The sequence below is a fragment of the Flavobacterium sp. W22_SRS_FP1 genome (genome assembly GCF_052113685.1).
In the GTDB taxonomy this organism is placed as follows: Bacteria; Bacteroidota; Bacteroidia; order Flavobacteriales; family Flavobacteriaceae; genus Flavobacterium.
Map to the genome: position 1 here is coordinate 1 of NZ_JBGQOE010000020.1, position 57,671 is coordinate 57,671.

The 57,671-nt window shown below is 34.5% G+C and carries 48 protein-coding genes (1 of these 48 running past the window's edge); 36 read left to right on the forward strand and 12 right to left on the reverse strand.

Annotation, left to right across the window (positions count from 1 at the left end; all coding sequences use genetic code 11):
• The coding region (locus ACEN2H_RS11465; RefSeq protein ID WP_441732487.1) for a hypothetical protein at positions 1 to 670 on the reverse strand (670 nt) is incomplete at its 3' end.
• A gap of 38 nt (positions 671 to 708) precedes the next feature.
• Positions 709 to 1,932, reverse strand: coding sequence for a site-specific integrase (locus ACEN2H_RS11470; protein ID WP_441732488.1), 1,224 nt, complete (start codon positions 1,930 to 1,932; stop codon positions 709 to 711).
• Positions 1,933 to 2,814: 882 nt separating this feature from the next.
• Between ACEN2H_RS11470 and ACEN2H_RS11475 the strand changes: the two genes are divergently transcribed.
• The 6 genes from ACEN2H_RS11475 to ACEN2H_RS11500 all read left to right on the forward strand — a co-directional run bounded on the left by ACEN2H_RS11475 (position 2,815) and on the right by ACEN2H_RS11500 (position 12,873).
• The gene (locus ACEN2H_RS11475; RefSeq protein ID WP_441732489.1) at positions 2,815 to 3,738 is read left to right on the forward strand and encodes a FecR family protein; all 924 of its coding nucleotides are present in this window, start codon (positions 2,815 to 2,817) and stop codon (positions 3,736 to 3,738) included.
• On the forward strand, positions 3,728 to 4,327 hold the full coding sequence (locus ACEN2H_RS11480) for an RNA polymerase sigma factor (RefSeq protein ID WP_441732490.1): 600 nt from the start codon (positions 3,728 to 3,730) through the stop codon (positions 4,325 to 4,327). The genes ACEN2H_RS11475 and ACEN2H_RS11480 overlap by 11 nt, the downstream gene beginning before the upstream one ends.
• A gap of 83 nt (positions 4,328 to 4,410) precedes the next feature.
• Positions 4,411 to 7,803: a SusC/RagA family TonB-linked outer membrane protein gene (locus ACEN2H_RS11485; protein WP_441732492.1), complete on the forward strand. Its 3,393-nt coding sequence runs from the start codon at positions 4,411 to 4,413 to the stop codon at positions 7,801 to 7,803.
• Positions 7,804 to 7,814: 11 nt separating this feature from the next.
• Entirely contained in the window at positions 7,815 to 9,479 is a 1,665-nt protein-coding gene (locus tag ACEN2H_RS11490; protein WP_441732578.1) for a RagB/SusD family nutrient uptake outer membrane protein, read from the forward strand.
• A gap of 55 nt (positions 9,480 to 9,534) precedes the next feature.
• On the forward strand, positions 9,535 to 10,797 hold the full coding sequence (locus ACEN2H_RS11495; RefSeq protein ID WP_441732494.1) for a YdcF family protein: 1,263 nt from the start codon (positions 9,535 to 9,537) through the stop codon (positions 10,795 to 10,797).
• A gap of 9 nt (positions 10,798 to 10,806) precedes the next feature.
• Entirely contained in the window at positions 10,807 to 12,873 is a 2,067-nt protein-coding gene (locus ACEN2H_RS11500; RefSeq protein ID WP_441732495.1) for a glycoside hydrolase domain-containing protein, read from the forward strand.
• A 156-nt stretch (positions 12,874 to 13,029) separates the two neighbouring features.
• On the opposite strand, the gene ACEN2H_RS11505 is transcribed toward ACEN2H_RS11500, so the two are convergent.
• The 4 genes from ACEN2H_RS11505 to ACEN2H_RS11520 form a co-directional block, all read right to left on the reverse strand.
• Positions 13,030 to 13,233, reverse strand: a complete 204-nt coding sequence (locus ACEN2H_RS11505) for a hypothetical protein (protein ID WP_441732497.1) — start codon at positions 13,231 to 13,233, stop codon at positions 13,030 to 13,032.
• Positions 13,234 to 13,326: 93 nt separating this feature from the next.
• On the reverse strand, positions 13,327 to 14,154 hold the full coding sequence (locus ACEN2H_RS11510) for a HipA domain-containing protein (RefSeq protein ID WP_441732499.1): 828 nt from the start codon (positions 14,152 to 14,154) through the stop codon (positions 13,327 to 13,329).
• A 121-nt stretch (positions 14,155 to 14,275) separates the two neighbouring features.
• On the reverse strand, positions 14,276 to 14,608 hold the full coding sequence (locus ACEN2H_RS11515) for a HipA N-terminal domain-containing protein (protein WP_441732501.1): 333 nt from the start codon (positions 14,606 to 14,608) through the stop codon (positions 14,276 to 14,278).
• The gene (locus ACEN2H_RS11520; protein ID WP_441732503.1) at positions 14,605 to 14,832 is read right to left on the reverse strand and encodes a type II toxin-antitoxin system Y4mF family antitoxin; all 228 of its coding nucleotides are present in this window, start codon (positions 14,830 to 14,832) and stop codon (positions 14,605 to 14,607) included. Before ACEN2H_RS11520 ends, ACEN2H_RS11515 begins: the two co-directional genes overlap by 4 nt.
• Positions 14,833 to 15,138: 306 nt before the next feature.
• Here ACEN2H_RS11520 and ACEN2H_RS11525 point away from each other — a divergent pair, with 306 nt between their 5' ends.
• Genes ACEN2H_RS11525 through ACEN2H_RS11540 form a run of 4 tightly spaced genes read left to right on the forward strand, consistent with a single transcriptional unit; the run spans position 15,139 to position 16,781 of the window.
• Entirely contained in the window at positions 15,139 to 15,894 is a 756-nt protein-coding gene (locus tag ACEN2H_RS11525; RefSeq protein WP_441732505.1) for a hypothetical protein, read from the forward strand.
• Between the two features lies 1 nt (position 15,895).
• Positions 15,896 to 16,336 carry a DUF5675 family protein gene (locus ACEN2H_RS11530; RefSeq protein ID WP_441732507.1) on the forward strand — a complete coding sequence of 147 codons (441 nt, stop codon included), beginning with the start codon at positions 15,896 to 15,898 and terminating at the stop codon, positions 16,334 to 16,336.
• Positions 16,337 to 16,339: 3 nt separating this feature from the next.
• On the forward strand, positions 16,340 to 16,618 hold the full coding sequence (locus tag ACEN2H_RS11535; RefSeq protein WP_441732509.1) for a hypothetical protein: 279 nt from the start codon (positions 16,340 to 16,342) through the stop codon (positions 16,616 to 16,618).
• Entirely contained in the window at positions 16,605 to 16,781 is a 177-nt protein-coding gene (locus ACEN2H_RS11540; RefSeq protein WP_441732511.1) for a hypothetical protein, read from the forward strand. The genes ACEN2H_RS11535 and ACEN2H_RS11540 overlap by 14 nt, the downstream gene beginning before the upstream one ends.
• A gap of 237 nt (positions 16,782 to 17,018) precedes the next feature.
• Here the strand turns inward: ACEN2H_RS11540 and ACEN2H_RS11545 are convergent, their stop codons facing one another.
• The 3 genes from ACEN2H_RS11545 to ACEN2H_RS11555 all read right to left on the reverse strand — a co-directional run bounded on the left by ACEN2H_RS11545 (position 17,019) and on the right by ACEN2H_RS11555 (position 21,371).
• Complete coding sequence (locus ACEN2H_RS11545) at positions 17,019 to 17,573, reverse strand: hypothetical protein (protein WP_441732513.1); 555 nt, start codon at positions 17,571 to 17,573, stop codon at positions 17,019 to 17,021.
• A gap of 69 nt (positions 17,574 to 17,642) precedes the next feature.
• Positions 17,643 to 18,065 (reverse strand): DUF6943 family protein, encoded by a 423-nt coding sequence (locus ACEN2H_RS11550; RefSeq protein ID WP_441732515.1) that lies wholly within the window; start codon positions 18,063 to 18,065, stop codon positions 17,643 to 17,645.
• A 2,355-nt stretch (positions 18,066 to 20,420) separates the two neighbouring features.
• A complete protein-coding gene (locus ACEN2H_RS11555) occupies positions 20,421 to 21,371 on the reverse strand; it encodes an alpha/beta hydrolase (RefSeq protein ID WP_441732517.1) in 951 nt (316 codons plus the stop codon).
• A gap of 294 nt (positions 21,372 to 21,665) precedes the next feature.
• On the opposite strand from ACEN2H_RS11555, the gene ACEN2H_RS11560 reads away from it, so the two are divergent.
• The 13 genes from ACEN2H_RS11560 to ACEN2H_RS11620 all read left to right on the forward strand — a co-directional run bounded on the left by ACEN2H_RS11560 (position 21,666) and on the right by ACEN2H_RS11620 (position 37,651).
• Positions 21,666 to 23,111, forward strand: coding sequence for an MFS transporter (locus tag ACEN2H_RS11560; protein WP_441732519.1), 1,446 nt, complete (start codon positions 21,666 to 21,668; stop codon positions 23,109 to 23,111).
• Between the two features lie 28 nt (positions 23,112 to 23,139).
• Positions 23,140 to 24,573, forward strand: a complete 1,434-nt coding sequence (locus ACEN2H_RS11565; protein WP_441732521.1) for a GntP family permease — start codon at positions 23,140 to 23,142, stop codon at positions 24,571 to 24,573.
• 5 nt (positions 24,574 to 24,578) lie between these two features.
• On the forward strand, positions 24,579 to 26,123 hold the full coding sequence (gene garD, locus ACEN2H_RS11570; RefSeq protein WP_441732523.1) for a galactarate dehydratase: 1,545 nt from the start codon (positions 24,579 to 24,581) through the stop codon (positions 26,121 to 26,123).
• Between the two features lie 30 nt (positions 26,124 to 26,153).
• Entirely contained in the window at positions 26,154 to 27,077 is a 924-nt protein-coding gene (locus ACEN2H_RS11575; protein WP_441732525.1) for a 5-dehydro-4-deoxyglucarate dehydratase, read from the forward strand.
• Between the two features lie 49 nt (positions 27,078 to 27,126).
• Positions 27,127 to 28,662 (forward strand): aldehyde dehydrogenase (NADP(+)), encoded by a 1,536-nt coding sequence (locus tag ACEN2H_RS11580; RefSeq protein ID WP_441732527.1) that lies wholly within the window; start codon positions 27,127 to 27,129, stop codon positions 28,660 to 28,662.
• A gap of 196 nt (positions 28,663 to 28,858) precedes the next feature.
• Complete coding sequence (gene kduI / locus ACEN2H_RS11585; protein ID WP_441732529.1) at positions 28,859 to 29,698, forward strand: 5-dehydro-4-deoxy-D-glucuronate isomerase; 840 nt, start codon at positions 28,859 to 28,861, stop codon at positions 29,696 to 29,698.
• Between the two features lie 7 nt (positions 29,699 to 29,705).
• Positions 29,706 to 30,491 carry a gluconate 5-dehydrogenase gene (locus ACEN2H_RS11590; RefSeq protein ID WP_441732530.1) on the forward strand — a complete coding sequence of 262 codons (786 nt, stop codon included), beginning with the start codon at positions 29,706 to 29,708 and terminating at the stop codon, positions 30,489 to 30,491.
• Positions 30,492 to 30,509: 18 nt separating this feature from the next.
• A complete protein-coding gene (gene uxaC, locus ACEN2H_RS11595; RefSeq protein WP_441732532.1) occupies positions 30,510 to 31,910 on the forward strand; it encodes a glucuronate isomerase in 1,401 nt (466 codons plus the stop codon).
• Positions 31,911 to 31,937: 27 nt separating this feature from the next.
• Positions 31,938 to 32,960 (forward strand): PfkB family carbohydrate kinase, encoded by a 1,023-nt coding sequence (locus tag ACEN2H_RS11600; protein WP_441732534.1) that lies wholly within the window; start codon positions 31,938 to 31,940, stop codon positions 32,958 to 32,960.
• A 6-nt stretch (positions 32,961 to 32,966) separates the two neighbouring features.
• Positions 32,967 to 33,635, forward strand: a complete 669-nt coding sequence (locus ACEN2H_RS11605; protein WP_441732536.1) for a bifunctional 4-hydroxy-2-oxoglutarate aldolase/2-dehydro-3-deoxy-phosphogluconate aldolase — start codon at positions 32,967 to 32,969, stop codon at positions 33,633 to 33,635.
• Between the two features lie 58 nt (positions 33,636 to 33,693).
• Entirely contained in the window at positions 33,694 to 34,509 is an 816-nt protein-coding gene (locus ACEN2H_RS11610) for an SDR family oxidoreductase (protein WP_441732538.1), read from the forward strand.
• Positions 34,510 to 34,558: 49 nt separating this feature from the next.
• Positions 34,559 to 36,004 carry a tagaturonate reductase gene (locus ACEN2H_RS11615; protein WP_441732540.1) on the forward strand — a complete coding sequence of 482 codons (1,446 nt, stop codon included), beginning with the start codon at positions 34,559 to 34,561 and terminating at the stop codon, positions 36,002 to 36,004.
• Between the two features lie 30 nt (positions 36,005 to 36,034).
• Entirely contained in the window at positions 36,035 to 37,651 is a 1,617-nt protein-coding gene (locus ACEN2H_RS11620) for a UxaA family hydrolase (protein WP_441732542.1), read from the forward strand.
• Positions 37,652 to 37,708: 57 nt separating this feature from the next.
• Here ACEN2H_RS11620 and ACEN2H_RS11625 read toward each other — a convergent pair whose 3' ends face one another.
• Positions 37,709 to 38,737, reverse strand: a complete 1,029-nt coding sequence (locus tag ACEN2H_RS11625) for a LacI family DNA-binding transcriptional regulator (protein WP_441732544.1) — start codon at positions 38,735 to 38,737, stop codon at positions 37,709 to 37,711.
• Between the two features lie 332 nt (positions 38,738 to 39,069).
• Here ACEN2H_RS11625 and ACEN2H_RS11630 point away from each other — a divergent pair, with 332 nt between their 5' ends.
• From ACEN2H_RS11630 to ACEN2H_RS11685, 12 genes are all read left to right on the forward strand, one after another.
• On the forward strand, positions 39,070 to 40,509 hold the full coding sequence (locus tag ACEN2H_RS11630) for a glycoside hydrolase family 28 protein (RefSeq protein WP_441732546.1): 1,440 nt from the start codon (positions 39,070 to 39,072) through the stop codon (positions 40,507 to 40,509).
• 28 nt (positions 40,510 to 40,537) lie between these two features.
• Complete coding sequence (locus tag ACEN2H_RS11635; RefSeq protein ID WP_441732548.1) at positions 40,538 to 43,636, forward strand: SusC/RagA family TonB-linked outer membrane protein; 3,099 nt, start codon at positions 40,538 to 40,540, stop codon at positions 43,634 to 43,636.
• Positions 43,637 to 43,648: 12 nt separating this feature from the next.
• Positions 43,649 to 45,277, forward strand: a complete 1,629-nt coding sequence (locus tag ACEN2H_RS11640; protein ID WP_441732550.1) for a RagB/SusD family nutrient uptake outer membrane protein — start codon at positions 43,649 to 43,651, stop codon at positions 45,275 to 45,277.
• 85 nt (positions 45,278 to 45,362) lie between these two features.
• Positions 45,363 to 46,325: an alpha/beta hydrolase fold domain-containing protein gene (locus tag ACEN2H_RS11645; protein WP_441732552.1), complete on the forward strand. Its 963-nt coding sequence runs from the start codon at positions 45,363 to 45,365 to the stop codon at positions 46,323 to 46,325.
• A 23-nt stretch (positions 46,326 to 46,348) separates the two neighbouring features.
• Positions 46,349 to 47,317: a DUF4861 family protein gene (locus ACEN2H_RS11650; protein ID WP_441732554.1), complete on the forward strand. Its 969-nt coding sequence runs from the start codon at positions 46,349 to 46,351 to the stop codon at positions 47,315 to 47,317.
• Between the two features lie 3 nt (positions 47,318 to 47,320).
• Complete coding sequence (locus tag ACEN2H_RS11655) at positions 47,321 to 48,541, forward strand: glycoside hydrolase family 88/105 protein (protein WP_441732556.1); 1,221 nt, start codon at positions 47,321 to 47,323, stop codon at positions 48,539 to 48,541.
• Positions 48,542 to 48,579: 38 nt separating this feature from the next.
• On the forward strand, positions 48,580 to 49,794 hold the full coding sequence (locus tag ACEN2H_RS11660) for a glycoside hydrolase family 88/105 protein (protein WP_441732558.1): 1,215 nt from the start codon (positions 48,580 to 48,582) through the stop codon (positions 49,792 to 49,794).
• A gap of 15 nt (positions 49,795 to 49,809) precedes the next feature.
• The gene (locus ACEN2H_RS11665; RefSeq protein WP_441732560.1) at positions 49,810 to 51,432 is read left to right on the forward strand and encodes a glycoside hydrolase family 43 protein; all 1,623 of its coding nucleotides are present in this window, start codon (positions 49,810 to 49,812) and stop codon (positions 51,430 to 51,432) included.
• Between the two features lie 11 nt (positions 51,433 to 51,443).
• Positions 51,444 to 52,547, forward strand: coding sequence for a pectate lyase (gene pelA, locus ACEN2H_RS11670; RefSeq protein WP_441732562.1), 1,104 nt, complete (start codon positions 51,444 to 51,446; stop codon positions 52,545 to 52,547).
• Positions 52,502 to 53,479 carry a pectinesterase family protein gene (locus ACEN2H_RS11675; protein WP_441732564.1) on the forward strand — a complete coding sequence of 326 codons (978 nt, stop codon included), beginning with the start codon at positions 52,502 to 52,504 and terminating at the stop codon, positions 53,477 to 53,479. The genes pelA and ACEN2H_RS11675 overlap by 46 nt, the downstream gene beginning before the upstream one ends.
• Before the next feature lie 4 nt (positions 53,480 to 53,483).
• On the forward strand, positions 53,484 to 54,833 hold the full coding sequence (locus ACEN2H_RS11680; RefSeq protein WP_441732566.1) for a glycoside hydrolase family 28 protein: 1,350 nt from the start codon (positions 53,484 to 53,486) through the stop codon (positions 54,831 to 54,833).
• A gap of 26 nt (positions 54,834 to 54,859) precedes the next feature.
• Complete coding sequence (locus tag ACEN2H_RS11685; RefSeq protein ID WP_441732567.1) at positions 54,860 to 55,594, forward strand: rhamnogalacturonan acetylesterase; 735 nt, start codon at positions 54,860 to 54,862, stop codon at positions 55,592 to 55,594.
• Between the two features lie 182 nt (positions 55,595 to 55,776).
• Here the strand turns inward: ACEN2H_RS11685 and ACEN2H_RS11690 are convergent, their stop codons facing one another.
• Positions 55,777 to 56,454 (reverse strand): hypothetical protein, encoded by a 678-nt coding sequence (locus tag ACEN2H_RS11690; RefSeq protein ID WP_441732569.1) that lies wholly within the window; start codon positions 56,452 to 56,454, stop codon positions 55,777 to 55,779.
• Positions 56,455 to 56,534: 80 nt separating this feature from the next.
• Positions 56,535 to 56,834 (reverse strand): DUF6922 domain-containing protein, encoded by a 300-nt coding sequence (locus tag ACEN2H_RS11695; RefSeq protein ID WP_441732571.1) that lies wholly within the window; start codon positions 56,832 to 56,834, stop codon positions 56,535 to 56,537.
• A 375-nt stretch (positions 56,835 to 57,209) separates the two neighbouring features.
• Here ACEN2H_RS11695 and ACEN2H_RS11700 point away from each other — a divergent pair, with 375 nt between their 5' ends.
• Positions 57,210 to 57,671 carry the 5' portion of an SOS response-associated peptidase gene (locus tag ACEN2H_RS11700; protein ID WP_441732573.1) on the forward strand. The gene runs 162 nt beyond the window's last position, so the window shows 462 of its 624 coding nt (coding positions 1-462); it begins with the start codon at positions 57,210 to 57,212; its stop codon lies off the right edge, out of view.

A 57,671-nucleotide genomic window follows, 5' to 3' on the forward strand; every position in this document is an offset into this window, starting at 1 on the left:
ACTTGAATAAAAATGCCGTAGAAATTTTATCCAAGTTGACTATACATTTTTCATCATCTGGTATTTCAATTTTTGATCTAGGAATATAATAACTTAAATCGCTAACTCCATAAACTTGAATGGCTACCTTAATTTCTTCAATTTTTCCTAATAAATACTCTATTGACTTATAGAATTGGTTTAGTATGAAATGCAACTTTACATTTTCAAAATCCGCGGGGTCTGCATAATTTTTTGTTATGTCTTTATGTGCTATCAAGGCATACAAGTATAGATTTTCGATTTTATCAGCTGTAGAAACAAAGTTTATGACCTTGTCGATGTTGTAGGCTTCTGATGCGTCATAGCTCACATCATAATTTACTTCACTTACCAGTGGTATTAATTTATTGAACGATTTGAAATTTTGAATTTGATTTAAGGTATACCAAGTTAGTTTTTCTTCAAGAAGAATTTTTATTTGGTCAACAATTAGCAAATTATTGTTACTACTTATTAAGATAGTTTTTAGGTTATCGAGTAATTCGTCAACATTAGTGTTGAAATAATTCAATTCTATATCATCCAGCCATAAAGAATTGACACGGTATTTTTTGTGTATCGTATGGTATTCTATAGTAAGCGAAGTAAATTTATTCAATTCTTCAATTAATTCAGTAGGCAGTAGCATAGATTTATATTTTGGTATACTAAATTACTTAATTTATTTTAACGAGTCATATATTTCTCTTTTAAAATATTCATGTCGGCAGAAACACTGCTATCTAAAACTTTTGCATAATGTTGCGTTTGTCTTATAGTTGTATGTCCCATCATGGCGGACACATTTTCAATTTTGATTCCGTTTCCAAGTGTAACAGTTGTGGCGAAAGTATGGCGCGCTACATACCAAGTTAGGTTTTTATCAAGCCCAATGATATCAGCTATTTCCTTTAAATAAGCGTTCATTTTTTGATTGGAGATTCTAGGCAAGAGCTCATCACCTGCAAATTGGTATTTACTCAATATCTTTAAAACAGGAGGGAGGATTGGAACATTTGCTTTAGTTCCTGTTTTCTGTCGATTGGTTTTTATCCAAAGATTCTTATCCCCATCTTGAATGATATTCTTTCTGGTGAGTTGTAATGCATCCACAGGTGCATAGCCCGTATAGCAACTAAATAGGAAAATGTCTTTCACACGTTCCAATCGATCCACGGAAAAGGTTTTATTTTCAATACGTTCCAGTTCTTCTTGAGTCAAGAAAGTAGCCTCTGTAACTTTTATTTTTCCTGAATAGCTGTTAAAAGGATTTTTTTGGATGAGTTCCATCTTTACAGCATGATTGCAGATGGTTTTTAGATTTTTGAAATACTTGACTAGCGAATTGTTTTTAATTCCTAATTTGCCTTTATATTCACTTTCAAATTTTAGATACGATTCTAAATTAAATATGTAGGCATTGTTGATTTTCTCAAGAAGTACATTCTCGGTTCCAAAAGTTTTAAGGTTGAATAGTCGAACTAATTCTTTTACGCGGTCGTATTTCTGAAGTGAAGCTCTTGATCGTTCTCCAATATTGACTAATTTAGAAAAATGCGCATTGTGGATTTGAATAATGTCTAGAATATTAGGTTTTGCCTCCTCGATTTCCTTTCCTAGGATTTTAAGTTTAAATTCTTCGATACTAAGTTCTTCTTGAAAGCGCTCTAATTGATTAGCTATTTTTTCAATTTTGAGTTCCAATAAGTCCAAGTATTCCTTAAGTACTTTTTCTTTGTCTTGACGAAGTACTCGTCTTAAATTATCGGTTTGTTTCCATCTTTCTTCTGATATGTATTTACCAGTGGCTATTGTGATGGATTTTCGGTTATAAGTAACCTTAAGGTACAAAGGGCAATCTCCATTTTGTTTTGCCTTGTCTTTTTTGATGTAAATAATTGATTTTACCATTAGTTTTAGGATTAAAATTAATAGTACAAATTCACCTATAAAACTTCGTAATCCCCAGTTATTGCTGGGGATCTCCTGGAGATATTTACATTTTAGTTACCCTATTTGGGATCAAAACCCAATAGGGTAACCTATAGGGTAACTAAATTATGCGTTTTTATGTGATTTTTGACGATAGTCAGAAAAACAAAAAACCCTGTAAACACTGATGTTTAAAGGGTTTTTGAAGTTTTATGTTTCATTTGAAACATGCTTTCCGCGGAGAAAGAGGGACTAATCGAAATTATGAACCCCTTGTATTCATTGACTTTAAAGACAATTCTCAGAATGAGTGCACCGAATTATGCACCCTTTTTTTTGACTCAATTTAGTACCTAAATTGTATGATTCAAATTTACGAATTTAAGTCCAATTAATCTCATAAAGACAACCAAAAAATGAACGGGTTGCATTGCATCTTTTAATTTCCAAGGATGATTTTAGTCAACGATCAAGGTCATTAGCTGTTCCAGTTTTAGGCTGGTGTATTGGCAGAACTCCTCTATGCTCAACACTTCGTTTTTGAGCTTGTTAAGCTCTTTGCACATTTTCTGTAGTATTTCAATACTTCAATATAGACTGCTAGGTCTATTATTTAGATAGAAGTAAAATCTTTTAGGATCTTTTCATATATACTAGTTTTATCTAAGCACGAATATTATTAAAGGTCTGTATGCCTTATATAATATAACTATTAACAATTCATTAACGATATCATGCCTTTTTGGTGGCATTGAAAACTGGGGGTATTTCTCTTATTTTGACTCCTATAAGCAAAGGGAACTATTTATGTTGAATGTTAGTCAGAAGGAAAAAAAATGTGTTAGGTATCTTGCCAATGAAATGTCAAAAGGAGAGCGATCTGTATTTGAAATTGAATTGTCTTTAGATGACAATCTGCTTGCTATTTTTAAAAATTTCCAAACAATTTGGATTAGTTATCCTAATAGTGAATTTCCCAAAAAAACTGTTTCTTTTGAGGATCTCATAAATAGATCCAATAAACCACAAAGGCTTCAATTAAAAAAAGCTTCAATTAAGAAAATTTTAGTCTTTTCTGTAGCCGTCCTTGTAGTTTTCGGTATAGGGTCACTTTTTATTAGAGTGCCACAATCTGAGTATACCAATCAGAGGATAGCTGGAAAAGGTCAGCGACTTAGTATCATTTTGCCGGATAGCAGTACCGTGATTTTAAATTCAGGAAGTAAAGTTAAATACTCAAGTGATTTTGGAAAAGAGAGAGCGATTTGGTTGGAGGGAGAAGCTTTCTTTAAAGTTACAAAGAATACCAAGTCCCCTTTTATTGTTCATACGAATGATTTTGATGTGAAAGTTTTAGGAACGGAATTCAATATAAACAGCACTACCCTTAATCAAACTGTTTCTTTAGCAAAAGGAAAGGTAAATGTTTTACTTAAAGAAAGTACGGATGAAATTAACCTATTACCAAATGAAGAATTAGTTTGGAATGCTAAAACAAAGGCTATTATCAAAAGAAATTTTGATATCAGTAAAGCTTTAGCATGGAAAGAGAATATACTTCTCCTCGATGATATGAAAATTGAAGATGCAATCTCAAAAATCAATCTATTCTATGGGGTGAATTTTGTGATCAAGGATTCTGCAATTGCAAAGCAGCACATAAAAGGAGCTTTTAAGGATCAAACAATTGACGAATTTATTACTTCTTTAGAGTTTATTTCAGATGTAAGCATCACAAGAACTAGCAAAAATAACATGGAAATAACCAAGCATAATGAAAATTAACATATTAAAAATGGGCAGTAGTGCTTGCTTTTCAGACGACTATCTGTTTCAGCAAATTCGCAATGGCAAATACGAGGCGATGGAGCTTTTCTTTAATCGATATTATACCCCATTGTGTCGTTTTGGATTGACTTATGAAAATAACGCTTGTATTGTGGAAGAAAAAGTAGCTGATATTTTTATTCAGCTATGGAATAATAGAAATATTCTTGATAAAATTAAAAACCCTAAATCCTATATCTATGTAGTAGTAAAAAACAGTTTAAAAACAGTACGAAAATCAGAGCAGTTTCATCAACAAATCGATGAAACTATAAATAGTAACAGTATGTTTTCACCCAGTAGGGAGCAAGAGATCATCGAAAATGAGCAAAAGGAAATTAATACCAATTTAATACGTGAAATATTAGATGTTATTCCTAAAAAATCACGTCAAGCTTTTGAGCTAAGTAGAATCGACGGATTAAAATATAAAGAAATCTCTTTAATTTTAAACGTCTCTCCTAAAACGGTTGAAAATCATATCGCTATTGCATTAAAATATATTAGTAGGGCTTTGGATTCTTATAAAGAAAAGTGCGTTCGCTAACTCTATAAATAATTAGCATAAAATCTAGCTTTTTTAAGACCAGCTTTAGTTTGTTAAAACAATAATAAATAATCACAGATAAAATGAAACATAAAATTATACTAACGTTATCCTTATTTCTTCTGTTCGGTATTGGGATCACTTATTCTAATACTTCAAAAATAGTAGCTATTCAAAACAGTGCGGCTAATGAAGAGAAAATCAATTTAAACCTAAAAGACAGTTCTATAAAGCAAGTCTTTGCTCTTATAGAAAAACAAATAAACAATAAGTTTATTTATATGTCAGATCAAGATTTTCTTCAAAAGAAAATTTCTATTACAATAAACGACCAAGATTTAAAGAATGTCTTAGCCCTTTTGAAAACGAAAGTGAATCTTGATTTTAAGATAACTAAAAATGGGGTTTTAGTAAAAGAATTGAGTAAAATTGATAAAAATATTACTCAAAAAAACCGAAAAATTATAGGGATTGTTCTAGATGAATCCAACTTGCCTATTCCAGGAGCTTCTGTTTTTGTAGCACGAACTGAAATAGCAACAACGACTGATTTTGAAGGAAAATTTACAGTTAATGTTCCCGAAAACACACTGATTTTGTCTGTTAGTTATATGGGATTTGAAACCAAAGCAATCAATATAGAAAATAAGACGGAAATTAAAGTAATTCTTATTGAATCAGCATCTCAGTTAGACGAAGTTGTCGTTGTCGGCTATGGTACAGAACAAAGAAGAAATGTTACTGCTTCTATCTCTACTATAAAAATGCAGGATATTAAAGCGCTACCAAAAGCAAATGTAGCAGAAATGCTTGAGGGGCGTTTGCCAGGTGTCCAAATCATGAGTGATAATAGTCCTGGAGGAGGCACGTCTATTCGTGTGCGAGGCTTTAGTACTATTAACAATAATGATCCTTTAGTGATTATAGATGGTGTTCCTGCTTCAAATGGATTGAATGGGATCAATCCATCAGATATTGAGTCGCTTCAAGTATTAAAGGATGCAGCCTCTTCTTCTATTTATGGTTCAAGAGCTGCTAATGGAGTTGTTGTTATAACAACAAAAAAAGGAGGGAAAAACGGAAAAACTGAAATCCAATTTGATGGATACTCGGGTGTTCAATCTGCTTTTAACCTGCCTACTATGCTGAATGCTCAACAATATGGTGACTTACTGTGGCAAGCCACTAAAAATGATGGTAAAGTACCAGCTAGCGGTATCTATGGTAGCGATGCCAATACTCCTATAATTCCTGAATACTTTAATGCTACTAAAACTATTCCAAGTGCAGATGTTAAATGGATAAATGAAATCATGCAGCCAGCCGCTGTTCATTCTTATAATTTATCGTTGTCAAAGGGAGATGAAAAAAGCCAACATGCTTTTTCTATTGGCTACTTTAATCAGGAAGGGATTATAAGACATACTGGATTTGAACGTTATTCTGCACGATTTAACTCGAGCTATACCATTAAAGACTTTTTAACTATTGGCGAAAACTTTACGACTTCCTATACTGAACAGGTTGCGACGGGAACAAATAGTGCTTTGGGAAGTATAGTTTATGATGCGTTGCAATTTCCTTCTATTGTTCCAGTTTATGATAATAATGGAGATTTTGCTGGAAATCCAATAAATGATATTGCAAATCCGCTGGGAAACTTAAGTAGAGCAAAAGACAACAAACAAAAACGTATTCAAGCTTTAGGGAATGTATTTGTCAGCGCTAAGATCAGTGATTTTGTTGTTATAACTTCTTTAGGTTTGGATTTTCAGAATTATAATTACAGAGGTTTTTCACCTGTTTACAATGAAATTCTAACTCAAAACGTAAAAAATTCCTTAACTACTAACAACAGTTTTAATTATCAGTTAACTATTTCAAATACCTTAAACTATAAGAAACAGATTGGTAATCATAATCTAGATGTACTTTTGGGACAAGAAGCTATTAAGTATTATTACGAAGGTTTTGGCGCATCTCGTCAAAATTTTCTTTATGAAGATCCGAATTTTAGATATTTAAGTTACGGAACTGAAAATCAATTGAACACAGGTACTGCAAACGAGTGGGCTCTGAATTCTTATTTTGGTAGAGTAAATTATAATTTTAATCAAAAATATTTATTGAGTGCCACAGTTAGAAGAGATGGTACTTCAAGGCTAGCCAACAATAATTGGGGTACTTTTCCAGCAGTTTCTGGAGGTTGGAGAATCGACAAGGAAGATTTCTTTGATTTTGGAAATGCATTTAGTTCGTTCTTACTACGAGGGAGTTGGGGACAAACTGGAAATCAACAGTTGCCATCTTATTCTACAGTAGATAGTTATTTCAACAACAATAATTATTCTGATTATGCTATTGGTGGTGGTCAAAATGTTAGTGCGACAGGATTAACTCAAACTCGAGTTTCTAATGCTGATTTGTCTTGGGAAACAACTACTCAAAAAACAATTGGAGTCGACCTTGGTTTTTTTAATGATAAATTAAATGTTACTACAGAATATTACAACAAGGAAACCAATGATATTCTTATTTATAATGTGGTTCCTTTAACTTATGGGGGTACTAATGACGGACAGTGGATTAATGACGGGCAAATGAAAAATCACGGTTTTGAATTGGATTTAAATTATGCAGATAAAATAAGTGATTTTTCTTATGATCTTGCTTTAAATTTGACGGGATACAAAAATGAATTAACTACTTTGAATAGTGTGGCTTATTTAGGAATTCCTAGTTCTTCTTTGCATACAGTTAATTTTGATCAGGAAATATCTAGAAGTGCAGTTGGAGAGCCTATAGGATCTTTTTATGGCTATGTTTCTGAAGGCTTATTTCAAAGTCAACAAGAAGTTTCTGCCTATGGTTTACAACCCAATGCCCAAGCTGGAGATATTAAGTTTAAAGATGTTAATGGCGACGGTGTTGTCGATAGTAAAGATAGGACTTTTATCGGTTCACCTCATCCAGATGTGATGCTAGGTTTGAATATCAACTTAAAATACAAACAGTTTGATTTAGGAATGTTTTTTAACGGAAGTTTTGGGAATGATATCTACAACTTAACAAAGTACAAAACACAGTTTTTCAATCAGGCTGCTTACAATAAAGACGTTGCTTTACTAGGTGCTTGGACAGTTGATAATCCAAATTCTACTATTCCTAGGTTATCATTAGATGACAGAAATAATAACATTCGCGCTTCTTCTTATTATGTTGAAGACGGTTCTTATTTCAAATTAAATAATTTACAATTAGGATATACATTTCCTACGCAGGCTTTAGCCGGAATGAAATTACGTTTGTACGGACAGGCCAGTAACGTTTTCACGATTACTAAATACAGTGGAATGACCCCTCAAGTTGGTCTGCAAAGTTATTCTTCAAGTAATAGAAACCTGGATATAGGTATTGATAGAGGAATTTATCCTCCTTCAAGAACTTTTACTTTTGGTTGTAATTTAAACTTTTAAATTTTAAAATGATGCGAATAAAAAATACAATAAAAACAGTTTTTCTATTGGCTTTAGGCCTTCAATTGACTTCTTGTTCTGATACATTCTTGGAAGAAGTTACCTACGGTGAAGTTGATCCTTCCGAAATGACGAAACCTGCAAATGTAGAGCGTGCCATAATATCGGCTTACAGCGTTTTAAATGGTCAAATAGATGGAGCCAGCAATGCTTATAATTCTCCCGACTCTAATTGGAGTTTTGGAGATGTAACTTCTGACGACAGTTATAAAGGTGGTGGTGGAACAGGTGACCAGAATAACATTCACCAAATGGAAATCTACAATGAAAATGCTACAACTATTGATGTTGAGCGCAAATGGATGGCACTCTATGAAGGTGTCAAGCGTTCTAATGAGGCTATACGTTTGTTAAATTCTTCTTCAGATTTTGAAGCTACTTTGAAAGTAAAACGTATGGCTGAATTACGGTTTTTGAGAGGTCATTTTTATTTTGAATTAAAAAAAATATACAATCATATTCCCTACATAGATGAAACGGCTACAACCGTTGCTGATTATGCGAAATCTAACACAACCTTTAGTTCAGAAGAGATTTGGACTAAAATTGAAACTGATTTTAAACAAGCTTATGCAGATCTTCCAGAAACTCAAAGCGAGCTAGGACGACCAACCAAAATAGCAGCTAAAGCTTATCTAGCAAAATGTTATTTATTCGAAAGTAAATGGCAACTAGCTTATGACGCAACTACTGAAATAATGAGCAGTAATTATGGCTTATTGAATGATTTTCAACAAGTTTTCTTACCTGAGAATGATAACAATAAAGAAATAATTTTTGCCGTTCAGCATTCAATAAATGACGGACAGCCAAGTAATTATAATGGGAGTATCGGAGATAGATTAACAGCTCCAGGAGGCCCATTCTATTCTCAATATGGTTTTCATCGTCCTTCGCAGAACCTTGTTAATGCTTTCAAAACAGATACTTTTGGTTTGCCTTTAGAAAATAATGTGAATGTCGTTGCTAGTGACAATGTAGATCCGCGTTTGGATATTACTGTTGGTCGTCCGGGAATACCTTATAAAGATTTAGGTATTTTATATCAGGATACTTGGGCTAGAGATTTGGCGACTTATGGAGCATTTTCTCCTAAGAAACGCATTGTTTCAGCTAAGTCACCTTATTACGTTAAGGTTTGGCCCTATGTAAATGCTCTAAATTATTACATTATTCGTTATGCGGAAGTTGTTTTATGGAGAGCAGAGGCTGCTGTAGAAACAGGAAAAATAGAAGAAGCGAGAGCTCTAGTAAATCAAATTCGAAATCGTGCGGCTAAAACTGCTTTTGTAAAGACGTTAGATGGCAGTGTAAACGCTGCCAGTTATACTATATCGCCTTATACTATTGTATGGACTGATAAAACAGCAGCGAGAACGGCAGTACATTTAGAAACGCGTTTAGAGACCGCTATGGAAGGTCACCGTTTCTTTAATTTGGTTCGATGGGGAGAAGCAGATGCTGTTATTAACAGCTATCTAACAGTTGAAAAAACGAGAAGAACACATTTGACTAATGCTTTATTTACCAAAGGAAAAAACGAATATTTTCCAATCCCACAAAGGTATATTGATGCATTACCAGCAGGTACGATTACCCAAAATAGTGGTTATTAAAATTAAATAAAATTAGGCAATCGTAAAGGTTGCCTAATTTTTTATTCAAAAAAACATGAAAAAAATATTTTACATGCTAATGGTGTTTGTTTGTATATCAGGCTATTGCCAAGAAAGAAAAGGATTTGATGTAGATTACAAATTTCCCGAATCTTCTTCGTTGATCCAGGACAAGAATTTTTATTTGTTGACTGCCATTCAAAACGATAAAGTTGTTAGGGAAATACTCGAAAATAATGCTGTTTTTAATATTATTTACAAAAGACAACAACAAGAAATTGGAAGCAAAATCGATAGTTGTAAAGACAGTCTTTCTTGCTTGATTAGTATCTATCAATTTAATAATGAAGACCTCAAAAGTATTAAAGAGGAATTTCAGCATTTGATGAAGGAGACAAAAGAGCTGCAAGATTTTGTGAAAAATAATATTCGTGCCTCAGGAAAATATGAAAATTTCAAGAACGAAACGGATACTGAATTACTGCTAAAAGCGTGGCAAGTTTGCGCTCAAGGAATGAATCGGATTATGAAGGTTTATGGTATTGGAGAAGCGCCTCAGTATGCTGCAATAGATTCCGTTTCTTATGATGTAAAGTCTAAGTTTTATAAAGGATCTGTTTTTATGTGGTCTGATATGATTCACAATAAAAAAAATAAAGCAAATACTTTATTTTTTCAAGAAAGTCTGGATTTCAGTTTGTCTCTTTTATACATGAACCATCGAGATGAGGTTGCGCGCTACGAACCGCTTGAGGAAAAAGAGAACAAAAAAGCACTTGATCATATAAAGCAAATAAATTTTAATGCTTTTGATTATGCTTCTATTTTAATATTGGGAAATGGACCGGAGAATTATCAAGACCGATTGTCTGCCGTGGGAAAACTAAACATACAACTGGGAGTTTTGGAATATGAAGCCAAAAAAGCTCCTTTAATTATTGTTTCAGGAGGTCATGCCCATCCTTTTAGAGCACCTTATTGTGAGGCTATAGAAATGAAAAAAGAATTAATGGACATCTATCATATTCCTGAAGAAAACATCCTTATTGATCCTTTTGCAAGGCATACTACAACTAATTTGCGTAATGCCGTTAGGATGATGATCAGTTATCAAATGCCTATTAATAAAAAAAGCATAGTAGTTACGAATGTTAGTCATAGTGATTATGTAGGAAACCCCAATTTTAATGCACGTTGCATGGAAGAGTTGGGCTATTTGCCTGCCATTATTTTAAAAAGACTAAATTCGACTGCAATAGAATTTATGCCAAAAATAGAATCTTTGCATCAAAATCCAATCGATCCTTTAGATCCGTAAATTTATAAGATGAAAAAAACACTAGTTTTAGGACTTGCAATCTTTGCAGTAGCTTGCCAAACCTTACAAAAGAATGACGCCAAATTAGCATCCCCAGTTGAAAAGGTAAACGTTTTTTTAGGTACATCAGGAGATCACGGGCAAATGTCGCCATCCGCTTCTTCTCCATTCAATATGATGAGTATTGGACCACAAACCTATCCTCATATTCATTCTGGATACGAGCATTTGGCAAAGGAATTTTTGGGATTTACCCACAGCCGTATTGAAGGAGTGGGCTGTTTGGGAACGGGAGGGAATCTGCTTATTAAACCTATTTTTGATGGTGATTTGAGTACGCCATTAATCAAAAAACAAGAATCAGCTTCACCGGGTTTTTATGCAGTAGCATTTGAGAATGGGATTAAAGCCCAAATGAGTGTAAAACATAATTTTGGAATTCATCATTATGAATTTCCGAGAAAAGGAGCAGGGCTTTTTATTGATTTATCCCATGCTTTTGTTAATCGATTTGTTGCTGAAGAGCATGAAGTTAACAGCAATGCTATTAGTGGTTGGATCGATACCCAAACGACTTGCGATAAGGGGATTTATCGTATTTATTATGTTTTGGAGTTCTCTAATTTGACAGCAATAACGCCAAGTGCAGAACATAAGTTTATAATTTCAGCTCTTGCAGATGCTACCGAAATGGAGGTTCGTGTTGGTTTTTCCTCCGTGAGTATGGCTTATGCCAAAGCTAAACTAGAAGCAATACCTTTGGAAGAGCTAGCTGTACAAACAAAAACAGACTGGAACCATCTTCTAAACAGAATAGAAGTAACTGGCGAAAAAGAAAGAGAAGATTTATTCTATTCGCTTTTATACCGAGGGCTACAAGCACCATTTTTAGTTTCGGAACCAGATGGAAGCTACAAAGCCATTGACGGGTCGATTCAAAAATCTAGTAGTCCTATATACAACGGTTGGGCCATTTGGGATAATTATCGCGAGCAATTACCCATGCTTTCGTTGGCTTATCCAGAACGTTTTGGCCCCATTGTAAAGTCAATTGCTAATTTGTATCCGTATGGAAAGAATAATTGGGCAACGAAACGCGAATCCTCGCCTACAGTCCGAACAGAACATGCGATTGTGGTTTTATTGGACGGCTATAAAAAAGGATATCCAGTAGATTTTAATAGGATAAAGGACTCTCTAATTGCAGAAGTAGACCGCTTGGAATACAATTCGCCTGACAAGGCTTTGGAATCCTCTTATGACTGTTGGGCTCTTTCTGAAATATTAAAAATCACCAAAGATTCTTTGTTGAGTACTCAGTACTTGAATAAAGCTTTAGAATATAAAAGGTATTGGGAAAAAGATTTTGCCGACCTATCTAGGAATGACATTGATAAAATGCCTGCCCGAGGAATGTATCAGGGCACCGTTTGGCAGTACCGCTGGTTTGTTCCTTTTGATCTCTTGGGGCTAAAAAAATTAATAGGAGGAGAAGATTTATTTTTAAACCAATTGAATCAATTTTTTGGAGAGGACAATTACAATCATGCGAATCAACCAGACTTACAAGTCCCAGGCCTCTATAATGCGAGTTCGCAACCTTGGAAATCACAAAAATTGTTTCGCAATATTATGTTAGATACCGTGGTACAGGCTTATTTTAATGACAATAGTAAAGGGATTGATTCCTATATTGGAAAGATTTATAAGAACGAACCGCAAGCTTATGTTCGTACTATGGATGACGATGCAGGAACGATGTCATCTTGGTTTGTGATGCGAAGTATAGGACTTTCGCCTGCAAACATAGGAAACCCAATTTACTATTTGACGGCACCAATTTTTGAGTCCGTAAAATTAAATTGGGAAAACGGAAAAACGTTTCACATACAAGTGTCAAATTATAATAAAGAGCACTTTTATGTTCAATCAGTTAGTTTAAACGGTGAGTCTTTATTTAGAAATTGGTTGACTCAAGAAGAAATTAGTAATGGAGGAAACCTAATAATAGAAACTGCAGCAATACCGAATAAAAAGTGGGGAATTGAGGATCAGTGGATTTCAAAGACTGAGTAGTTTATAAATGATTAAGGGGTAAGTATTGATTTATTACTTGATATCTTTTGTCATATGGAGCGAGAAACTTAGTTGAAAGCCTAGGTTTCTCGTTTTCGCTTTTATGATTTGCAGTATCTATTCAGATTATTAATTTGAAAGGATCAAAATAATTTTCTACCCAATTATCAAAGGTTGCACCTGTTCCAGTTTTAGGCTGGTGTATTGGCAGAATTCTTCTATGCTAACCAATTCGTTTTGGAGCTTGTTAAGCTCTTTGCGGATGGTTTGCAACATTCTAATGCTTTGACGGTAACTCTTGCCGGTTATAATCTGTATGTCTTTCGGGTAGATGCATAATCTCTTGGGTTCTGTTCTCATACTTTATATATGGCTTTGATATGGCTTTGCTGTACTCTAAAGTGCTGTTTATAAGACTTTAGCTAGTGTAAATTTATGAAAAAAAGTGTTTGCTTAATCGATACCAAATAATCTATGGTACCTATCTTCTAATAGTTTTTTGTATTTATTTTTCAATGCATCTGACAGGAATGAATTGTTGATCCATTGGATTGCGAGAGGTTTATTTTTTTGGAACCGTTTTGCCATTCCCTTTATTTGTTTTTCATTCAAGCCAAGCGTACTACCCAGTCTTTTGAAATGTTCCCATTTTAGTTTTTTCTTCTTTCCCTCTAATGTCAGGGCCAGTTCCTCGGTGTCGTCTGGATTTACGGTTGCCACGTTTAATAGATCATAGGCGGGCGCCAATGTCCAAGTGTCACCAGAGTGGATCATCGAAAAGTTTTTGAGATGCATATCATTATTGCCAGTTAGGAAACTGAAAATGGCCAGTTCCAAAAAGTACACTTTGTCGAGCAAGGTGTTATCCGAAAATTCATCTAAGGCTTTGCCTATTTTTTCCATGGAGCTTTTGTACTTGTCGAAAGCTTCCGTGATTTGGAACATATCAAGCATGTGAATTTTTTCTCCAGTTTCCGTTCTGTCGATGCGTTTGGTAATGTAGGACAGTTCACCCGACTGCAGACGGATTAAGCTTGACATTACAGTGTTGATGCCGAAAGCTTCCGCTATCCGCATAGTGACGTGCTCATTTTCTGGCATTTCTGGAAATTGTGCGGATGGTGGTTTGAAAATATAGTTGCCTCCCAAAGCGCCGACTACCGTAAGGCGGCCTTTGTTTCCGTCATGGATGGTATCGTTTACAATAGACAGGGACAATTTGGGTTGTACTCCAGGAACTGCTACGTTACGTTCAACTACATTTTTGGCCAGATCTACCATTTGCTTTAGCGAATGCTCGAATACCGGTTGTTGTTTGCTGCCGAAGAACTCTAAGCTGCACTGCTCGTGAAAATCCCCGGCAGTATCGTCGGCTAATGGTTTGTAACAATAGAGGCATTTTTTAAACATCTTCGTTTGGTATTGGTTGGACACTTACTGCTCCGATACAATTCTGGCAACAGGCGAGGAGTAAGCCCATGCGATCGTTTGGATTAATTTTCCAGTTTTTTGAAGCGATATCAAGTAACCATCCCTCCGGAATCAAGCCTTCAAAAAAAGGAAACAACCGTTTTTCGGTATAAGGTTTTGATTGTACCGGCATGGTCAAGCTGATGCTTTCTTTTGGATGCTCTGCAATAAAATTTTCATCGTATTGAAAAGTATAATCTCCATCATCCGTTTCCGTGAGTATTCCCGCTAGGAAGTCTTTATAATATATGGCTGCTTTTCTCATAGTTGCTTTTCGTCATTTTGGGATAATTCTCTTGCACTTACTGGAGCTAAAGTATGGCCAAACATTTTGAGGACTTGGTTTACTTTTTCTAGATTTAGGTTTTCTTTACCCTGTTCTATTTTTCGAATAACGGTCAGTGCCACACCTGCGCGTTCCGCAAAGGCTTGCTGTGTTAGGTTTACCTCATTCCTTTTCTCTTTTACAAAATCTGCTATTGTCTTCATGATTATATGCTTTTGCAACGATTCTGAACAAATATAGTTAATTATATGTAAAAGCATATAATATATTACAAAAATGCAAATCTATATGTAAATGCATATAGATTCCGGATTTAATTATTCGAAGTTACAAACTGACATTTAGATCGATTTCTGCCATTTATACCGCAAGCTGCCATATGGAACAGCACTGATAATTTTGCATTAAAATTCACTTCATCTTTGTATATAATCAATCGAAAAGTGTTGCAACAGGATGATGATTGAGAGCGTATTTAGCAAAATTATTCATTTAAAATTTTAGAAATTATGGCAAGACAGAAAGGCATAATTAAATTGAAAGGTACTATCGGGGATATTACCTTCTACAAAACCAAAGACGGTCATTTGGCCAGAGAAAAAGGCGGTGTCGATGCGAGCAGAATTGCGAGCGATCCGGCATTTCAAAGAACGCGCGAGAATGGAGCCGAATTTGGAAGAGCAGGAAAGGCAGGAAAAGTTTTGAGAACGGCAATGCGAACTTTGCTTATTAATTCTGCTGATGGAAGAATGGTAAGTCGATTGACTCAATCGATGATTAAAGTTATTCAGGCGGATATGGTAAGTGAACGCGGACTACGCAATGTGATTGATGGTGAGGCAGAATTGCTTGCTGGTTTCGAATTCAACATTAGAGGTAAACTGGGCACTTCTTTATTTGCTCCTTTTGTGGGGACAATTGACCGTGCTTCTGGTGACATCATGGTTGATTTGGCGCCGTTTGTTCCTGCGAACATGATTGCTGCCGCAAGCGGAACCACGCATTTCAAAATTATATCTGCAGGTGCGGAAATAGATTTTGAAGCAGAAACCTTTGTGGTTGCCACATCGGAAACGGATATTCTAGCGTGGGATTCGAATCAAACTGTTGATATCAATCATATCAATTCAGTTAGTCCAGGTAGTACAAAACCGTTGTTTTTGGCTTTGGGAATTGAATTTTATCAAGAGGTGAATGGAAGAATGTATCCTTTGAAAAACGGTTCATACAATCCATTGGCGTTGGTTGAAGTAAGCGGTCTGTAAGATGGTTTTGGTCTTGGAAAGGACCTATTTTCCCGAGGGAACACAAGGAGCTTTAGAATGGAACGGCACTTTAGTTTGTTATACCATCGAGTTGCCCTGGTTGCAAAACCAAAGGCGTATTTCTTGTATTCCTGAGGGAGAATATATCTTACAGAAGCGGTTTAGCCCTAAATTCAAATGGCATTTGCATTTACAAAATGTTCCAGGACGCGATTTTATATTAATCCATCCTGCCAATGACGCCAAAAAAGAATTGTTGGGCTGTATCGCTGCCGTAACGATACAAACCGGAATAGGGAAGGGCAGTGCCTCCCGAATAGCATTAAAAAAGCTCACAAAACTGGTATATGCTGCGATAGGACGCAACGAAGAAGTGAAAATAAGGATCCAATCTAATCCTTCGACTCCGTTCAGGATGACAAGGCTGACACAAAAAAAATAAATTATGAATATAGTAGCAAGAACAAAATCGCCCACTCCGAAGTTTTTCAGGGTATTGAGAAGTATTGGTTTGGCCATGTTAGCACTTAGTGGAAGTGTGATTGCAGCTCCAGTGGTTTTGCCTGCGGTTGTCGTTAGTGTTGCGGGATATTTGGCAGTTGCTGGAGGCGTGCTTTCTGCAGTGAGTCAAATGACTGTTGACGATGATACGAAATCAGAAGAAGAGCTTCTAAATAGAATACGAAAAGACAATGAAAATTTACCTAGAGATGGAATCAAATAACAGCTTGCAAATCGGAACAGCATCTGGGACTTTGTTGAGTGTCATGCCTAATATTGTTTCTGAGGATATTGTAAAAACCATTATTTTAGCAATTGTAGGTGCAATAATTAGTTTCATTATTTCGCTCCTTTTAAAAGGATTGACAAAATCTAAAAAGAAATAATACTGAATCGAGTTCAGCGTAAAGTAATTCGGGTTTGGATTGGTAACCTTTTCCCGAATTTATATGTGGGCCTGATCGAGAGATCAGGCTTTTTTTCTGTTTAGAAATGACTCATGTAGCTTTTGGTAAATAAAAACAGAGATTTTCTCAATTAGTCTATAAACGTGGAAAAAAAAAGGAAAAGCAGTATTTTAGTTTCAAATATTCTAAGCGATATACAACGGTCTACTCAGTTTTTTAATAATTTTTTAATTTGTGTTCTTTGTTAATTCTGCGGTCAGCCATAAACAAAATTCTATCCGATTTTTCAAATGGTATATCTAGTTGAAAACATACTTTTCTTAAATCGGTTAGGTAATTTAGGTAAAGTTCAATTTGATAGTTTAAATTCTTTTCAGATAAATAGGTATTTAGTTTTAGCTCTTCATTGATATAAATAATTCGGTATACTCTTTGGTCAATAATTTGATAAATTTTAGGGTTTCTAAATCTTAAAATTGTTGATGCCATGGCAAGTTGAACTCCATTTGTTTTTAATAAACTTCTTAAAATGAGCTTTGTTTTGTCAATATTAAGTACTGTTTCTTCAGGTTTTAGTGAATTTATTAATGACATTAAGGTAGGTTCAAAGTTTGCGTAACGATTGACCTTCCATAATACAATTTCATTTAGAGTATTTTGGTCAAAATCGGTAAAATTAGAATCGAGCTTTTCAGTTAAGGATTCTTGGTAATCAAATTTTAAATCGTCATTGGTAATTCTAAAAGTAGAATCATGAACTGTTTTAAGCATATTATTTTCAATTATTTATAACTAGTGAATAATATCAAATATATACAACTTATATTACATTATTGAATTTTATCTTTTGAAGTAGGAGTTTAGAATCGATCTTCGCAATTCATTAATAAGAATAATGTCCTTATGGAATTGTTCTTCTTTTTGTTCTAGTAACCTCAACGCCTGGATTTGTTTTTTATGCAGCTCGTGTTCTTGTGGCATTTGGTTAACTTTTGACATAAAATCCTTTTTGAAATCAGTAATTCTTAAAAATGGAATTACGGACCCCAATAATGATTGGTGCCAGAATTTTGCTTTCCATAAACTATAAGCTAACCAATAGACTGTTTCGGCATCTTCATCGTTTTGAAGTAGAATTACAAAGCTATTGGTAAATGGTTTTTTTTGAGGCTTGCCGCTGTTCATCCCTTTGTTCAGAATGAAGATTTGGTTTCCTTTATAAACAGCATTTTTTTGGTGTGTTTTGATGATGAAATTCGGCATAGCGCTTTGGTGTTAAAGATTCGAGCTTAATTTTTTTCGCTGATTAAATTTTTCTTTTGGATGCGAAGAATTATCATTTCGGAAAAGAAAAAAGAGAAAAAAAGAAAGCCGTTATAACAGCAGAAATGACGAACGAAAATGGAGGGATACCCTGAAACAAGTATTGGAACAGACCCTGAAACAAGTTCAGGGTGAACCGACTGAAAGTGAGGAATGAATGCTAAACTTGCTGGATTTTTTTCTTTTTCTTTTCAGAAAAATGCACTACAGTACTTGTTGTAGTTTCTCAGGGAGTTCTTGTGGAAACGGCAATTAAACACCCCCAAGCACCGGAAGAAGCAAAAAAAGTGGTGCCCCTTTTTAGGGCAAGGAACTTTTTTTGCGGATGAGGAGCGCCGTGGCGGGGTTGCGGCAATCGAACAGCCGCCATAGATGCGAGAGTTGAGCGGAGGTACGAAGCGAAACGTAGCGGATATGAGCGTGAAACGGCGGGTAAAAAATAGAAGGCAACCGTCTTTTTGGCGGTGTACCTTGATTTAGGGCAAAGCGACCGAGCCAACTGATAATTGATAGTGGATAATTGATAATTGGAAATGGATGCTTCTAAGATAACGTAAGTGAGGTAAGCGGCGCCAAGCCCGATGGCTGTGCGAAGGAGCAACCGCTGAAAAAACGGCGGGCTGCAGACACAATATGGCTGGAATGCAGTGAAACGTACCCGCCGCGGCGGGGGAGTGTAACGAAATGAAGCGGTATTGTGGATGCATAAGCCCGACCGAACGCAGGAAGTGACCGTGTGAAGATGAGGAACGAAACAGCGCAAAAAATATAGCTGCTTATTTGCAAGCTGCTGTATCTTTTTGTGCTGTGAAGTGTCTGTGGAACGGAGGGAAACCTGAATATTAAATTGAAATAATAAATAGAGTATTTACCGAAAATGTTTTTATGAAAATATAAGGTTGACCGACTGGAACAGCCGAACGGAACAAAGGGAACGACCGAAGAGAGACCGCTTGATTGACCATGTTATTTGGAAGGATATGGTTTTGGGGATTAGGGGGAAGATTTTGTACCAATCGGCGGGGGCATATATAACGCATTTTTTTTCTACATTATTTTCTTTTAGAGTTAGTTTTCTTAGTTCTTGTCTCTCTACGATATTTGATAGGAAGTATTTGTTTATTATATTTCGAGCTTCTATTAAAAAGGATGGCACTTGTTCCTCATTAATTTGTACTTTATCAAATTGCATCACAAATAGGGCTTTATCTAGCTTTTCGTCTAGGATATCTTCTTCAAACTGATCTATTCCGCTTTAAATTAAAGTGGCTTTTTTTAAGCAATCCCTGTCTCCATTTTTTTCATAACGTTATCTCCATATAACTACTATTTCTCTAAAAACATCGGATTGCTCTAAATTTGGTAGTTCTTCGACCCATTCAATTATAGAAATGTATTTTTCTTCACTTTCTAGAAAGTTTAAAAGTAGCTAGATGTATTTGCTTCATACTGAGTTAATAAATCATAGCTAGTACAAGTCGCAACAAAAAAATGGTGTTTTGGGAAAATCATTCCAACATTATTAAAAATTAGGGTGTTGATTTTTAATTATATGGATTGAAAAATGAGTTTTATAAGTTCAAATTTGACGAGATTTTTAAGGAAGTTGTTTGAAATTGAATTAGGCGCTAACAGGATGTGATTTTCAAGGTAGGGTTTAAATGGTATCAGGCAGCCTCAGTATCAATATCCCTAAGTAAATGACACTAGTAATACTTAATCCTAAATGCAATATTGTATTTACGTGGTATGGTCTTAATTATAATTGGCAGTCGATGCCAATGATCGAAAGAGTTTGAAAGCTTATGATAGTGGGCACGGAAGGAAATTCTGTATTATCGAATTTGGTGTTATTTAGGAGGATCTAGAGAAAAAACCTCGCAAAATATTACGAGGTTTTTTCTTATTTCGACTTGTTTTACCTGCCCTCGTTAGTGTCTACGAGATCGGAGACCAAAGCAATATCTACTTTGTAAAAACCACTATTTTTCAGGTAAGACTTCGTAGTAATCGGGCTAAATTGTAAATGCATTTCTACTATCATCTTTTATACGGCAGCTCATAGCACTTGTGGGTTTACATTAAATCTTACTATTGGTGCTTTTTATCTTTCTTATCAAAATATGAGATTTCCATTGGATGGGGGTAGTTATTTTGTGAATAACAGGACTCCTTTTATTTTGTGTTAGTTATAATATGGTTGAAAAAGCTGAAGTGGATAAATTTGTAGTTTGATCTGTTCCCGTAAATAAAACAATATAATATAGTCTGACTGGAGTTAAAAAAAACAGTAATTTATTGAGTAATATAATTATGGGATTTCATCCAGTTATGACAATCGGTAGTCCAGAAGTGGCTTGTTTCATTTCGTCCTAAACCAAAGCCATGACCTCCTTTTTCATATAAATGCAGTTCAACTGGGACGTGGTGTTGTATTAAGCCTTCATAATAGTTAAGGCTGTTTTTTGCCGAAACTACAGTGTCATCTGATGCATGAACGATAAAGGTTTCTGGAGTTTCAGAAGTTATTTGTAAGTCATTAGAAAACCGCTCTATTGATGATGATGAAGCTGAGTTACCTAGTAAGTTAACTTGTGAGCCTAAGTGTGTTATTTTACTATTCATTGAAATTACAGGGTAAATTAATATAGAAAAATTTGGTCGTGCACTTGTTGAGTCAATTGAATGATATACTTGTTTATTATAATTTGTGGACAATGTTGAAGCTAGATGACCTCCAGCAGAAAATCCAATTACTCCAATTTTTTTCTTATCTATATTCAATTGAGTAGCATTTCGCCTTATGTATCTAATTGCTTCCTGTGCATCTTGTAATGGGCCAATTGATTTATTTTCCATTATTTTATTACTGGGTAATCTGTATTTTAATACAAAAGCGGTGATGCCCATTGTGTTTAACCATTGTGCAACTTTAGTGCCTTCTTTATTTACTGCTAAATGTGAATAACCTCCACCTGGAAAAATTAGTACTGCCGTTCCATTAGTTTTTGTTTTTTTAGGTAGAAATAGTGATAATGTTGGTTTTGAAACTTGACTGCTACTTTCTATTTCGCCATTCTTATAGCTATTTAATTCTTGATAACTGGTTGAAATTATTTCATTAGGAATTTGATTCTTCCATAGCGGAATAACTTTATCCTGCCCGTATGATAGGATGTTAATCCCTAATGTAATTAACATAAAAATGAAATAGGCTTGTCGATCTAAGTTTTTATTTTTTTTCAATGAAAAGAATTTTAATATTATCTAAATGAGACACCTGTTTTTTCTACTCTTTTATTTTTTTTTAAAAAAAGTTAGAGATTATCAACTTAACATCAATATTATTGAATGTATAATTTTACATTAGTTATTTTACTTTATGCGTTTATTTTGGAGATATATACAAATATATAAATAATTTATTTGCGTTATTGATATTAAAAAGTATATTTGTGTAATCGATTACATTGATTGATTAAAAAAAACAATTAATAATTATAAAGCTGAAATCTATTTAACTATCCATAATTAATTTCTATGACCAAAAATACTAAATCAACCGGGAACTATCGTTGGACAATTTGCAGTCTGCTTTTCTTCGCAACTACTATAAACTATCTAGACAGACAGGTGCTTTCTTTAACATGGAATGATTTCATAGCTCCTGAATTTCATTGGACTAATAATGATTACGGTAATATTACGGCATTGTTTTCAATTTTTTATGCGGTATCACTTTTGTTTGCTGGTAGATTTGTGGATTTGTTGGATACTAAAAAGGGATTTCTTTGGGCAATTGGAATTTGGTCTATAGGGGCCTGTTTACATGCTTTTTGCGGAATTGCAACTGCTGGAATATTGACGGGGAATTGGTTTGTTGGTTTTGAAGGCGCAAAAGAGGCTCTTAAAACAGTTAATGATACAGGAATGATTATTTCCGTTAGTGTTACCTTGTTTATTTTTGCTCGTTTTGTTTTAGCATTAGGTGAAGCTGGGAATTTTCCCGCTGCAATAAAAACTACTGCCGAATATTTTCCTAAAAAAGATCGTGCTTTCTCTACAAGTATATTTAATTCAGGTGCCACTGTTGGTGCATTAGCAGCGCCTATTTCAATTCCGTTTATTGCAGAAGCATATGGATGGGAAATGGCTTTTATCATTATAGGAGCCTTAGGTTTTGTTTGGATGGGATTTTGGGTTTTTATGTATGAAAAGCCAGAAAAACATAGAAAAGTAAGTGCGACTGAATTAGAATACATACAGCAAGATGCTGTGGCAGACAGTAAAATAGTGGGCTATGTGCCTGAAACGGCTACTAAAGTTACTTTTAAGCAATGCTTGCAATACAAACAAACTTGGGCCTTCGCTTTTGGAAAGTTTATGACAGATGGAGTTTGGTGGTTTTTCTTGTTCTGGACGCCAGCTTACTTAAGTTCAGTTTACGGTATGGATTCTACAGAAGCAGCTTTGCCATTATTTGTATTATACATGATTACATTACTTTCAATAATTGGAGGGTGGTTGCCCACTTATTTTGTTGAAAAGAAAGGAATGAATCCTTATGATGGTCGAATGAAAGCGATGTTGATCTTTGCATTTTTCCCCTTATTGGCCTTAGTTGCTCAGCCTTTAGGACACATTAGTTATTGGTTACCAGTAATTATTATTGGGATTGCGGGTGCAGCTCATCAGGCCTGGTCAGCAAATATTTTTACGACAGTTGGAGATATGTTTCCTAAAAAAGCAATTGCTACCATTACTGGTATTGGAGGATTAGCAGGTGGTATTGGTTCTACTTTTATTAATAAAGGATCGGGAATGTTATTTGATTACAGTAAAGAAACGAATATGTCTTTCATGGGATTTGAAGGTATTGAATCTGGATACTTTATTATCTTCTCTGTTTGTGCTGTTTGCTATTTAATTGGGTGGTCGGTTATGAAGACATTGGTTCCTAAATATAGTCCAATTACAGATTTGTAAATTTAATAATTATTAATTCGTTTGTTGAATGGATCCAATTTTTATCATATTAATAGGGACTGTTGTTGTTCTTTTTTGTATTATTTTATTAAAATTACACGCTGCTATATCTTTATTGTTAGCTGCTTTAGTTACTGGTTTATTGACATCGTCAGATCTTATTTACCAATATGCAATTCAGAAAGGCATGTCGATTCAAGAGGCTCAATCTTTGTCAACCGAAGGTATTGGAAGACGCTTAGCTGACGCCTTCGGTAATACTAGTGGAAAAATTGGAATTTTAATTGCTTTAGGTTCTATAATTGGGGCTTGTTTGATGAGAAGTGGCGGTGCTGAAAGAATAATTCGTGGAATTTTACGTTTGTTTGGAAAGAAGAATACCTCCTTAGCTTTAATATTTGGAAGCTTTACACTTGCCATACCTGTTTTCTTTGATACGGTTTTTTACCTCATGTTGCCATTAGTGAAATCTATAGGGGTAAAAGACCCTAAGAAATTTAGCCTTTATCTAATGTCTGTTATGGCAGGAGGAGTTATGGCACATTCTTTAATTCCACCAACTCCGGGACCTTTGTTTGTAGCGCAAGAATTGGGAGTAGATATTGGCGTTATGATGATTGGAGGAATTGTTATAGGACTGATTACGGTCACTAGTGGTTATATTTATGCAAAATGGGCAAATAAGAAATGGGATTTATCGATGCGTGATACTGCTGATATTACTATTAAGGATTTAAAGCAAATTTCTGTTACAGATGAAGCAGATTTGCCAAGTTTATCTCTATCACTTTTGCCGGTTGTGCTTCCAATTTTTTTCATTACTAGTAAAACTTTTTTAGACTTGAATTTTAGAGAAAATACAGGTGATTTAAGTGTAGTAGAACATAAGGCACATGCCATTTTTTCTGTTTTAGGAGACCCAAATATCGCATTAATTATTTCAGCAGTTTTAGGATTACATTTAATGTGGTACAAAATTAAAAACATCAAAAAATTTCAAAAGTATGTCACTGAAGCACTTACTAGTGCGGGGATGATTATTTTAATTACTGCTTCTGGAGGTGTTTTTGGTCAGATGTTGCAACAATCCGGAATCGGAATTAGAATACAGGATTTAGCTGGAAATTATCAAATGGCGCTTTTGCCAATGGCTTTTTTGATTACTGCCGCTGTTCGAACTGCTCAAGGTTCTGCTACAATAGCAATGGTTACTACTATTGGTATAATGAGTGGTGTAGTTAGTGCAGGACTGCAATTTCATCCGGTATATTTAGCATTAGCCATAGGATGTGGTTCAAAAGTATTTTCTTGGATGAACGATAGTGCCTTTTGGATTATTACTGAAATGAGTGGAATGGAAGAAAAAGAAACAGTTCGATATTTTTCAATTTTGATGGTTGTAATGGCTTTTTCTGGACTTATTTCCTTAATGATTCTTTCTAAATTTTTACCCTTTATATAAAAAAAATGTCAATTAATAGTTTATTAATAAAAACAACTTCGTTAGATAATGTTGGGATCGTAGCTAATGCTGCAGGTCTAGCCGAAGGTACGATACTTCAAGACGGAATTATACTAGCTCAGTATGTTCCTTCTGGTCACAAAGTTGCCTTGTGTGATATTGCTTTTGGTGGAAAAATTATTCGATATGCTCAAACTATTGGTTTTGCAAATATATTAATCAAAAAAGGCGAATGGATCGATGAATCTAAAATGTCATTACCTAAACCTCCTGATTTGCAATTTATTTCGTTACCGGATACGATTGAGCCAAAAATAATACCCTTGGAAGGCTATACATTTGAAGGCTATCGAAATTCGGACGGTAGTGTAGGTACTAAAAATATATTAGGAATTACGACCAGTGTGCAATGTGTGGCTGGTTTGACTGAGCATTTGGTTAAAAAAATAAGGCAAGAACTTCTTCCTTTATACCAATATGTAGATGACGTTGTAGCGTTGAATCATACCTATGGATGCGGGGTTGCTATTAATGCGCCTGCAGCGATTGTACCAATTAGGACAATTCAAAATATTGCAATAAATCCCAATTTTGGAGGAGGAATAATGGTTATTGGCTTGGGTTGCGAAAAGCTAAGGCCTGAAACTCTTTTGCCTAAAAAAAAGTATGGTATTGATTCCGATTCCTATTCGAGTGTGACTTACATGCAAGATGAATCTTTTAATGGATTTAATGAAATGATAAATGGAATTATGGAAACTGCCGAAATTCATTTGAAAAGTTTGAACAAACGCAAAAGAGAAACTTGCCCAGCTTCGGATTTAGTGGTTGGAATGCAATGCGGAGGAAGTGATGCGTTTTCTGGTTTGACTGCCAATCCGGCCGCAGGATTTGCTTCAGATTTGATTGTGAGAGCGGGTGGAAGCGTTATGTTTTCAGAAGTTACAGAGGTTCGGGATGCAGTTCATTTATTAGTTCCAAGAACGATTAATCCTTCCGTGGGAAGAGCGCTTTTGGACGAAATTAAATGGTATGATGAGTATCTTTTGCAAGGTCAAGTGGATCGTAGTGCCAATACTACTCCAGGCAATAAATTAGGGGGGTTAAGTACAATTGTCGAAAAAGCGCTAGGCTCTATTATAAAATCAGGTACAAGTCCAATTGTAGATGTTCTTGGGCCTGGTGAAAAAATACGTAAAAAAGGATTGTCATTTGCTGCAACACCAGCAAGTGACTTTGTTTGTGGAACGTTACAATTAGCTGCCGGAATGAATATACATATATTTATGACAGGTAGAGGAACGCCTTACGGCTTGTCAATGGTACCGGTAATTAAAGTTGGTTCTAACTCAACATTGAGCCAAAGATGGTTCGATTTAATCGATTTAGATGCAGGTCAAATAGCAACTGGGAAAAAAACAATTGAGGAAATGGGATGGGAGTTGTTTTTCTTAATTCTCGAAGTTGCTAGTGGTAGGAAGAAGGTTGCATGCGATATATTAGGTTTACATAATGATTTGGTTTTGTTTAATCCAGGACCATTAACATAGAAATAGAATATAAATTTAAAATTATTTAAGATGGGATTATCTTATTCAAGAATTGAAAATGCATTACGGGACGGATTATTATCTTTTCCAATAACGGATATGGATGAAAATGGAAAGTTTAACGCAGTCACTTTTGCAAACAGATTAGAATCGTTCGTGAGTCACGAAGTTTCTACTGTTTTTGTTGCAGGCGGAACGGGTGAGTTTTTTTCTTTGTCAAAGGAAGAATACAAGCAAATTGTTACTGTAACTTCAAAAATTATAAATGGACGAGTACCTACAGTTTCAAGTGTTGGAAGAAGTACGCCCGAAGCTATTGAATTTGCTAAAATTGCCGAAGAAGCCGGAATAGATGCTTTACTTCTAATGCCACCTTATCTTACTGAATGTCCTCAAAGCGGAATCGTAGAGTATGCTAAAACTATCATTCAAAACACAAAATTACCCGTGATTTATTACAATCGTGCGAACGGAATATTATTTGGAGAACAGATAAAAAAGCTAGCTGATTTATGTCCAAATTTTATTGCTTTAAAAGATGGAACAGGAGTTATCGAGGAATTAAACGCAACGATAAAATTAATTGGAAATCGATTGATTTACATTGGTGGAGTTCCCACGGCCGAAATTATTTCGGAAGCCTATTTGTCAATTGGTGTAAATACTTATTCTTCAGCAGTATTTAATTTTGTACCAAGATTAGCCAATCATTTTTATAAGTCATTAAGAGCTGGTGATACTGAAAAAGTAAATAAAATAATTAAAGAATTTTTTGTGCCTTTTATTCGTCTGAGAAGTAATAATCAAGGATATGCCGTAAGTTTAATTAAAGCGGGCTGTCAATTAATAGGGAAAAGTGCAGGAGATGTTCGTGCGCCACTAATTATGCCTACTGCTGCCGAAATGGTAGAACTTCAAAAAATTATAGACAAGGAAGAGGAGCTTTTGAAATAATATAAACAACAGCATTTCTGTTTTTAGAAATGGATTAATAATAAAGATAATGAGTAATTTAGGAAAATTCCACGCAATAAACCCATCCAATAACGAACAATTAGAGGGTGAATTTATAAATGCAACGGAAAGTCAGATTGACGAAGTGGTAAAAAAAGCGGAGCAAGCTTTTGATATTTATAGAAAGAAAGGCAAAGATAGTGTTGCTGATTTTCTAGAATGCATAGCTGACGAAATTCTAAATCTTGGCGACGCTCTTTTAGAAAGATGTCATTTGGAGACTGCATTGCCCTTAGCGAGATTACAAGGGGAACGAGGAAGAACCGTTGGTCAATTAAAATTATTTGCCTCCGTTGTCAGAGAAGGTTCTTGGGTTGATGCCCGAATCGACACTGCTATTCCAGACAGAGTTCCGTTACCTAAATCAGATATTCGGCATATGTTAATACCATTAGGACCTGTTGCGGTATTTGGTGCAAGTAATTTTCCTCTAGCTTTTTCTGTAGCGGGCGGTGATACTGCTTCAGCATTGGCATCAGGATGTCCTGTTGTTGTAAAAGGACATAAAGCACATCCAGGAACAGCAGAGATGGTAGCAGTAGCTATTTTGAAAGCAGTCAAAATATGTGGAATGCCTGAGGGTACTTTTTCGTTAATCCAAGGGAATTCTAGAACAGTTGGAGAAACCCTAGTCAAACATTCTGGCATAAAAGCTGTAGGATTTACAGGATCATACGCTGGAGGTAAAGCCTTGGTTGAATATTCAAATGCAAGGGCAGAGCCCATACCGGTTTTTGCGGAAATGGGAAGCACTAATCCGGTATTTATTTTGCCGGGTGCACTTAAAGAAAGAGCAGAAGAAATTGCCGATGGTTTATCCGGATCCATTACTCTTGGAGTCGGTCAATTTTGTACCAATCCTGGACTTTCCTTTATTCAAAAAACAGAGAATATTGATCAATTTTACAAGCAATTAAATCATAAAATTAGTGAAGTTCCTTCGGGAACCATGTTGACTCCTGAAATGAAAAAAGCATATGATAAAGGCGTATATAAAACATTAGAAATTCCACAGGTGGAAGAATTTGCCGCAGGATTGGGTGAAAATACACCTAATAGCGCAACTCCAAAAATATTTAAAACATCAATAGCCAATTACTTTGAAAATGAAGTTTTATCAGAAGAAAACTTTGGACCTTCAAGCGTATTGGTCGAAGTTCAAACGAAAGAGGATATTCTTAAGGCGGCTAGAGATTTAGTGGGACATCTTACTGCTACTGTTTTTGGAACTACTCAAGATTTTGCTGATTATAGCGTACTATTTGATATTTTGGAATTAAAAGTAGGTCGTATTTTGGTTAATGGATATCCTACTGGAGTTGAGGTTTGCTATTCTATGGTTCATGGCGGACCTTATCCAGCAACCACTGCACCACAATCAACCTCGGTAGGAGCAAATGCAATTAAACGCTTTGTAAGACCCGTTTGTTTCCAAGATTATCCAGATACGCTTTTACCTGCAGCTCTTCGACAAGTTAATCTCTTAAATATTTGGCGATTAGTCAATGGTAATTTGGAGAAATAGAGTAATAGTTAAATACTTTATTTAATTTTTCCGAGTGAAATAATTATTCTTAGCATCTTATTATAAAAAGAAAGAGGATAGTTCTAGAGCTTTTAAAATTAATTTAACTATTTAGGAAATTATAAATCGCCTAAAGAGAAGTAATTAAAAGAATATAAGTTATATTTGTGCAATCGATTACATAAAAATAAATATCATGATAAATTTTTCTTTTAGGTATGCAACAAATCCAACAGATATTAAGAAATATGGCACAGACGAACTTCGAGAGCATTTTTTAATTGAAACTCTTTTTATTGAAAATGAAATTCAATTAACCTATTCTATGTACGATAGATACATTGTTGGAGGGATTATGCCAGTTAATAAAAGTTTGAAATTAGAAACGATTCCCTATTTAAAATCTGAAAATTTTCTGGATCGGAGAGAACTGGGAATCATAAATGTTGGTGGAAGCGGTGCTGTAGTTGTTGAAGGAGCTACTCATGAGTTAAATTTTAAAGATGCACTCTATATTGGGAGTGGAAATAAGGAGGTGATTTTTAAAAGTACTGATCCCAAAAACCCAGCAAAATATTATATCAATTCAGCCCCAGCTCACAAAAGTTATCCCACGAAAAAAGTGAGTTTGGCAGAAGCCAATAAATTAGAATTGGGGGCAATGGAAACAGCGAATCACCGTACCGTAAACCAAATGATTATTGGTGGAATAGTTACTACTTGTCAATTACAAATGGGTATGACGGAGTTGAGAACTGGTAGCGTTTGGAACACTATGCCAGCACATGTTCACGATCGTAGAATGGAGGTTTATTTTTATTTGGATATTCCGGAAAATCAGGCCGTATGTCACTTTATGGGACAACCACAGGAAACAAGGCATATTTGGATGAACAATCATCAAGCAGTAATTTCTCCACCATGGTCAATTCATTCTGGTTCAGGAACTAGCAACTATACTTTTATCTGGGGAATGGCTGGTGAAAATTTAGACTATGGAGATATGGATGTTTGCAAAATCAATGAATTAAGATAAAATAATTATGACTTTATTTAATTTAAAAGGAAAAAGAGCCCTTGTAACTGGAGGAACTCACGGCCTAGGAATGGCAATGGCTGAAGGATTAGCAAGTGCTGGTGCTGAACTTGTAATTACAGGTACAACTCCATCTAAAATGGAAGAAGCTCTTACCTACTATAAAAGCAAAGGATACCTAGTTTCAGGTTATTTATTTGATGTGACAGATGAAAATGCTGCCGCAAAAAATATCGAATTAATTGGTAAAGAATTGGGTGATATTCACATATTAGTCAATAACGCAGGAATTATAAAAAGAGAATTGGCTATTACAATGCCGGTTGCCGATTTTAGAAAAGTAATCGATGTGGATTTAGTTGGGCCATTTATCATGTCGCAATTAGTAGCGAAACAAATGATTGAACGCAACGAAGGGAAGATTATCAATATCTGCTCTATGATGAGTGAGCTTGGACGAAATAGTGTTTCGGCTTATGCTGCTGCAAAAGGCGGATTGAAGATGTTGACGCGCAATCTTGCAACCGAATGGGCAAAATACAACATCCAAGTGAATGGAATAGGTCCAGGTTATTTTGCAACTACTCAAACAGAGCCTATTCGTGTTGACGGAAATCCATTTAATGATTTTATTATTAGTAGAACACCAGCTGGTAGATGGGGAGATCCTGAAGATCTTGCAGGAACTGCTGTGTTTTTGGCTTCTGAGGCAAGCAAGTTTGTCAATGGGCAAATTATATATGTTGATGGTGGTATTCTAGCCACTATCGGGAAACCTTCAAACGAGAATTAATTTTTAAGAAACCGATAAATGAGCACTAAATTTATAAATGATAATTTTCTATTAGAAAATAAATACGCTGAAGAATTATATCATAATTATTCTAAAAATCAGCCTATTATTGATTATCACAATCACTTATCACCAAAGCACATTGCCGAAAATACCATTTTTGACAATATTACCCAAGTGTGGATAAATGGAGATCATTACAAATGGCGTGCGATGCGTACGCTAGGAATAAATGAGCAATTCGTGACTGGAAGTGGTTCTGATAAGGATAAGTTTATGAATTGGGCAAAAACAGTTCCTTATACAATGCGTAACCCTTTGTACCATTGGACACATCTTGAACTGGCTCGTTATTTTGATATTTATGATTTACTAAATGAAAAATCAGCGGAGTCGATTTATGAACAAGCTTCTGCAAAAATAAATTCATCGGCTTACAGCACTCAAAATTTGCTTACAAAAGTGAATGCTGAATTTGTATGTACTACTGAAGATCCAATTGATACTTTAGAATACCATCAACAATTAGCTAAAAGCGATTTCAAAACAAAAGTAAGTACTGCTTTTAGACCTGATAAATCCATCTTGATTTCAGTGGACGGATACAATGATTACATTGATACATTAGGTCAAGCGGCTGGTATAGCAATAAATACGTATGCTGATTTATGTACCGCATTAAGAAATAGAATTGACTATTTTGACAAAAACGGTTGCAAACTGTGTGACCATGGTTTAGACCAAATTTACTTCGAAAACTTTACTGAAAGCGAAGTAAACGCCATCTTCAAAAAGAAAAGAGAAAATGCAGTATTGAATAATGAAGAAGCTTTGAAATTTCAAAGTGCTATTTTACTATTTTTATGTGAAACCTATCATGAATACGGATGGGTGCAGCAATTTCACTTAGGTGCATTAAGAAACAATAATGCACGTATGCATCGAATTCTAGGACCTGATACAGGTTGGGACTCCATAGGAGATTATCCGCAGGCACAAAAACTGTCGGGCTTTTTAAATGCGTTAGACAGTAAAGATAAATTGACAAAAACCATTATTTACAATCTAAATCCAGCTGATAACGAGGTGATGGCAACCATGATTGGAAATTTTAATGACGGAAGTGTTAAAGGAAAAGTACAGTTTGGTTCAGGATGGTGGTTTTTAGACCAAAAAGATGGAATGACAAAACAATTAAACGCCCTTTCAAATATGGGATTAATTAGTTGTTTTATAGGAATGTTGACTGATTCTAGAAGCTTTTTATCGTTTCCAAGACATGAATATTTCAGACGTATTCTTTGTAATCTTTTAGGGGATGAAATTAAAAGAGGGGAACTACCAAATGACATGGAATGGATTGGTAAAATGGTGTCTGATATTAGTTATAACAATGCCAAGGAGTATTTTAAATTTTAATTAAGACCACTATTTAATTCTAATACAATGAATAAAGTTGTTGCTTTTGGTGAAATAATGTTGCGTCTTTCTACAGAAAGGCATTTGCGCTTTGCGCAAGCTAAAACATTTACTGCTACTTATGGCGGTGGTGAATTTAACGTAGGTGTTTCTTTGGCAAATTATGGTGTAAATGCTGAATTTGTTACTCGGTTACCCGATAACGAAATTGGTGCATGTGCTTTGAGAGAAATGCGAAAAATGAACGTAGAGTCCAAGAATGTAATTTTTGGCGGAGAACGTTTGGGTACTTATTATTTAGAAACCGGAGCAGGAACTCGTGGGAGTAATGTAGTTTATGACCGTGCCCATAGCGCTATGGCAACAATTCAAAAAGGGGCCATTGATTGGGAAAGAGTACTAGAAGGAGCTACTTGGTTTCATTGGAGCGGAATTACAACAGCTATCTCTGAAGGTGCTGCCGAAGCTTGTCTTGAAGCCGTTAAAGTAGCGAATCAATTAGGATTAACCATTTCATGTGACCTAAATTATCGATCAAAATTATGGCAATATGGTAAAACACCAAGTGAGGTCATGCCAGAATTATTGCAATACACGAATGTTATTTTAGGAGATATAGATACCGCTTATTTTATGTTAGGTCAAGCCAAAGTAGATCCTAATTATCAAGATCTACAGTCACTTCCTGTTTTGTATAGTAAGTTGTTTGATCTATGTCCAAATTTAAAAACAGTCGCAACTACATTACGTTATTCTGTAAGTGCTTCACACCAAAGAATTGGCGGTATTTTATTTGATGGGAAAGCAATTTACAATGCAGCCATTCAAGAAGTAACTCCAGTTGTGGATCGAGTAGGAAGTGGTGATGCTTTTATGGGAGGATTGATTTACGGTTTGTTAGAGTATCCAAATAAGACGCAAAGAGCATTAGATTTTGCAGTAGCAGCCTGTTGTTTAAAACACACTATTTCAGGAGATTATAATCTGGTTACCTTAAAAGAAGTTGAAAATATGCTAGACGGAAATATATCCGGATTAGTATCAAGATAAAAAGTTATGGCAAAGTATTCAAGAATTGAAGTGGCAACTGTGATGAAAGAGAATGGAATGGTTCCTTTGTTTTTTCATTCGGATATTGAACTGAGTAAAAAGGTGTTGAAAGCTTGTTATGATGGGGGTTCTCGTTTAATGGAATTTACCAGTAGAGGTGATTTTGCTTTTGAAGTTTTTGGCGCATTAAACAAATATGCCTTGGCTGAATTGCCAGGAATGATCTTAGGAGTTGGCTCAGTTACTGATGCAGCTGCTGCTTCCCTTTACATGCAATTAGGCGCTAATTTTATTGTTACTCCAGTTTTGAGAGAAGATATAGCCATCGTTTGTAATCGGAGAAAAGTATTGTGGTCACCTGGCTGTGGAACTTTAACTGAAATTGCTCGCGCTGAGGAATTAGGATGCGAAATTGTAAAGTTATTTCCTGGAGATATTTACGGGCCACAATTTGTCAAAGGAATTAAAGGGCCCTGCCCATGGACAAGCATCATGCCAACAGGAGGTGTTTCTACAAATAGAGAAAATCTAAAGAGTTGGTTTGACGCTGGTGTAACCTGCGTTGGTATTGGGTCGCAATTGATTTCATGCGAAATTTTAGCAAATAAAGATTTTGAAGGATTGCGTCTAAAAGTAAAAGAGACCTTGGAAACGATTAAAGAGTTAAGAAGCTAGTTTTTATTGGCAAATTAATTAAGTAGTGACCATTGAATAAATAAAAACAGATACGATTTTGGGAAACAATTTATCATTAGTGGGAAAGTCCATCGTAATTACTGGAGGTACTGGTATTATTGGAGATTCTTTTATCAACAGTGTCTTTAAAGCAGGTGGTGCAATTGGAATTTTAGGACGGAATGAAAAAATTGCTACCGAACGTGCGAATAGAATAGTTGAGCAAGGCGGAAAAGCGATTCCGTTGATTGCAGATGTAACAAATGAAGAACAGCTAATAGCCGCAAGAGAAAAAATGTCAGATGCTTTTGGTAAAATTGACGGATTGGTAAATGCTGCAGGAGGAAATATTCCAGAAGCAGTAGTGCAACCTAATCAAGATCTTTTTAAGCTGAATATGTCGGCCATTCAAGAAGCAATGAATCTGAATTTGTTTGGATCAATATTGCCAACACAAGTTTTTGGAGAAGCAATAAAAAATAATGGCTCTGGTAGTATCGTAAATATTTCTTCAGTAACGGCTCATCTTGCTGTTACTAAAGTGTTGGGATACAGCTTAGGTAAAGCAGCAATTGATTGTTATACGCAGTGGTTTGCAGTGGAACTAGCAAAACGGTTTGGAGATAAAATTAGAATGAATTCTATAGTTCCCGGATTTGTTTTGACAGAACAAAATAAAACACTCTTAACAAATGAAGACGGCAGCTTGACTGAAAGAGGAAATTTAATAATCAATAAAACCCCTTTTAATCGCTTTGGGACAGCACAAGAACTCGAAGGCGCATTAGTGTGGTTACTAAGTGACGATTCTAAGTTTGTTACCGGTTCAAAAATCACTGTTGACGGAGGCTTCTCTGTTTATAGTGGTGTTTAAATATCGGCAAATTCATCAAAAATAAAAGTACATTTTATATCCATATATAATGAAAAAATTAAATAGAATAAATACAGGTTTAGAGGAATTGCAGCCTATTAAAGTAGTGCAATTTGGAGAAGGGAATTTTTTAAGAGCATTTATTGATTATGCTTTTCAAGAACTAAATGAAAAAGTTGATTTTAATGCTGGAATTGCAGTAGTACAGCCTATTGAAAACGGAATGGTCAATATGCTAAACGACCAGGATGGCCTGTATACTTTGTTTATGAAAGGCTTGACAAAAGGACAAGAGGTTCAAGAGAAAACATTAATTTCAAATTTGGTTTCAGGAATCAATCCGTATACTAATTTCAATGATTATTTGGCTTTAGCCAAAGAGGATGAATTGGCATTTATTATTTCGAATACAACAGAATCCGGTATTGCTTATGTAAGTACCGATACTCCTACTATGCAACCACCAAGTTCTTATCCAGCAAAATTGACGGTGCTTTTGCATGAAAGATTCAAATATTTTAATGGAGATGCAGCAAAAGGCTTGGCGATAATTCCTTGTGAATTAATCAATAATAACGCTGATACTTTAAAAGAAATTATATTAAAATACAGTGAGGATTGGAATTTGGGAGCTGATTTCAAAAATTGGATCCAAGAAAACAATTCGTTTCACAATACGCTTGTTGATAGAATTGTTCCAGGATATCCAAGAGCCGAAATAGATGCTTACAATAAAGAATTAGATTATGTAGATAATTTAATTGTTACTGCCGAGACCTTTTTCCTGTGGGTTATTGAAGGAGGAGAAGATTTGAAAGCTAAATTGCCATTTCATAAAACAAATCTTGATGTAAAAATTGTTGCAGATATGCAGCCGTATAGAACAAGAAAAGTAAGAATCTTAAATGGAGCGCACACTGCGATGGTTCCTTTTTCATTAATGTATGGAAATGAAACTGTAAAAGAAACAGTAGATAATGCATTCACAGGTAAATTTATCAATCAAGCTATTTTTGATGAAATCAATGAAACAATTGAAATGGACAAAGCAGAATTAGATCTTTTTGCTGCCGATGTTTTAGATCGTTTTAGAAACCCGTTTATCAAACATAATTTATCTAGTATCGCTTTGAATTCTATTTCGAAATTTAAAGTAAGGGTGTTACCAAGTGTTTTAGAGTACATCTCAAAATATGATAAAGTACCAACGAACTTGACTTTTGCATTTGCCTGTTTGATTCGTTTTTACAAAGGAACTTGGAAAGAAACATCTTTACCGGTAGATGACAGCAAAGAAATAACAAACGTTTTTCAAGAAATTTGGGCATCGAATGACACTGCAAAAGTAGTAGGTCAAACCTTATCAAATACTGAATTCTGGGGAGAAGATTTAACAAAGGTAAAAGGTTTATCAGAGGCGTTAGTTTTGGCTTTGAACGAGATTGAAGCAAATGGAATTGAGCAAGGTTTTGTTCATTTCCTTAAAAAAGTTTAGTATTAGTCACCAATTATAGTTTTTATAATTATGCAAAAAAAATTAATAAAAGTAAATCCATCGGACAATGTTGCGGTGGCATTAGTAAATCTCACTCAAGGGGAAGAGATACAATTTGAAGGAGAATTGATAAAAGTGCTTTCTGATGTAAAAATGAAGCATAAAATTGCGATGACTACCTTAGAAATAGGAGATCGTATTATCATGTATGGCGTTTTAGTGGGTAAGGCAAGTGAACGCATTGAAAAAGGTGGCCTACTATCAACTCTAAATGTTAAACATGAAAGCGATAAAGTTACTGGAAAAACTGAAGCAATTGGTTGGACCGTACCTAACGTAGATAAATGGAAAGATAGGACTTTTCAAGGATATCATAGAGAAGATGGACAAGTTGGAACCGAAAATGTTTGGTTGTTTTTTCCATTGGTTTTTTGTGAAAACAGAAATATCGAAATCTTAAAAGATATTTTCGAAAAGGAATTAATGAAACCGAAAGAGAACGACTATCAATTGTTACTTCGTTCATTAGTAAGTGGAGAGAATGGTTCAACAGAAGCAGCTGCAAAATCTGCGGAAGCTGATTTATTCAAAAATATAGAAGTAAAATTCATCACGCATCAAGGTGGTTGTGGAGGGATTCGTCAGGATTCGCATAGTTTAGCTAAGTTATTAGCTGGATATGTAAATAATCCTAATGTAGCGGGAGCAACGGTATTAAGTTTGGGTTGTCAGAATTTACAGATTCAGATATTTAAAGATGCTTTAAACGAAATCAACCCTAATAGTAAAAAGCCTGTTTTGATTTATGATCAACAACAAATAGGAACTATTGAGGCAATGTTAAGTAGTGTTGTAAAAGATACTTTTGAGGCAATCAAAAAAGCAAATGCGTTGGAAAGAGCTCCAGCGCCATTATCGAAATTAACGATAGGTTTAGAATGTGGAGGTTCAGATGGATTTTCGGGAATTTCAGCTAACCCAACATTAGGAGTAACTTCGGATATGTTAACTGCATTAGGAGGAACAACGATACTTTCAGAATTCCCTGAATTGTGCGGTGTTGAACAAGAATTAGTAAACCGTTGCAATGAGGATGAGGATGGAGTTCGATTTCTTGAATTGATGAAATGGTACGAAAAAACAGTTGTTGATGCAGGATCGGGCTTTGATATGAATCCGTCTCCAGGTAACATTAAGGACGGTTTGATTACTGATGCTATGAAATCAGCAGGTGCAGCCAAAAAAGGCGGTACTTCCCCAATTGTTGGTGTTTCAGACTATGGCGAATATATTTCAAAACCAGGTTTAAACTTGCTATGTACTCCAGGCAACGATGTGGAATGTACAACAGCCATGGTAGGTTCTGGTGCGAATATGGTTTTGTTTACAACAGGTTTAGGAACTCCTACGGGAAATCCAATTGCACCAGTTGTAAAAATTTCGTCCAATTCTGAACTAGCTAAAAAAATGTCAGATATTATTGATATTGACACCGGTGGAATTATTACAGGTGAAAAATCAATAGATGAAATGGCTGATGAAATGCTAGAATTTATTATTAACGTGGCAAGTGGTACAATAAAGACGAAAGCTGCTATTTTAAATCAGAATGATTTCATTCCTTGGAAGAGAGGCGTTTCGTTATAATTTTTTTTGGTTTTGTTTAAATTCTAAAGCGTGAAAGGTTGTTCTTTCACGCTTTTTTTATACATCTTTTCTAGATGATGATTTTCTAACATGTAGAATTGGGTTTAAGACAATCTTCTTTTCCATTTTGAAGTTTTCAATATGGTTTATTTGCTCCAAAAATACCTTAGCTACCATGTTTCCCATTTCAAGAGGCGATTGGTCAACCGTAGAAATGGAAAGCTCCATGAATTTAGTAAAAGGCTCATTACCGAAGCCTACTACACAAAAATCTTGTGGAATTTTTATACCATTTGCTTTAAGTTCCTGTATAGCGCCTAATGCAGCAAAATCACTAGCGGAAAATATAGCGTCTGGGGCGGGGCTTAACGCTAATAACTTAGTGGTTGCAATAGCACCATCCTCTAGGCTACTTTTAGATCGAATAACATAACTTTCGTTAAATTCAATGCTATTATCAAGTAATGCTTGTTGATATCCTTTAAAACGGTTTTCGTAAATTTCTAAAGCTTGATCACCACTCAAATGTGCTATTCGTTTGCAGCCTTGATCAATGAGGTGTTTTGTAGCGATGTAACCCCCGTTAAAATCATCAATTGTTACAGAGCTAACCCCATCAATATTTTTTTTTCGGTCAAAAAATATTAGAGGTACTTTTTTATTTAGTACACTTTTGATAATTTTTTCATTATTTTTAGAGACATTAGTGACGGAGATCATTATGCCATCCACTTGTGCATCAAGTAATGTAGTTATGTTCTCAATTTCTCTATTTTCATCTTCATGAGTTTGACAGATAATAACGTTGTATTTATTGGTATGTAATTCCTCTTCAATTCCTCTTATTATTGTTCCAAAAAAGTTAGTGTTGATACGTGGTACAATTACACCTATGTTTCCGCTTTTGCCACTTTTAAGAGCTAACGCAAGTCGGTTTTGTTTGTAATTCATTTTAGCCGCTGTTTCTTGAACCAGTTTGCATGTACTTTCGCTTATTTTTGGATTATTATTTAATGCTCTAGATACTGTTGCAGCCGATATTTTGAGTTTTTTTGCAATGTCGTAAATCGTTGTTTTTTCACTCATATTTGTACATTCATTTTTAAAGTTAGTAAAATTAATGTTTTTTTCTGGTTAAATAAATTTTTATGCTATCGATTACCTAAAAAAATCATAAAGGTCTTTAAGTAGATTTCAGATCTCCGTATTATTCCTAAATGTAGATAAATTCGTATTTATTTTTACAATTAATATAAAAATAAAGATTAAATTTTATACTAATAGCATTTTAATGTTTTTTTTTTTGTTTTTATGGTAATTAATATTTATGTTTGTGTAATCGATTGCATAGTATTAATTTGCTCTGATCAAATAGAGAAATTTATAACGTGCAAAATTGAGGTTACAAATTTATCCATATGAAAAAAAAATATATTTTATTGGCGATTACTATGTTATTTATTTCTTGCAAGGGAAGTCAGCAAATGGAAGTTGCAGGAAAGCAATGGCGTATTATGGACAGCATTGTTAAGGGTATTGAAGTTCCTTTTTTTAATGATAAAACATATAGTATTCTTGATTTTGGAGCGTTAGCTGATGAAAAGGTCGATAATACAATAGCTATAAATAAAGCTATTTTAACTTGTTCTATTGAAGGTGGAGGAACAGTATTAATTCCTATGGGGAAGTACTTAACTGGACCAATAAATTTGCAGAATAATGTTAATTTACATTTAGAAGAGGGTGCTGAAATTTTATTCAGTACAAATCCGTTAGATTATCCAATTGTTCACACCTCGTACGAAGGTACGGAACTAATGAATTATTCCCCTTTAATTTATGCGTATAAAAAGTCGAATATTGCTGTAACAGGAAAAGGAGTCTTAAACGGACAGGCGTCAAATGAAAACTGGTGGTTGTGGAGTGGAAGCGAAACCTATGGATGGTCTAAAGGGATGCCTAACCAAAAAGACCCATTGAATTTATTTCGTTTAATGGATATGGCTGAAGAGGGTGTTTCTGTTTCTGAAAGAGTTTTTGGAGAAGGACATTATTTAAGGCCAACTTTTGTTGATTTCTTTGAATGTACAAATGTATTATTGAAAGAAGTAAAAATTATAAATGCTCCATTTTGGGTTATTCACCCTATGAAATCATCCAACGTTACGATTGACGGTGTAACCGTACAAAGTCATGGACCTAATAATGATGGTTGTGATCCGGAATATTCTAAAAACGTTATTATTAAGAACTGCACCTTTAATACTGGAGATGATTGTATTGCTATAAAATCAGGGAGAAATGCTGATGGTAGACGTGTGGCTATGCCAAGTGAAAATATTATTGTGCAAAATTGTAAGATGATTGATGGGCATGGAGGTGTGGTAATTGGCAGTGAAATTTCAGCAGGAGTAAAAAATGTTTTTGTTGAAAATTGTATTATGGATAGTCCTAATCTTGAAAGGGCAATTAGAATAAAAACGAATTCAAAAAGAGGTGGACTTATTGAAAATATCTATGTAAGAAACTTAGAAGTAGGACAAGTAAAAGAAGCCGTATTAAAAATTAATATGTTTTATGGAATATACGGAAACCAAGAAGGTGATTTTATTCCTCAAGTACGAAATGTATTTCTTGAGAACATAAAAGTTAAAGACGGAGGCAAGTATGGGATATTGGCAAAAGGATATAAAGAATCACCAATAGCAAATGTAATTTTGGACAATGTAGTGATTGAGAAGGTAGAGAAACCGTATTCAATTGAAAACTTAGAAGGGCTTAAACTAATTGAAACCTATATCAATGGTTGCCTAATAGAGAATATCCCCTTAGATCAAAAAAAATACATCAATAAATAACTAATTAAACCACTAAATTATTAAAACTATGATTATTAAAAAACTATTTAAAAAGGGCACGAATTGGTGCTTTGCTTTTGTTCTCATTTTGACCGTATTTATGGGAAATGAGGCTAGTGCCCAAAAAGGGAATACTATAACAGGAACGGTAAAGGATGCATCAGGTAATACATTGCCAGGTGTTAATATTATTGAAAAAGGAACGGTCAATACCGTTAGTACTGATATTGATGGAAAGTTTGCTTTGAAGTTAACTACGGAAAAGGCAGTTTTGAGCATCAGTTATATTAGTTTTACAACGCAGAATATTAATGTAGCTGGGTCTAAAAACATTACTATTGTACTTAAATCAGAGTCAGAATCGCTACAAGAAGTTGTAGTTGTAGGTTATGGTAGTGTCAAAAAAACAGATCTTACAGGTGCTGTAAGTAGTTTAGGTGCTGCAGATATAACTCAAAGAAATGCAACAAATCCATTGGAAGCAATCCAAGGAAATATTGCCGGTGTCCAAATCACATCAAATACAGGACGTATTGGTGATGGGTACAATGTTACTATCAGAGGGTCTAACTCATTGAATGGTTCAAGTCCATTATTCATTGTTGATGGAGTACCAACAGATGGGATAGACTTTTTAAATCCGCAAGATATTGCAAGAATTGATGTATTAAAAGATGCTTCTTCAGCGGCGATATATGGATCTAGGGGAGCGAGTGGAGTTGTAATAGTAACTACTAAAAGTGGTGCTACTGCTAAATCTGGGATTTCGGTATCATTAGAATCTTCTTTTGGTACTAAGGAAGTTGCACGATTACCAAAAATGATGAGTGGCGAAAAATGGTGGTATTACCATCAATCAGCTTACTTAAGCAAAACGCCTTTAAACGACACTCCAGAAGTAAATGCTTCCTCAGCTGGCAACGGAAGTGGATTGTTAGCCTCCAGAGCTGCTTCTGGATATACTTTTAATTGGTATGATGCAGTACTTGATAACGGGATAACACAAAATAATTATGTAAATATTTCTGGAAGATCAGAAAATGGAATCGGATATAATCTAGGTTTTGGAGTACAGAATGAAACTGGAAATATTGATAAAGAAGGTCTTAATAAATATTCATTTAAAGCGGGCGTAAATCATAAAATCAACGATAAGTTCGCTACGGGTGCAAATATAACGGTTAGTCATGTTGACGAGAAATTGGGTAGTGATTTAGCTATGCAAGAAGCCTTTCGATTAAACCCTCTTACCTCACCTTGGGCAATTGACGCAGATGGGAACGAAATAATAGGTGAATTATTTTTTCAACCAGGTAAGTTAACTTATCCTAATGGGACTTCAGCTATAAATAAAACAAGTACCCTAAATCCCTTGTTAGAGATTGCTAACTCTACTCAAGAGAGAAAAAAATGGAAAACAGTTGGTAGTATCTTTTTAGAATACAAACCTATAACATGGCTTTCATTTAAAACAACTTATTCTGCAGGTATTGCAGATTACAGAACAGGAGAAGCTTACGGTATTGAAACTAATCTAGGTCAATCTCGAGGTAAATCTATTTCATCATCAATGTCTAATTATAATAATTTTAATTATACTTGGGATAATCAGTTTAATATTAACTATACACTAAATAAGGATCATGTATTCAGTTTCTTAGGGCTGCAAAGTTTATATTCAAACAGAACAGAAACTTCTTATCTTTTTTCATCCTCTCAGCCTTTTGACACTGGATTTTATAATGTAGGTGCAGGAGCTCAGTCAACTTTCAACGTTGGTTCAAGTTTTGAGAAAAACACGTTAAGTTCATATGCCGCGCGTATCAATTATTCATACATGGATAAATATTTGGTAACAGCTTCAAATAGATGGGATGGGTCTTCAGTGCTATCTGATGGAAATAAATGGGAGTTTTTTCCTTCTGTTGCATTAGCTTGGAAATTAAATAAAGAATCTTTTTTAGAAAACAGTTCTACTATTTCGGATTTAAAATTAAGAGCAAGTATTGGGTACACAGGAAATGATACTGTGGATCCGTATTCTACTTTGAATGGATTAAACCAACAGACGTACTATGATTTTAATTCAACAGCTGCAAATGGTTGGTTGGCAAATTCATTAGCTAATAAGGAATTGTCTTGGGAAAAAACTAGAGAATTAAATTTTGGTTTTGACTTTGGCTTTTTTAACAATAGAATAACCGGTAGCGTAGATCTTTATGACAGATTATCTGATAATTTAATATTTGCGCAAGCACTTCCTAGAGAATCAGGATGGGCTACAACTTTTTCAAATGTTGGCTCTGTTAGTAATAAAGGATTCGAAGCTCTGATAACCACTAAGAACATAAGAACAAAGAATGTTTCTTGGGAGACTACTTTTACCTTTACTAAAAACACAAATAAGTTAGTGTCGCTATATGATCAAAAAGAAGTTGATGATATTGGAAATAACTTGTTTATTGGAGAAAATATACATTCGCTTTATAACTATGTTTTTGATGGAATTTGGCAAGCGGATCAAGCTACTGAAGCGGCTGTATATAATCAAAAACCTGGTGAAGCTAGACCAAAAGATTTAGATAATAATGGTAAAATTGACGCTGATGATAGAACAATTGTTGGAAATACAGACCCTAAATGGTCAGGAAGTTTAAATTCTAAATTGACTGTGGGTAATTTTGATTTTAATGTTTCAGTTATAACAAATCAAGGTGTCACAGTTCTAAGTAGATTTCATGATAATTTTGCTGATACAGCTGATAGAGGGCGTCAAAAATTAGACTTAGCTGATTGGTATGTTCCAGAGAATGGTGCGGGTATCCAAGAAATGACATCTAATACAAGTCCACGTCCTAGATATGAAGGAGCGTACTGGGGTAGTAATTTTGCTTTTTATAAAGATGCCTCTTTTGTAAAAGTTAAAAATATATCGCTAGGATATAGTTTAGACTCTGACTTAATCAAAAAATTAAAAATAAGTAATTTTAGAATTTATGCTAATGTTCTAGATCCATTTGTAATAACAAATTATGAAGGGTATGACCCAGAATGGGCTGCTGCAGGATTAGGTGTGGGACGTACAGCATCTATTACGTATCAATTGGGATTAAGTGTTAAATTTTAATAAAGAAATAAGATGAAAAAAATAATATTAATATTAGGAGTAATTGTAACGACTTTTAGCTCTTGTAGTAGTTATATTGAGGAAGAAAATCTATCAAATGTTACCGCTGAAAGTTTTTATGTTACAAAAGATGGTTTTAAAGCATTAGTAAATTCTAATTATTCTCAACTAAGGGAGATCTATGGTGGGGAACCTTGGTTATTTTGTGCAGGTACTGATTTGTATGCAAAAGGGAGAGGAATCGAACCAGTTGGGCTAAGTCAATATACGGGATTAATTCCTTCTTCTGAAGGAGTAGATCAATTGTATAACTCTTGTTATCAAGCTATTCAAACAGCAAACATGGCTTTGCATTTTTCAACTATTACTGAGGAAACTTCAGATATCAGTGCTATAGTCGGTGAATTAAAGTTTTTGAGAGCTAATGCTTATTTCTTATTGGTGCAAACATATGGAGGAGTTTCAATCGTTACTGAATATATTTCATCTCCAGTTTTGTCTTTTGAAAGAAATTCAGCAGAAGAGGTGTACGTTCAAATCATAACTGATTTAGAAGCCGCACTTACTAGCGTAGGTTCTGGCGCATATAATGGAAAAGTAAACAAAAGAGCCGTTCAAGATTTGCTGGCTAAAGTATATTTGACTAGAGGATATGAAACTTTTGCAAGCGCAAGTGATTTTGCAACTGCTGCCAGTTATGCTGACGCTGCAATTGGAGGTCAATTATTAAGTCTTGCTAGTGATCAATTGTTTAAACCAGGGAATGATAACAATGCTGAAACTATTTTTTCAGTTCAATATGATAAAGGTTCTGTTAGTATAGATCCTTTAAATTTAGGAAATCAGCAATTTTATTATTTTAGTTCTTATTTAGGAGGTACTGAAGTTGCTGGCAAAATGCCAAATAGGAGTTATACTTTATGCCCAACAGACTTTGCATTAAGTTTATTTACTAAAGACGATAAGCGTTGGGGTGCTACCTTTATGACTGAAATATATGAATCATATTATGATTACTATAGAGTTGCGGATCATAGTAAATTAAAGGTTTTGGATTTTTATGAGCCACAATGGTTTACCGCTTTGGATAAAGCAAATTACTTAGCTACAGCTAATCTTTCAGCAAGTTTTGAATATCATCCTTGGGGAGAATATTCAGCGGATCATTCAGTAATTAATTCTTTTGATTACAGTACGATTCCAGTACGAAAATTTGACGATCCTTTGACTACAACTCCTTTTAGTGCCGGTAAAGTAAGTACAAGAGATGTTATCTTGTCTCGTTTAGGAGAAACCTACTTAATCGCTGCAGAAGCTTATTTACAAACTACTCCCGCAACTGGTTTAGATCGCTTAAATGAAGTCAGAAAAAGAGCAGGTGTTACTGCTGCAACTCTTGGTGATTTTGATATTGATTATATATTAGATGAAAGGGGAAGAGAATTATTAGGTGAATACCACCGTTGGTTTGATTTAAAACGTACGGGTAAATTAGTTGAAAGAGCTGCTGCTCATAATTACTTAATTGAAACTAGTAATTTTGCCGGGGCAAATGGAGCACTTAAGATTTTAAGACCAATACCACAAGGAGCTTTAGACTTAAATCAAAATAAAGATTTCGCTCAAAATCCAGGATATTAATATAATAGAGTTGAGTTTTTTTTGAGTTTAGTTTAATGAGGAGCTTGGTCAGTAGCCAAGCTCCTTTTTTTTTTGAATAATAATTATGCTAAAAATAGGATTAAAAAACGCATGTTGGCTTTTGTTTTTTTGTATGAATGTAATTTCATCACAAAGTAAATTTAATATAGATACATCCTATACCGTAAATAGCACTTTTAATAAAGAGAAATTTAAATTTCCCTTTATTAAATTTGTAATAAAACAGAAGCATCAAGAAGTAGATGAGTTTAAGGATGTTATTTATAGAAAAGTAGGATCAAGGGAATTGCATTTAGATGCTTTTTATAAGAAATCCAATAATATAAAGCCTGGGGTAATAATGATTCATGGCGGAGGCTGGAAATCTGGGAATAAATCACATATGGAGCCAATGGCAATTGAGATTGCTTCAAAAGGATATTCATGTTTTGCAGTTGAATATAGATTGTCTCCAGAAGCAAAATATCCAGCAGCTATATTTGACGTTAAAAGTGCTATCCAATTTATTAAAGATAACGCTGCTAAATTTAATGTAGATACGACTAGAGTCGCTATTTTAGGCTGTTCCTCAGGCGGACAAATGGCAGCTTTAGTTGGAACTACTAATGGTAATAAAAGTTTTGAGGAAGGAAAAAGTTCGCATAAATCATCTACAAATGTACAAGCGGTAGTCGATATGGATGGTATCTTGGCATTCAAGCATCCAGAATCAGAAGAAGGAAAAGTTGCCGCATTATGGTTAGGAGGTAGCTATGAAGAAAAACCCGAAATATGGAATCAAGCTTCGGCTCTTTATCATGTTGATGAAAATACTCCTCCAATTTTGTTTGTCAATAGTGATATTCCTCGTTTTCATGCAGGAAGAGATGATATGATTGTAAAATTGAATGAATTTGGAATCTATAGTAAAATAAAAAACATTCATAATTCACCACATTCCTTTTGGTTTTTCGATCCCTGGTTTGAAGAAATGGTGGAAAGTGCAACTGATTTTTTAGATAAAATTTTTAAAGTTAAAAACGAATAAGTAATTTTCAAATCAACATAAAAATGAAAATAGTAAAAATTGTATCGGTCATCGTTTTAGGTTGGATAGCATCATCGTGCAAAGCACAAGAAAAGCAACAAATTACAACGTCAAAAACCTATTCAGAGATTTCTGTTAAAGAAGGAGGTAATTGGGAGGGTAGAAAATACATTGGTGGAGCATTCAAGAATGTTCAGAAGCTTAAGTTGGCTCCGGAACATACAGATCATTCTTTTGATATACGTTATGAAGGACCAGGTTGGGAAAGTAATAAAATTGGATACCGTCTGTATTTAGATTGGAGAAATGCAATTGATATTTTTGGTAAGAAAACAGAAGAAATTATTTTATCAAAAATTGGACAGGACGGTTTTGATTCTTATCATGAAATGAGTGATTGGGGTGCTGATATACTAAAGGCGGGCAAAGGAATCGGAATTGGGTCGATTGATCGTTATCTTAATAATGAAAGACTTCATTTTTATGAAGTGGATTCCACAATTGCTAAGGTCGAAAACAACGCCTATAACTCTAGTGTTACGGTGAATTATTATGGTTGGAAAACAGCTTCTGATAAAATTGATTTTACTTCTGAGCTTACTATTAAACCGAATCAACGTTATACGCGACACACTATTCATCCGTCAAAAGCAATTGAAGGAATTTGTACTGGAATTGTAAAACAAAAAAACACTCAATTGCTTAAAAATGAAAGTAAAAATAAAAAATGGGCTTATATTGCTACTTATGGTTCTCAATCTTTAGTTCCAGATCAACTAGGAATGGCTATTTTTTATGAAGTTAGTACAATCGAATATTTAGTAGATGCAGAATTTGATCATCTTTTAATTTTTAAGCCTAGAATATCTCCTACTTCATTTTATTTTTTGGGAGCTTGGGAGCAGGAGAAAGGTGGTATCAAATCTCAAACGGAATTCGTTGAATATTTGAATGGAAAACTAGCAGATTTAAACAAAAAAAATAAACTTTAGTTTATGAATAACTTAAAAAATATTTTTATTTGGGTTGGCTTTATATTGTTTTTCAATACAAACTTTAATGCACAAAATAAAGTACAAAAAGAAGAATGTAATAAGGAAAATATCATTCCAATTAATTTAAAATGGTCGGAACGTATGGCGTTGTCGATAATTAAAAGACATCCACAAGCTTGGCAAATTGATAATCATTTAGAGCCAAAATGGGATTATAAAATAGGAATGATTTTAACAGCTTATGAAAAGTTAGAAGTCATAACCAATAATCCAAAATATTCCGATTATATAAAAAATTATGCTGATGAATTGATAGATAATTCAGGGTCTTTTCAAAATTTCAATACTCAAGATCATAATATTGATTTTATAAACGCGGGGAAAATACTGTTTAATCTATATGATAAAACAAAGGAGCATAAGTATCTTACCGCATTAAAAACTTTAAGAAGACAGTTTGAAGATCATCCTAGAACTGCATCGGGTGGATTTTGGCATAAAAAAATATATCCAAACCAAATGTGGTTGGACGGCTTGTATATGGGAGAGCCTTTTTATGCAAGGTATACTTCTGAATTTGAAGGAGGAGATAAGTTAAACGATGTTGCACTTCAGTTTGAATTACTACATGATCACACATTTGATGAAAAGACAACTTTGTATTTTCATGCTTGGGATGAAAGCAAACAGATTCCATGGGCTGATAAAAGGTTGGGAACAGCACCTCATGTTTGGTTAAGAGCACTTGGTTGGTACGCGATGTCTCTAGTGGATGTTTTGGATTATTTTCCAAAGGACCATCCTAAACAAAAAGAATTAGTAGTTTATTTAAAGGAGCTAGCCTCTGCCGTAGGTAAATACCAAGACGAATCAGGATCATGGTATCAAGTTCCTAATTTGCAAACCAGGAAGGGTAATTATCTTGAAGCTTCTGGCTCATCTATGTTGGTATATGCTTTAGCAAAAGGTGTTCATAAGGGTTACTTATCACCTGATTATGAAAAGATGGCAGAAAAAGGTTTTAAAGGTTTAGTAAGTAACTTTATCAAAGTAGATGACAGCGGTGAACTACATATCACTCAGGTTTGTGGAAGTGCTGGTCTTGGCGGGAACCCATATCGAGATGGCTCATTTGAGTATTATATGAGTGAAAAAATAAAAGCGGATAATTCTCACGGATTAGGTTCTTTTCTACTCGCAGCAATAGAACTAGATAAATGAGGATTTCATACAGAACAGTAAAATTAAAATATAATAGCATGATGACAATAAAACGGATTAATTATCTAGTAACAGTAGCAATATTCTATTTATTATTGCTTCTAAGTTGTAAAGGTTTTTCTCAAAAGGATAATGGTAGTGAAATTTCAACTGACTTAAAATGGTCAGAACGTATGGCACTTACACTAATGAAAAATCATACCGAGTCGTATATGATTGATGATTCAAAAGTACCCCATTGGGATTATGTACACGGTCTTGTTTTAACCTCTTTTGAAGAGCTTTACAAACAAACAAAAAATCCTCTTTATTATAATTATATCAAGAGTTATGCAGATATTTTGATTGATGAAAAAGGAACTATAGCGACCTACAAAATTCAAAATTACAATATTGATATGGTAGTAGCGGGTCGTTTACTTTTTAATTTGTATGAGCAAACTAAAGAGCCTCGTTATTTAATTGCGATGCAAACGCTTAGAAAACAATTAGAAGAACAACCAAGAACAAAAAGTGGTGGTTTCTGGCACAAAAAAGTATATCCAAACCAAATGTGGTTAGACGGATTGTATATGGGAGAACCATTCTATGCGCAATACACAACTACGTTTGAGAATGGAAAAAATTTGGATGATATAGCCCATCAATTCGAATTAATTCAATTGCACGCAACCGATAAAAAAACAGGCTTATTGTACCATGGATGGGATGAAAGCAAACAAATGGCTTGGGCCAATTCACAAACGGGAACATCTCCCAATTTTTGGTCAAGATCCATTGGCTGGTATGCTATGGCTTTAGTAGATGTTCTGGATTATTTTCCTAAAGAACACCCAAAACGAAAAGAATTGGTTGGGTATTTGAATGCTGTGGCAGAGAGCTTAGTTAAATTCCAAGATAAATCGGGATTGTGGTATCAGGTTACTGATCAAGGAAATAGAGAAGGTAATTATTTGGAAGCATCGGGAAGCGCTATGTTTGCTTATGCTTTTGCAAAAGGAGCAAACAAAGGCTATTTACCAGCAAAATATAAGGCAATAGCTAATAAAGCTTTTGATGGTTTGACAGAAAAGTTAATAATAGTAAGTGTAGATGGTGAAGTTGCCATCACCCAAGCTTGTGCAGTTGCTGGACTAGGAGGAAATCCTTATAGAGACGGTTCTTACGAATATTATGTAAATGAACGAAAACAAGACAACGATCCTAAAGCTACTGGGCCTTTTATATTAGCGGCTTTAGAATTAAACAGATAATTTAAAAAAGATAGCATGAGATTTTTGAAAGTCATTGTATTATTATTTTTGGGTAGTCACTTTGTGATGGCTCAAGGAAATAATAAGAGTAGCATTTCAAAAGTATGGGTTGCTGATAACGGAGATGGAACCTATAAAAACCCCATTTTAGATGCTGATTATTCTGATCCGGATGTAATACGAGTTGGAGATGATTATTATATGACTTCTTCCTCTTTTAATTGTATTCCAGGTTTGCCAATTCTTCATTCGAAAGATATGGTCAACTGGGAGTTGGTTAATTATGCAATGCAAAAGCAATCTCCCTTAGATGTCTATGATAAACCAGGGCATGGGAATGGAGTTTGGGCACCTTGCATAAGATTTCATCATAATGAATTCTATATATATTATCCTGACCCAGATTATGGAATTTATATGGTTAAAGCTAAAGATCCTAAAAAGGTCTGGTCCGAACCAATTTTAGTAAAGGAAGGGAAAGGATTAATCGATCCTTCACCTTTATGGGATGACGATGGGCAAGTTTATTTGGCTTATGCATTCGCAGGAAGTAGAGCAGGTATCAAAAGTCTTCTAGCGATTTGTAGTATGAATGCAGCGGGAACTGTAGCTAATAATGATGATACTATTATTATTGATGGCCACGAAGATGAGTCAACTATTGAAGGCCCTAAATTATACAAACGTAACGGATATTATTATGTTTTTGCACCAGCAGGAGGTGTACCTACAGGAGGGCAAACGGTATTAAGAGCTAAAAGTATTTACGGTCCATATGAAAAAAGAAAAGTACTAGACCAAGGTAAAACGGCAATCAACGGTCCGCATCAAGGGGCTTGGGTACAAACACAAACAGGTGAAGACTGGTTTTTTCATTTTCAAGATAAAGGGGCTTATGGTAGGGTTGTTCATTTGCAACCCATGAGATGGGTGAACAATTGGCCGGTTATTGGAAATGATAAAGATGGAGATGGAATAGGGGAGCCGGTTATGGCTTATAAAAAACCCAATGTTGGAAAATCGCATCCAATAGTAACACCTCCTGATTCAGATGAGTTTAATTTGCCAAAATTAGGTTTGCAATGGCAGTGGCATGCCAATCCACAAGTATATTGGGCTTTTCCTTCTACTATGGGTTATTATGCGATGTATTGCCAAGCTATGCCAAATGAAGCAACCAACTTATTTGGTGCTAGTAATTTATTGTTACAAAAATTTCCTGCAGAGGAATTTACAGCAACAACCAAAATGACTTTCAATGCTCGTTTTGATGAAGAAGAAACGGGACTTCTGATTATGGGCTTAGATTATAGCTATTTAAAAGTAAAAAAATCAAATGGTTCTCTTTATCTCTCTCAAATTATCTGTAAGAATGCAGATAAAAAAGGCTTAGAAACAGAGAATGGTAAATACAAATTAGAAAGCAATAGTTTTTATCTGCGGGTAAAAGTAAGCAAGGGTGGAACATGTGATTTTTATTATAGTGGCGACGGAGAAAAATTCAAATCTATTGGTTTTAGTTTTGCAGCTAGAGAAGGAAAATGGATTGGTGCAAAAATAGGTTTTTTGGCACTTCGAAATGGAGTGACAAATGACGCAGGGAATGTTTTAATAGACTGGTTTAGAGTTACTAATTAATATTAAATAAAATGAAAAAATTTCAAAAATGGAGCGTTGTGCTACTTGTTTTTTTAGCAGTTAATACATTTGCTCAAGTGCTTGATAAATCATGGAAAAGTATTACTGAAATGCCTGAAGGGAACTGGTTTGTTTCTGCGGAAGCTAAAGTTATTGCCGAAAATGTGTTGCTTTACCAGCGCAATATTGGTGGTTGGCCAAAGAACATTCAAATGCAAAAACCACTTTCAGATGAAGAGAAAAAGGAACTATTGGCGCTAAAAAGTGATATGCATAATATCACTACAGATAATGGCGCAACCTATCAAGAAATGGTTTTTTTGTCAAAAATGTACAGACAAGTTCCTGACGAAAGGTATAAAAGTGCTTTTCTAGCTGGATTAGATTATATATTAGAAGCGCAATACGATAATGGAGGTTGGCCACAATTTTATCCATTAAAAAAAGGCTACTATACGCACATTACCTATAATGACGACTCGATGGTCAACATATTAAACGTACTTGAAGAGATTAAAGATAAAACGGATTATTTTTCGATAAAGGCTTCAGATGAAACGATTAAAAAAATTGAATTAGCGTTCAGTAAAGGGATTGACTGTATCATAAAAACACAATACAAACAAAACGGAGTCTTAACCAGTTGGTGTGCGCAACACGATGAAAATACGCTTTTACCAGCGAAAGCACGTGCTTATGAACTGCCTTCATTGAGCGGAAAAGAATCGGCTAAAATAGTTTTGTTATTAATGTCGCTTGACAATCCCTCTAAAGAAGTAATTACTGCAGTAAATAGTGCAGTTGCGTGGTTTGAACAAGTGAAAATAAATAGCCTACGAGAAGATCGAATATTGAATGCAGAAGGTAAAATAATTGACAAGAAAATGATACCAGATGTCAATGCACCTGCAATATGGGCGCGCTTCATGGAACTGGATGACAATAAACCATTCTTCTCTGATAGAGATGGTATCAAGAAATATGCACTATCTGAAATTGGTGAAGAACGGAGAAACGGTTACGCTTGGTATACAAATGAGCCAAAAGAGGTTTTGAAAGCATACGATAAGTGGAAAAAAAAAATCTCATCGGGAAGGATCGGTCTGAAAAATTAGAAACTAAAACGCCAAAAGACGACTTTAATATTATTGTTGCTCAAGATGGAAGTGGCGATTTTACCAAAATTCAAGATGCTATAAATGCTGCAAAAGCTTTTCCAGATGATAGAATTATCATCTTTGTGAAAAATGGGGTTTACTATGAGAAGGTTAAAATTTATTCTTGGAACCCAAAAATCACATTGATTGGTGAAAGTCGTGAGAAAACCATAATTACGTATGATGATTATTTTAATAAAATTAATATCGGTAGAAACAGCACTTTTCATACTTATACTGTTTTAGTGGAAGGCAATGATTTTTTTGCTAAAAACTTAACGATTCAAAATTCATCTGGCGAGGTGGGACAAGCAGTAGCGTTGAATGTAAATGCGAATCGTATTGTTTTTAGTAATTGTTCTTTTTTAGGCAATCAAGATACACTTTACACTTCTGGAGAAGGAACTAAAAACTATTTTAAAGACTGTTATATTGAAGGGACCACTGATTTTATTTTTGGAGACGCGACTGTTTTATTCGAAGACTGTATTGTTAAGAGTAAAAAGAACTCTTATATAACAGCAGCTTCAACTCCAGAAAATACTGCTTTTGGTTATGTGTTTAAAAACTGCAAGTTGATAGCAGATGAGAGTACCGATGCTGTTTATCTAGGAAGACCTTGGCGTATTTATGCTAAAACTGTTTTTATCAATTGCGATATTGGGAAACATATAAAATCCGAAGGATGGCATAATTGGTCAAAACCAGAAGCAGAAAAAACAGCGTTTTACGCAGAATATAAATGTTCAGGAGAAGGATTTCAGCCTGATAAAAGAGTTTCGTGGTCACATCAATTACGAAAATCGGAAGAGAAAAAATATACAATTGAAAATATTTTGGGTGTTGAATTTTCCAAAATAATAAAAGAAATGTATTTAAAATACAACTAGAATTATGAAATATAGACTTCTCATTTTACTGCTTATTTCCTTAAACTGTTTTGCTCAAAATAATAGTTTTACATCTGATAAAGTTAATACAATTATCAAACGCATTCAGTTGCCTCAAATTCCTTCGTTCAAAATTGAAGTAACAAAGCTTGGCGCCAAAGGTGATTCTATAACTAATTGCAAAGCTGCTTTTGATGAGGCAATGGTACTTTGCAAAAAAAATAACGGTGGAACCATAATTGTTCCAAAAGGGATTTATACGCTAAACGGTCCCATTCATTTCGTGAGCAACGTAAGATTACATTTAGAAGATGGAGCAAAAATCCGTTTTGGTTCTAATACAAAAGATTATCCCCTAGTTTTAACAAGTTGGGAAGGAACAATGCTCTATAATTATAGTCCAATGATTTACGGCAATAAGGTCGAGAATGTGGCCATCACCGGAAACGGAATAATTGATGGAGAAGCCAAAAATACCTGGATAAAATGGAAGCCGCTTGAAAAGAAAGACCAACTTTTAAGTAGAGCAATGAATCATAAAAACATTCCAGTAAAGGAGCGAATTTTTGGTGAAGGTCATTATTTAAGACCCCAATTGATTCAGTTTGTCAATTCTAAAAATATTCTTATTGAAAACATTCAAATAGAAGATTCTCCTTTTTGGTGTGTCCATTTGCTAAAAAGCAAAAGTATAACTATCCGAGGAGTAAAATACAATGCCCATAACAATAACAACGATGGTATTGATCCTGAATATTCTAGCGATATACTAATTGAAAATATTTTGTTTGACAATGCTGATGACAATATTGCCATTAAAGCAGGTAGAGATAATGAAGGACGCAATAATTCGGAAACACCTTCAGAAAATATTGTAATTCGAAATTGTGAATTCAAAGGTTTGCATGCTATTGTTATAGGAAGTGAAATGTCAGCTGGAGTCAAAAATGTTTTTGTTGAAAACAGCAAATTCAGTGGGTATTTAAAAAGAGGTATTTTTATTAAAACAAATTCTGATCGGGGAGGTTATATTAAAGATATTTATTTTAATAATTTGGCATTCGGAAAAGTAGAAGATTGCATTTATATCACCGCTAATTATCACGGAGAAGGCAGTGGATTGTTTCCTTCAAAAGTTTCCGATATTTCTTTTACCAACATTAGCTGTATTGAAGCTAGTAATACGGGAATCGTTATTGAAGGATTCCCTGATGAAAAAGTAAAAAATATCAAACTCGACCATATAACAATACAGTCTGCAAAAAATGGAATGACAGTTAATAACACCGAAAATGTAATGATAAATGAAGTTGTAATTGGTGAAAAGGCTACAATTCCTACCTCTGCAAAGTAAATTAATTTAGAAAAAAATATGAAAGTATGAAGAATATTCCCTTCCTTTTACTACTAATTTCACTAAACTGTTTTGCCCAAAAAACAAGGATTTATTTAATCGGTGATTCTACTATGGCCAATAAAGTTAAAGCTATTGAAAATCCAGAACATGGTTGGGGACAAGTATTAGGCTCTTTTTTTAATGATGATATTACGATCGTTAATAAAGCTGTAAACGGACGAAGTACGCGTAGTTTTATAAATGAAAAACGTTGGGATTCGATTTATAAGATTTTAAAACCAGGCGATTATGTTTTTATACAATTTGGCCATAATGACGAAAAAATTGCAGATTCCACTCGATATACAAATCCGCATACTGCTTATCGCTATAATTTAATTCGGTTTGTAAATGAGGCTAGAGCCAAAGGTGCGATTCCTGTTTTATTTTCCTCTATAGTTCGCAGAAATTTTAATGAGCAAGGTGTTTTAGTTCCCACTCATGGCGATTATCCCATGGAAACTCGATTGGTTGCTCAGGAATATAATGTACCCTTTATAGATTTAGAGTATTATTCTGAATTATTAGAAACCGCTTATGGCCCAGAGCAGTCAAAAAAACTACACCTGCATTACAAGCCTGGCGAAATAGGGTATTATCCTCAGGGAAAAGAGGATAATACCCATCTATCTGAGCAAGGAGCTACTGAAATAGCTAAGATTGTAGTTGAAGAATTAAAAAGTACTATTCTCGTTTTAGCAAGATATATAAAAAACTAAATTTTTTATTTAAATTTTAACCTAATTAGTTCCCAAATGAAAGAAAATATTGGGCGATTTTATTGTGGAAAATCAAAATGATTTTCCACATTCCTCAGCTGAGTTGTCGCGGATTTTTAACGTGTATGTTTTTTTGAAATTCCTTTTTCCTTTGAGGACTATGCAAATAAGTGTTTAAATGATCACTTTATTCTGACACCTGTTGGAGTAGGAAAATCTTTGCCAAGATAATTGTATAGTTCTCTTACTTTAGAACGCCAATTTAATCTAAATAATTGCCATGGTTTACTGCTTTCTAATACTTCTATTCTATCGCTTGAGTGTGATGGTCTGTTCTGTTTTGAAATTTTTACACTATCGAATTCTAAAAGTAATTCAGGTTTGTCGATTGGATTTATTTCGTTATCTAAATCAAAAATTGTCCTATGCTCCGATTGGTTGAATTTTTCTGATTTGATTTTGAATTGATTGAATAATTCTATTAAAGGCATTTCATCAGTTATATAGTCTAAATTGTAAATGTCTTTCTTAGCAAAACGATTTGAAGCACTCATTAATTTGAATAAACCAATGTCTGTTTTATGAATTACTCGAATACCATCAAATACTTCTGGAATAAATAAGCATTTCATATTTTGCAAAAACTCCACTTTTATAACTTGATCTTCTTTTGAAATAAACATTTTTAAAAATAGAAATTGTTCGTCAAGTTCTGTATTTAGGAGCATTGTATTAACTTGCTTCTTACCGTAAACGCTTTCAACTTCTTCTATAATTTGGTCAAAACCAATTCTTCCAATGATTACAGGAGCGATAAAATCGATGTCAATTGATATGCGATGGTTGTATCTTAAAGCCAAATTTGTACCAAGACCTAATGCAAATTGCGAGATGCTTGATAAATTTCGTAACTCTCAGATAGTTTGTTTTAGAATAGGACTTACTGCACTGATACTTGCTTGAAACGTGCAAAAGTGGGTACTTTGTATCTTTTTGCTACCATTGCACAAACTTCGTTGCTAATACGCTCTTTTTTAATTTTGAGGTATTTAAGAATTAGTGTTTTGTAATAATACTGTTCTAGTTTAACAATATCTGTTGCAAAAGTTTCTTGGTTTGTGGCATACAAAGCTCTTGGGATTATAATATCCTTATCTCTGGAGAGGCTAAGTTTACTATGGTCCATATCCCAAAATAAGTGTTTAGGGAAAATTGTTGCTACGTTTACTGATTGTTTCACGATACAACATTAGTGATTTTTTTTAATAACATTCGTTAATAAATGTTAAACAGATGTTCAAAAGAGAATGACCCGTATTAAATTACTAAATCATTCGTTGAAATTAGATTGCATTTTGATCACTTGGGATGCCGTGTAGAAAACACAACGAATGTACTTTAATGTAAATTTGGCACTCGTCATAAACGATTCTTTAGTTTATACTTAATTAAAAACACTAAATTTATTCAAAGGAAAGCAGAGGTGAAGTTTCAGACGAGCTTTTATAAAGAACAATCTAGTGCATTAGTCCAACAGATATAATTAAAGCTAAGTTCCACAGCTATTTCTTAAATTTATCTTTGAAGATTTTCCCAAAATTCAACTGCAATAAATATGTGTTATTATACTCAGCAACATGCCTCGATCAAAGAGGTTACTAAACGATTTAAAGCAACTGTCGATGATCCAGATGCTTTTTTAGTATCAGATATGATTAATGGGTTTGCTCACTTGAACACACCCATCATAGTTGATAAAAGACCTGATATAATATCTACTAATTACAGTTGGGGACTCATACCTTCATGGGCTAGGAATAAGGATTTTAGAAAAAACACTTTGAATGCGAGAATTGAAACCATTGAGGAAAAGGCTTCATTCAAAAACGCGGTTAATAACCGATGCTTAATTATTGCTACTGCCTATTACGAATGGCGCTGGATCGACCCGAAAGGAAAGCTAAAGGAGAAATACCAAATTAACTCACAGGATGCTGAAATATTTGCTTTCGCAGGTCTTTACAGTACTTGGAAAGACATTCAAACAGGAGAGCCACTAAACAGCTATACCATCCTA

What these genes read in the sequence shown, in the direction of transcription:
- ACEN2H_RS11470 (WP_441732488.1), bottom strand. Translation starts at nt 1,932, where the DNA reads ATGGTAAAATCAATTATTTACATCAAAAAAGACAAGGCAAAACAAAAT.
- ACEN2H_RS11475 (WP_441732489.1), top strand. Translation starts at nt 2,815, where the DNA reads ATGTCAAAAGGAGAGCGATCTGTATTTGAAATTGAATTGTCTTTAGAT.
- ACEN2H_RS11480 (WP_441732490.1), top strand. Translation starts at nt 3,728, where the DNA reads ATGAAAATTAACATATTAAAAATGGGCAGTAGTGCTTGCTTTTCAGAC.
- ACEN2H_RS11485 (WP_441732492.1), top strand. Translation starts at nt 4,411, where the DNA reads ATGAAACATAAAATTATACTAACGTTATCCTTATTTCTTCTGTTCGGT.
- ACEN2H_RS11490 (WP_441732578.1), top strand. Translation starts at nt 7,815, where the DNA reads ATGCGAATAAAAAATACAATAAAAACAGTTTTTCTATTGGCTTTAGGC.
- ACEN2H_RS11495 (WP_441732494.1), top strand. Translation starts at nt 9,535, where the DNA reads ATGAAAAAAATATTTTACATGCTAATGGTGTTTGTTTGTATATCAGGC.
- ACEN2H_RS11500 (WP_441732495.1), top strand. Translation starts at nt 10,807, where the DNA reads ATGAAAAAAACACTAGTTTTAGGACTTGCAATCTTTGCAGTAGCTTGC.
- ACEN2H_RS11505 (WP_441732497.1), bottom strand. Translation starts at nt 13,233, where the DNA reads ATGAGAACAGAACCCAAGAGATTATGCATCTACCCGAAAGACATACAG.
- ACEN2H_RS11510 (WP_441732499.1), bottom strand. Translation starts at nt 14,154, where the DNA reads ATGGTAGATCTGGCCAAAAATGTAGTTGAACGTAACGTAGCAGTTCCT.
- ACEN2H_RS11515 (WP_441732501.1), bottom strand. Translation starts at nt 14,608, where the DNA reads ATGAGAAAAGCAGCCATATATTATAAAGACTTCCTAGCGGGAATACTC.
- ACEN2H_RS11520 (WP_441732503.1), bottom strand. Translation starts at nt 14,832, where the DNA reads ATGAAGACAATAGCAGATTTTGTAAAAGAGAAAAGGAATGAGGTAAAC.
- ACEN2H_RS11525 (WP_441732505.1), top strand. Translation starts at nt 15,139, where the DNA reads ATGGCAAGACAGAAAGGCATAATTAAATTGAAAGGTACTATCGGGGAT.
- ACEN2H_RS11530 (WP_441732507.1), top strand. Translation starts at nt 15,896, where the DNA reads ATGGTTTTGGTCTTGGAAAGGACCTATTTTCCCGAGGGAACACAAGGA.
- ACEN2H_RS11535 (WP_441732509.1), top strand. Translation starts at nt 16,340, where the DNA reads ATGAATATAGTAGCAAGAACAAAATCGCCCACTCCGAAGTTTTTCAGG.
- ACEN2H_RS11540 (WP_441732511.1), top strand. Translation starts at nt 16,605, where the DNA reads ATGGAATCAAATAACAGCTTGCAAATCGGAACAGCATCTGGGACTTTG.
- ACEN2H_RS11545 (WP_441732513.1), bottom strand. Translation starts at nt 17,573, where the DNA reads ATGCTTAAAACAGTTCATGATTCTACTTTTAGAATTACCAATGACGAT.
- ACEN2H_RS11550 (WP_441732515.1), bottom strand. Translation starts at nt 18,065, where the DNA reads ATGCCGAATTTCATCATCAAAACACACCAAAAAAATGCTGTTTATAAA.
- ACEN2H_RS11560 (WP_441732519.1), top strand. Translation starts at nt 21,666, where the DNA reads ATGACCAAAAATACTAAATCAACCGGGAACTATCGTTGGACAATTTGC.
- ACEN2H_RS11565 (WP_441732521.1), top strand. Translation starts at nt 23,140, where the DNA reads ATGGATCCAATTTTTATCATATTAATAGGGACTGTTGTTGTTCTTTTT.
- garD (WP_441732523.1), top strand. Translation starts at nt 24,579, where the DNA reads ATGTCAATTAATAGTTTATTAATAAAAACAACTTCGTTAGATAATGTT.
- ACEN2H_RS11575 (WP_441732525.1), top strand. Translation starts at nt 26,154, where the DNA reads ATGGGATTATCTTATTCAAGAATTGAAAATGCATTACGGGACGGATTA.
- ACEN2H_RS11580 (WP_441732527.1), top strand. Translation starts at nt 27,127, where the DNA reads ATGAGTAATTTAGGAAAATTCCACGCAATAAACCCATCCAATAACGAA.
- kduI (WP_441732529.1), top strand. Translation starts at nt 28,859, where the DNA reads ATGATAAATTTTTCTTTTAGGTATGCAACAAATCCAACAGATATTAAG.
- ACEN2H_RS11590 (WP_441732530.1), top strand. Translation starts at nt 29,706, where the DNA reads ATGACTTTATTTAATTTAAAAGGAAAAAGAGCCCTTGTAACTGGAGGA.
- uxaC (WP_441732532.1), top strand. Translation starts at nt 30,510, where the DNA reads ATGAGCACTAAATTTATAAATGATAATTTTCTATTAGAAAATAAATAC.
- ACEN2H_RS11600 (WP_441732534.1), top strand. Translation starts at nt 31,938, where the DNA reads ATGAATAAAGTTGTTGCTTTTGGTGAAATAATGTTGCGTCTTTCTACA.
- ACEN2H_RS11605 (WP_441732536.1), top strand. Translation starts at nt 32,967, where the DNA reads ATGGCAAAGTATTCAAGAATTGAAGTGGCAACTGTGATGAAAGAGAAT.
- ACEN2H_RS11615 (WP_441732540.1), top strand. Translation starts at nt 34,559, where the DNA reads ATGAAAAAATTAAATAGAATAAATACAGGTTTAGAGGAATTGCAGCCT.
- ACEN2H_RS11620 (WP_441732542.1), top strand. Translation starts at nt 36,035, where the DNA reads ATGCAAAAAAAATTAATAAAAGTAAATCCATCGGACAATGTTGCGGTG.
- ACEN2H_RS11625 (WP_441732544.1), bottom strand. Translation starts at nt 38,737, where the DNA reads ATGAGTGAAAAAACAACGATTTACGACATTGCAAAAAAACTCAAAATA.
- ACEN2H_RS11630 (WP_441732546.1), top strand. Translation starts at nt 39,070, where the DNA reads ATGAAAAAAAAATATATTTTATTGGCGATTACTATGTTATTTATTTCT.
- ACEN2H_RS11635 (WP_441732548.1), top strand. Translation starts at nt 40,538, where the DNA reads ATGATTATTAAAAAACTATTTAAAAAGGGCACGAATTGGTGCTTTGCT.
- ACEN2H_RS11640 (WP_441732550.1), top strand. Translation starts at nt 43,649, where the DNA reads ATGAAAAAAATAATATTAATATTAGGAGTAATTGTAACGACTTTTAGC.
- ACEN2H_RS11645 (WP_441732552.1), top strand. Translation starts at nt 45,363, where the DNA reads ATGCTAAAAATAGGATTAAAAAACGCATGTTGGCTTTTGTTTTTTTGT.
- ACEN2H_RS11650 (WP_441732554.1), top strand. Translation starts at nt 46,349, where the DNA reads ATGAAAATAGTAAAAATTGTATCGGTCATCGTTTTAGGTTGGATAGCA.
- ACEN2H_RS11655 (WP_441732556.1), top strand. Translation starts at nt 47,321, where the DNA reads ATGAATAACTTAAAAAATATTTTTATTTGGGTTGGCTTTATATTGTTT.
- ACEN2H_RS11660 (WP_441732558.1), top strand. Translation starts at nt 48,580, where the DNA reads ATGATGACAATAAAACGGATTAATTATCTAGTAACAGTAGCAATATTC.
- ACEN2H_RS11665 (WP_441732560.1), top strand. Translation starts at nt 49,810, where the DNA reads ATGAGATTTTTGAAAGTCATTGTATTATTATTTTTGGGTAGTCACTTT.
- pelA (WP_441732562.1), top strand. Translation starts at nt 51,444, where the DNA reads ATGAAAAAATTTCAAAAATGGAGCGTTGTGCTACTTGTTTTTTTAGCA.
- ACEN2H_RS11680 (WP_441732566.1), top strand. Translation starts at nt 53,484, where the DNA reads ATGAAATATAGACTTCTCATTTTACTGCTTATTTCCTTAAACTGTTTT.
- ACEN2H_RS11685 (WP_441732567.1), top strand. Translation starts at nt 54,860, where the DNA reads ATGAAGAATATTCCCTTCCTTTTACTACTAATTTCACTAAACTGTTTT.